This is a genomic window from Salinarimonas soli (assembly GCF_008386575.1).
In the GTDB taxonomy this organism is placed as follows: domain Bacteria; phylum Pseudomonadota; class Alphaproteobacteria; order Rhizobiales; family Beijerinckiaceae; genus Salinarimonas_A; species Salinarimonas_A soli.
The window spans coordinates 103,515-159,053 of sequence record NZ_VUOA01000040.1 but is presented as its reverse complement, the minus strand read 5'-3'; the positions used below and the strand labels follow the sequence as shown (position 1 = coordinate 159,053).

Genomic DNA, 55,539 nt, shown 5'->3' with positions numbered 1-55,539 from the left:
GGATCTCGCGAGCCCCCACATCCCCGAGGCGCAGGGCTGGGCCCGCGCCTATGACGGCGCGATGGGACCCCTGATCAACCTCTCCCAGGCGGTGCCGGGCTCGCCCCCGCCGCCCGAGCTCCTGGAGCGCCTCGCTGCCGCCGCCGGCGCCCCCGAGACCGCGCGCTACGGCGCGATCGAGGGCGACGAGCCCTTGCGCGAGGCCTATGCGGCGGACGTCTCGCGCCTCTATGGCGGCCGGGTCGATACGGGGGACGTCTCGATCACCACGGGCTGCAACCAGGCCTTCTTCGCCGCCATGATGCTGCTCGCCCGGGCGGGCGACGCCGTGATCCTGCCGCAGCCCTGGTACTTCAACCACCAGATGACCCTCGACATGCTGGGGCTCGAGATCAGGGGCCTGCCCTGCCTTCCCGAGCGCGGCTTCGTGCCGGATGTCGGCGAGGCGGAGGCCCTCATCGACGAGCGGGTGCGGGCCCTCGTCCTCGTGACGCCCAACAACCCCACCGGCGCGGTCTATCCCCCGGGCGTGATCGAGGCCTTCGCCGCGATGTGCCGGCGGCGCGGGATCTGGCTCGTGGTCGACGAGACCTATCGCGACTTCATGCCCGCCGGGGTCAACCGCGCCCACGGCCTGTTTGCGGACGAGGGCTGGCGCGAGGGGGTGATCCAGCTCTATTCCTTCTCCAAGGCCTACGCGATCCCGGGCCATCGGCTCGGCGCCCTCGTGGCGGATGCGCCTATCGTGGCGCAGCTCGCCAAGATCATGGACTCCCTCCAGATCTGCGCGCCCCGCGCCGGCCAGACGGCGGTCGCCTGGGCCGTCGAGGCGCTTCGGGGATGGCGCGAGGACAACCGCCTGGAGATCAACCGCCGCAGCCATGCCTTCCAGGACGCGATGGCGGACGCGCCGGGCTGGCGCATCGACTCGATCGGCGCCTATTTCGCCTATCTCCGCCACCCCTTCGACGGCGTGCCCGCCACCGCTGTGGCCCGGGCGCTCGCCGAGCGGCGCGGCGTCTCCTGCCTGCCGGGCTCCTATTTCGGCCCCGGCCAGGACACCCACCTGCGCATCGCCGTCGCCAACGTGGCGGCCGAGGCGCTTGAGCCCTTAGGCCAGCGTCTCGCCGGCTTCACGCCCTGACCCCCGGGAGTCCTCCATGCCCCTCACCGTCGCGGTCCAGATGGATCCGATCCAGCGCATCAAGATCGCGGGCGACTCCACCTTCGCCCTGCTCCTGGAGGCGCAGGCGCGCGGCCACCGGCTGCTGCACTACACCCCGGACAGGCTCTCCATGCGCGACGGGCGCATCGTCACCCGGGCCGAGGCCCTGGAGGTGCGCGACGTCGAGGGGGATCACTGCACCCTGGGCGAGGCGAAGCCCCTGGATCTCGCCGAGGTGGACGTGGTGCTGCTGCGCCAGGATCCGCCCTTCGACATGGCCTACATCACGACGACGCATCTGCTCGAGCGCATCCACCCGAAGACCCTCGTGGTGAACGATCCGCACCACGTGCGCAACGCGCCCGAGAAGATCTTCGTCACCGAGTTCCCGCACCTCATGCCCCCGACCCTGATCAGCCGGGACCGGGCCGAGATCGACGCATTCCGCGACGAGCACGGGGACGTGGTCATGAAGCCGCTCTACGGCAACGGCGGCGCGGCGGTGTTCAAGGTGTCGCGCGAGGACCCGAACTACGGCTCGCTGTTCGATCTCTTCTCCGCCACCTTCCGCGAGCCCTGGGTGATCCAGCGCTTCCTGCCGCGGGTGAGCGAGGGCGACAAGCGCATCATCCTCGTCGACGGCGAGGCGGCGGGCGCCGTGAACCGGGTGCCGGCGGTCGGCGACATCCGCTCCAACATGGTGCGGGGCGGCGCGGCGCGGCCGACCGACCTCAGCCCCCGCGAGCGCGAGATCTGCGAGACCATCGGGCCGGCGCTCCGGCGCATGGGGCTGATCTTCGTCGGCATCGACGTGATCGACGGCAACCTCACCGAGATTAACGTCACCTCGCCCACGGGCGTGCGCGCCATCAAGCGCCTGGGCGGCCCCGATCTCGCGGTGGCCATCTGGGACGCCATCGAGGCGAAGCGGGCCTGAGGCGGGACCCGGCCCGTCCGGGCCGGATCGCCGCTCATCGGCGTTAGAGCGCGCCAAAATTCTGGCGGCAGACCTCGACGGGGCGGCGGATCACCACGCCGCCGGGGGTGACGCGCTCGCGGATGCGGGTGGTGCACACGGTGCGGGCCCGTGGCGGGCGCACGAAGCGCCGCTCGACGACCACGGGCTCGCGCACCCGCTCGCGGCGGATGATGACGCGGCGCTCGTCGCCGTAGCCCCGGTCGAAGCCCCCGCGCCGCTCGAAGCCGTCCTCGCGCTCGTAGCGCTGGGCCTGCTGCTCGCCGCGCTCCGCCCGGCCGCCCCGGCGCTCAAGCCCGTCCTCGCCGGCTCGCTCGCGGCGGCGCTCCAGGCGCTCGGCTCGGTCGCCGCGCTCGATCCCGCCCGTCGCGTCGATGCCGCGATATTGCGCCTGGGCGCCCGCCGGGATGCCGGCCAGAAGGGCGCCTGCCAGGCAAGCCATGATGATGTGACGCATGATGTCCTCGATGCTGGTGTTGGGGCGGAGAACGCCCCGGCGGGAGCCCTGTTCCGACCGCCGGGGCTCGGCGCCGGTCCCGTGCGCCCCACTCCCCAAGCCGCCGCCGTCTGCTAATCTCCCGCCCGGATCAGGGGAGCCGGCATGAGGGACGAGGATCGCAAGCGGGAATCGGAGGAGGCGCTCCGGCGGGTCGCGCGGGACTCCGAGACCGTTGGGTCGTCGGCGCTCGCCCGGGGCGCGCGGCGTGTGGGCGATCACTTCGCGGGGCGCGACGCGGTGGGCGAGGGTGCGTCGGGGGAGACGGACCCGGTCGAGGTCTGGGGCCGGCGCATCGGCCGCGGCCTCTCCCTCGTCGGCGTCGTCGCCCTCGCGATCTGGCTCGGCCTTCAGCTCGGGTGGTGGCGATGACGGATCCGGCCGGTCTCAAGGCGCCGACGCTTGCCGAGATGGAGCGCCTCGCCGACGAGGCCTACGTGGCCCTGCCCGATGGCTTCCGGGCCCTGTGCGAGGGCCTCGTGATCCACGTCGTCGATTTTCCAGACGACGAGACCCTCGACGAGATGGACTGCGAGACCCCGTTCGACCTGCTGGGGCTTTTTCGCGGGATCGGCCTGGCGCAGGGCTCGCCCGGCGCCGTCACGGGCCAGTTCCCGAACATGATCTGGCTCTACCGCCGCCCGATCCTCGACTACTGGGCCGACCACGACGAGACCCTCGGCGCCATCGTGACCCACGTCCTCGTCCACGAGATCGGCCACCATTTCGGCCTCTCGGACGCCGACATGGAGGCGATCGAGGCCGCGGCCGGGTGAGGGACGCCTGCGGCGTGCCGCGACGGGCTCCCCTCCCCCTTGCGGNNGGGTTCGAAAAGTCGGAGCTGGTGGGCAGGTGGGGAGCACGCACGCTCGTACAGCGGCATCTCCGGTTGGATTACCGCCGTCACCCCACCCCAGCCCTCCCCGCAAGGGAGAGGGAGCGCGGTAGCGCCCTCCATCTGAGGCAAGCGAGACGTGAGTGTAGAGGTGCACTAGCGCTGAATGGCACCATCCGCATGGAAGTGCAAATTTACACTCCCACCGCCATGCCCTCCCGACACGAAAGCGCATCCCTGCACTTCCCTCAGCGCGCCGCCTCACAAGTCGTGAGAATCACCGGATCGGCGTCAGGGGGAACGAGGGTGTCCATGGTGCGGCAGCCCGCCCCCGTGCAGATGCGCCAGTCGGCGGTGGCGCCCGAGCGGCGCAGGACGATCCGCTCCTGCGGCGGCACCCGGGGCGCCCAGGTCCATATGCCGTCGCGCAGGACTGCCTCGGGCGGCGGCTCCATGCCGGCGCCCGAGCCGCGCACCCGCGCCTCGCGGAGGACAACACCCTGCGGCGTGGCCTGCCAGACCTCCTCCCAGGCGATCCGCTCGACGGAATGGGTCCAGGCGAGCGTCGCCGTCGAGGCGACGAGCGAGACGCTCACGGCCCCGGCCAGAAGGCAGAGCGTCATGCCGCGAGGGGGGCCGTGCGCGCCTTCGTGCGCCACAGATGGACGCCGATGGCGAGCGCCGCGAGCGCGAAGCCGACCCCGTCGGTCCACCAGATCGCCACCACGAGGAAGCCTGCCGCGACGGCCGCGAGGGCGCGCTCCCACAGGGGCATCGGCGCCTTGAGGTAGCCCACCGAGGCGGCGCCCCACAGCGTGATGGCGAGCGCCGTCTTGAAGACGACATAGCCCACCTCGACCCAATAGGCGGCCCCCGTCACCCCCGCCACGGGCTGGAGCATCAGGGAGGGATCGTAGACCGCCATGTACGGGATGACGAAGCCCGGCAGCGCGATGCGTAGGGCCTGGAAGCTGATCTTGAAGCCCGAGGTCTTTGCGATGGGCGCCGCCGCGAAGGCCGCGAGCGCCACCGGCGGGGTCAGGTCCGCCATGATGCCGAAGTAGAACACGAACATGTGGCTGATGATCAGCGGCACGTCGAGGGCGAGCAGCGCCGGGGCGGCGAGCGACGAGGTGATGATGTAGTTGGGGATGGTCGGGATCCCCATGCCGAGGATCAGGCTCACGATCATGGTGAGGACGAGCGAGGCGACGAGCGAGTCCTTGCCCACCGACACCACCCAGTTGCCGAAGATCGTGCCGATGCCTGTGAGGGTCATGACGCCGATCACGATGCCCACGACCGCGCAGGCCAGGCCCACAGGCAGGGCCTGCCGGGCGCCGTCGGCGAGCGCCGTGCGGCAGGCGTCGAGGCTCTCGCGCCCGTCGCGGGTGAACGCCGTGACTGCGATCATGAGCACCACGAGCGCCACGATCAGCGCCACGCCGAGCCAGAGCACGTAGGCGGCCAGCAGCCCGAGGCCGACCCAGAACACGAGGCGCGCGGTCTGGTGCACGAGGCCCAGCGCGATGGCGCTGCCGAGCAGAAGCACCGCCGTCAGGGCAAGGCCCACGGAGCCGGCGAAGAGGGGGGTGTAGCCCGAGAACAGGAGGTAGACGAGAACGCCGAGGGGCAGGATGAGGTACCACTTCTCCCGCAGGGCCGCGCGTGCGCTCGGCAGCTCGCTGCGGGGCAGGCCCGCGAGGCCCGCCCGTCCCGCCTCCAGATGCACGGCGAGGAAGGCCGAGGCGTAGTAGAGGATCGCGGGGATGAGCGCGGCCTTCACGATCTCGACATAGGGCACGTCGATCGTCTCGGCCATGATGAAGGCCACCGCGCCCATGACGGGCGGCATGATCTGCCCGCCCATGGAGGCCGTGGCCTCCACGCCGCCCGCGAAAGCCGCCTTGTAGCCGAAGCGCTTCATGAGCGGGATGGTGAACTGGCCCGTCGACACCACGTTGGCGACGCCCGAGCCCGAGATCGTGCCCATCAGGGCCGAGGAGAATACCGCCACCTTCGCCGGCCCGCCGCGCGCGCCGCCGAACAGGCCCATGGCGATGTCGGTGAAGAGCTGGATCATCCCAGCCCGCTCCAGGAAGGAGCCGAACAGGATGAAGAGGAAGATGTAGGTGGCCGAGACGAGGGTCGGCACGCCGTAGATTCCCTCGGTGCCGAAGGCGAGGTGCTCGACGACCTGCTCCAGGGTGTAGCCCCGGTGGTCGAAGGGCGGCGGGAGGTAATTGCCCAGGAGCGCATAGGCGAGGAACAGGCCCGCCACGATGGGCAGCGCCGGCCCCATCACCCGCCAGACGAAGTAGAACAGGAGGCCCAAGGCCGCGATACCTACGACGAAATCGCCGTGCGTGAGATCGCCCGCCCGCACCACGAGCTCGTCGTAGAGGAACCAGTGATAGAGGCCCACCCCGAACCCCGCGAGGCCGATGATCCAGCCGACGATCTGTCCGGCCCGGGTCGTGGAGCGGTGGTTGGCGAGCATGGCGCCGGCCACGAGGCACAGGAAGCCCACATGGATCGTGCGCACCACCTGGCTCGGCAAGCTGCCGGCGAACTTCGCGACGAGCACGAAGGTGAAGCCGAGGGTGACGAGCGCCATCGCGCCCTCGGCGATGCTCCGCCCCTGGACGCGGCGCACGACGAGATAGGCGGCCCAGGCGGCGAGCGCGACCCAGATGCCCTGGATGGGGGTGGCGAGGCCGAGGATGCGCCGGTCGAGGGGCACGCCGAAGGCGGTCACGATCTGGAACGCCGAGAACGAGACCGCGATCCAGAAGAGGAGGCGGCCGGGAAGGCCCGCCCCGAAGCCCTCGGGCAGGCCGTGCTCCGGGTTCTGCAGCTCGGCCTGGTCCACCTTGTCGGTCATCACGCGTACTCCCGCCGCCCGCAGCGGCCCATCGCCCTGCAATCTCGTTGATCGGCCGGCCCGGACGCGCTGCCCGGGCCGGCCCGCAGCGCTCAGGCGCCCGACTTCTTGACGCCCTTCTCCTTGAAGTAGCGTTCCGCGCCGGGGTGGACCGGGATCGGCATGCCCTCGAGCGCCGTCTCGAGCTTGATGGAGCGCGCAGCCGCATGGGCGGCGTTGAGCTCGGGCAGGTTCTCGTACATGGCCTTGACCATCTGGTAGACCATGTCCTCCTTCACGCCCTCGTGGGTCACGAGATAGTTGATGACCGCGGCGGAGGCGACGTCAGCGGACTGGCCTTGATAGGTGTTGGCCGGGATGATCGACTTCACGTAAGGGGCGCCGACCTTCTCGAGAACGCCCGCCGGGATCTCCACCACGACGATCTCGACCGAGGTTGCGAGGTCGCGGATCGAGGCGACGCCGAGGCCCGCCGATTGCAGCGTGGCGTCGAGCTGGCGGTTCTTCATCAGCTCCACGGACTCGCCGAAGGGCAGGTACTCGACCTTGCCGAGGTCCTTGTAGGTCATGCCGGCGCCGGCCAGGATGGCGCGCGCGTTGAGCTCCGTCCCTGAGCGCGGGGCGCCCACCGACAGGCGCTTGCCCTTGAGGTCGGCCAGCGTCTTGATGCCGGATTCCTTGGAGGCGACGATCTGGATCACGTTGGGATAGATCGCGTTCATGCCGCGCAGCTTGCCGAGCTTCTGCTTGAAGCCGGCCTCCTCGTCGCCGGCCCAGGCCAGCGCGAGGCTGTCGCCCAGCGTGAAGGCGACCTCGCCGCGGCCCTGCTGGAGCAGGGTGAGGTTCTCCACCGAGGCCTTGGTGGCCTGCACCGAGGGACGGGCGCCGGGCAGCTTCTCGGTGTAGACCTTCGAGAGCGCGACGCCGAGGGGATAGTACACCCCCGACGTGCCGCCCGTGAGGATGTTGATGAACTGCTGCTGCGCGAGCGCCGGGCGGCCGAGAAGCGCGGAGCCCGCGGCGCCGGCGCCCAGCATCAGGGCCGTGCGGCGGGTCACGATGGAAGCGGTCATGCTGGTCCTCCCAGGATTTTTGGTCGTGTTTACGTGAAACTACCGATCGGGGCAGTTCTAGGCCGCCGCTCGCCGATCCTCAAGGCTTGACGCAACGTAATCGGCGATCGCGAGGGACGAGGTCAGCCCCGGCGACTCGATGCCGAAGAGATTGACGATCCCCGGCACCCCGTGATCAGCCGGGGTCTGGACGACGAAATCCGCAGCCGCCGCGCCTGGGGGCGTGATCTTGGGCCGGATGCCCGCATAGGAGGGCTGGAGCGCCCCGTCGGGCAGGCCCGGCCAATAGGTCCGGATCGCCTTCTCGAAGGCGGCCTGGCGCGAGGCGTCGACCGTGTAGTCGATGCGGTCGACCCACTGCACGTCGGGCCCGAAGCGCACCTGCCCCGCGAGGTCGAGGGTGGCGTGGATGCCGAGCCCGCCCGGCTCAGGGACAGGATAGACCAGGCGCTTGAAGGGCTGGCGCACGCCCACCAGGCTGAAATAGTTGCCCTTGGCGAGATAGGGCACCGGCACGTGCTCGGCGGGGAAGCCCTCGAGCCCGCGGGCGAGGTCGGGGGCGTGCAGGCCCGCCGAGTTGACGAGGAGGCGGCAGTCGAGGGTCATGGCCTCGGCGCCGCCCGTCTCCAGGCGGATGCCGTTGCCCGTCACGGCGCCGCCGAGGATCGGCGTGGACAGGGCCACCATGCCGCCATGGGCCTCCAGGTCGCCCTGGTAGGCGAGCATCAGCGCGTGGCTGTCGACGATTCCTGAGCGCGGCGAGAACAGCCCGGCGACGCAACGCACCTCGGGCTCCAGCTCCGCCGCCTCGGCCTGGTCGATCCAGCGCAGGTCGTGCACCCCGTTGCGCTCGGCCGCCTCGCGTAAGGTGTGGAGCGTGCCGATCTGCTCGGCGTCGGTGGCCACGATGATCTTGCCGATGGCCCGCGCCTCGACCCCGCGCTCGCGGGCATAGGCGTAGAGCGCCTCGCGCCCGGCGACGCACAGGCGCGCCTTGAGCGACCCTTGCGGATAATAGATCCCCGCATGGACCACCTCGGAATTGCGGGACGACGTGCCGGCCCCGATCGTGGCCTCCGCGTCGATCACCAGAACCTCCCGGCCCTGAAGGGCCAGGGCCCGGGCGCAGGCGAGCCCGACGACGCCCGCCCCCACCACCACGCACTCGACAGATTCCGCCACGCATCGCTCCCTTCGCGGTTTCACGGCATCATAGGCCCGGGAACAGCCACCGGTCGAGACGGCACGTCCGATCGTGGTTTCCGCGGCGGACGCCCCCGCCCCTAGGAGCGTTTCAGGCGCCGGCCGGCCTCGAACAGCTCCACCGGCTCGGACAGCCCCTTGAGGGGGGCGCGGACGGGAGCGCCGAAGGTGAGGCCGGCACCCGAGGCCGCCTCCCGGGTGGAGGCCGAGGCGAGCACGCAGCCGGGCCGCGCATGGTCGGCGATGCGCGCCGCAAGGTTCACGGTGGTGCCGAACACGTCCCCGTCGCGCTGCACCACGGGGCCCGTGGCGATGCCGGCCCGCGCCTCGCCGTCGCCCAGGCGCTCCACCCAGTCCACGATGTCGAGGCAGGCCGCGATCCCTGCGGCCGCGCCCTCGAACAGGAGCATCACCCCGTCCCCGAGGGATTTCACGAGGCGCCCGCCCCGCTGCACCGCCGCCTCCTGGGCGAGCGCCTCCAATTGCGCGGCGCGCTCGGCCGCCGCGGCGTCGCCCGTGGCCTCGGCAAAGCGCGTGAAGCCCGACAGGTCGACGAAGGCGATGGTGGGCGCCGTCGCGCTCGTGGGCGGGGCGTGGCCGAGGGTCTCCAGGATCTCCTGGATCCGGGTCGCCACGTTGGCGAACACCGCCTCCTCGAGGAAGCGGCGGTGGAGCAGGAACACGCTGCGGAAGCCCACCTGCTGCAGCGCCGCCCGGCGCTCGGCCCCGATGATCAGCATGTCGGAGCGCGAGAGCCCCTGGGTGAGAAGCCGCTCCTCCACCTCCACCCGGAAGAGGTCGCGCATGACGTTGACGATGCGGCGCAGGGAATGGCCGAAGACCCGCACCGCCCGCACGAGGCTGTCCTCCGACACGCCGATGGTGCGGGCCTGCGCGATGAGCGTCAGCAGCTCCCGGTCGTCCTCGCGCAGCACCGTGCCGGCATCGAACCCCGGGAAGCCCGCCGCGAGCCACAGGCGCCGGGCAAAGCCCTCGGGCATGGCGAGCGCCGCCAGCGTCTCGCCCACCGTGGCGGAGGAGAGCATCACGGGCTCGTGGATGAGGGAGGCGCCGAAATCGAGCGAGAGCTCGCCCGCGCTCACCGCCTGCGCGAGCACCCCTGCGGGCACGCCGGCCGCCTCCAGGGCGATGACGAGGCGCACCCGCATGGCGTCCCCCGTCGAGAACGCCCCGTTCGCTCCGACAAGACGCAGGTGCGCCAGGCGCAGCACCTGCGCTTCGTCCGTGCCCGCGAGCGCCGCGAGCCGGCATGCGGTGAGGGGTTCGCTCATGGGGCTGTTGTGGCCCGGTTCGGCCGCGACGTGAAGGGGGAACGCCACGCGCCGATTGAAAGGCGGGCCACGGAGGCCTATACTTCCAGTATTCCCCTCACATCGTGAGACGGTTTGCTCCGGTTCGAAGACCGGGCCGGAGCGCGAGAGAATTTTGGCCGGCGCGCGAGCCCGCGGTGCCTGGCACGCCAACCCGAAGGAGGTCACCCGTGCAGCAGGGACCGTTGATGCCGAAAGCCACGGCCGTCTGGCTCGTGGAGAACACGTCGCTGTCGTTCGACCAGATCGCCGACTTCTGCAAGCTCCACCCGCTTGAGGTGAAGGGGATCGCCGACGGCGAGGTCGCGGCGGGCATCAAGGGGCTCGATCCCGTGTCGACGGGCCAGCTCACCCGCGAGGAGATCGAGCGGGTGCAGAGCAACCCGGACCAGCGGCTCAAGATGGCGACGCCGAAGGTGAAGCTGCCGGAGATGAAGCGCACCCGCAAGGGCCCGCGCTACACACCCGTCTCCCGCCGCCACGACCGGCCCAACGCGATCCTCTGGCTCCTGCGCAACCACCCGGAGCTCAAGGACGCGCAGATCATGCGGCTGGTGGGCACCACCAAGACCACGATCCAGCAGGTTCGCGAGCGCACCCATTGGAACTCGGCCTCGCTGACGCCGATGGACCCCGTGACGCTCGGCCTGTGCTCGCAGATCGACCTCGACTTCGAGGTGCAGCGCTCCGCCAAGGACCGCCCGGCCCAGGGCGCCGAGGGCCCGACCCTGCTCGCCCCCGAGGTGTCGCTCCTGCCCGAGCCGGAGCCCGAGACCGCGGGCTTCCGCGACTTCGACCCCTCGTCGCGCGAGCGCGAGGAGCCGGCGATCGACGTCAACTCCGTCTTCGCGAAGCTCAAGGGCCTCAAGCGCACGGGCGACGAGGACGAGGACGACGCCTGAGGCGCGTCCGGCAGGACATGTCGATGGAAAGGCCCGGATCGCTCCGGGCCTTATTTTGTGGGCGCGTGCCCCGTCAGTTCGCGCCGGCTTGGCGCTGGCGGCGGCTCTCGCCCTGGAGGCGGCGCAGCTCCGCCATCGCCGAGCGGCAGCCCTCGGACATCTTGTCGGGGTTCGAGCGGAAGCACTGGCCCCGCGCCCGGTTCGAGAGATTGTCGCCGCAGGCGGCCTTCACGTCCGCCTCGCAGGCCTTCGTCACCGCCTCGCGCGCCGGCCTCAGGCTCTCGCCCCGGCCGGCGCGCGCCGGGCGCAGCTCCGCCACGAAGCTCTGGCAGCCCGGCGCGAGGGACTCGCGGTTTCGCCGCAGGCAGGCCGAGACGCGGCCGAGCGACAGGGGCTCGGCCCCGCAACGGCTCTTCATGTCGGCCGCGCAGGCCTCCAGCACGGCGCCCACCGTCGGCGTGGGCTTCGCGGTGCCCTGGGCGGCTCCTTGAGCCGCGGCCGGCCCGACGAGAGCGGCGAATGCGAGCGCCGCGACGAAACCTCTTGCGATCATCCTGTCACCCCCATGGCGGCACCCCGGCCGCGCGCCGCGATTGTGGCGCGCATGCCTGGATGTTGCAACCGGTGGAGACGGTTTTTGCTGGAGCGGTTGTGGATGGTCGGGGCGGGCTGGGGTGCGTCCCGACCGGCGACGTCACCCGGCGGACGGTTGAGGTCCCTCCTGCGCGATCACCGCCGTCCCCCACCCCTAGCCCCTCTCGCAAGGGGGAGGAGAACGCGTGGCGTCTCTCACGGATGCTCGGTGCAGGTTAGACGATGCGAGCCCCGACGAGCGCCGCGCTGCTCCCTCCCCCCTTGCGGGGGAGGGTTGGGGTGGGGGGTGACGGCGGTGCCATCACAGGATCGAGCACCAGCCGATCAGGCACGGCAGCATTCACCCCGAGGCGCTCAGAAGAACGCCTGGAGCCCCGTCTGGGCACGGCCCAGGATGAGGGCGTGGACGTCGTGGGTGCCCTCGTAGGTGTTGACCGTCTCGAGGTTCTGGGCGTGGCGCATGACGTGGTACTCGCCCATGATGCCGTTGCCGCCGTGCATGTCGCGGGCGACGCGGGCGATGTCGAGGGCCTTGCCGCAATTGTTGCGCTTGACCAGCGAGATCATCTCCGGCGCCACGCGGCCCTCGTCGAACAGGCGGCCGACGCGAAGCGAGGCCTGGAGGCCCAGCGCGATCTCGGTCTGCATGTCGGCGAGCTTTTTCTGGACGAGCTGCGTCTGGGCGAGCGGCCGGTTGAACTGCTTGCGGTCGAGCGTGTACTGGCGCGAGCGGTGCCAGCAATCCTCCGCGGCGCCGAGCGCCCCCCAGGAGATGCCGTAGCGGGCCCGGTTGAGGCAGCCGAAGGGACCCTTGAGCCCCGAGACGTTCGGGAGCAGCGCGTCCTCGCCGACCTCCACGTCCTGCATGACGATCTCGCCCGTCACGGAGGCGCGAAGCGAGAGCTTGCCGCCGATCTTCGGGGCCGAGAGGCCCTTCATGCCCTTCTCCAGCACGAAGCCGCGGATGGCGTTGTCGTGCGCCTCGGACTTGGCCCAGACCACGAACACGTCGGCGATGGGGGAGTTGGAGATCCACATCTTGGCGCCCGAGATGCGGTAGCCGCCCTCGATCTTCTTCGCGGTCGTCTTCATGCCGGCGGGGTCGGAGCCCGCGTCCGGCTCGGTCAGCCCGAAGCAGCCGATGAACTCGCCCGAGGCGAGCTTGGGCAGGTACCGCTTGCGCTGCGTCTCGTCGCCATAGGCGTAGATCGGGTACATGACGAGGGACGACTGCACGCTCATCATGGAGCGGTAGCCGGAATCGATCCGCTCGATCTCGCGTGCCACGAGGCCATAGGCCACGTAGGAAGCGCCCGCGCAGCCGTACTCCTCAGGCAACGTCACGCCGAGAAGGCCGAGGCCACCCATCTCCTGGAAGATCTCGGGCTCGACCTTCTCCTGCTGGTAGGCCTCGACGATGCGCGGCAGGAGCTTTTCCTGCGCGAAGCCCCGGGCCGTGTCGCGGATCAGCCGCTCGTCCTCCGACAGCTGCTCGTCGAGAAGGAACGGATCCTCCCAGTTGAAGGAGGCGGGGGCGGGCGCCGAGCGGGGATCGGCCGGCTTCGGCTGGGGCATGGCGTTCATGATTGTCTCTCCCGACGGATTGCTTGAAGCTTAAAGGATCGTGGGCCCGGAGGCGAGTGACGGAGCGTCACGCGTCGATGTCGAACTTCACGCCTTGGGCCAGGGGCAGGGTCGTGCCGTAGTTGAGCGTGTTGGTGGCGCGGCGCATATAGGCCTTCCAGGCGTCCGAGCCCGCCTCGCGCCCGCCGCCCGTCTCCTTCTCGCCCCCGAACGCGCCGCCGATCTCGGCGCCCGACGGCCCGATATTCACGTTGGCGATGCCGCAATCGGAGCCGGACGCCGCGATGAAGGCCTCCGCCTCGCGCATGTCGAGGGTGAAGATGGACGAGGACAGGCCGGCGCCCACCGCGTTATTGAGCGCGATCGCCTCGTCGAGCGTCGCATAGCGCGTCACGTAGAGGATCGGCGCGAAGGTCTCGCGCAGCATGGGGCCCGTGTGCGCGGGTATCTCGACGAGGGCGGGCCGGGCGTAGAACGCATCCGCGCCGCCCGTCGCGACGCGCCCGCCGCCATGGACCCGGGCGCCCAGATCGCGCGCCTCCTGGAGCGCCCGCTCCATGCCCTCGTACGCGCTCCCGTCGATGAGCGGCCCGACCAGCGTGCCGGCCTCGCGCGGGTCGCCGATCGACACCGCCGCGTAGGCGCGCGCGAGCTGCGGGACCAGGGTGTCGTAGACGCTCTCGTGCACGAACAGGCGGCGCAGCGTGGTGCAGCGCTGGCCCGCCGTGCCCATGGCGGCGAACGCGATGGCGCGCAGCGCCAGGCCGAGATCGGCGGAAGGGGTCACGATCGCGGCGTTGTTGCCCCCGAGCTCCAGGATGGCGCGGGCGAAGCGGCCGGCGAGCCGCGGCGCGACGGCGCGCCCCATGGCGGTGGAGCCCGTGGCGGAGACCACCGGCACGCGGGCGTCGTCGACGAGGACCTCGCCCAGATCGCGTCCGCCGATCAGGAGCTCGCTGAGCCCTGCGGGCGCGTCCGCGCCGAAGCGGGCGAGCGCGCGCTCCACGATGGCTTGCGTGGCGAGCGCGGTGAGCGGGGTCTTCTCGGAGGGTTTCCAGACCACGGGATCGCCGCAGATGAAGGCGAGCGCGGCGTTCCAGGACCAGACCGCGACGGGGAAGTTGAAGGCGGAGATGACGCCGCAGACGCCGAGCGGGTGCCAGGTCTCCATCATGCGGTGGTCGCGCCGCTCGGTGGCGATGGTGAGGCCGTAGAGCTGGCGGGAGAGGCCGACCGCGAAGTCGCAGATATCGATCATCTCCTGCACCTCGCCCAGGCCCTCGGAGACGATCTTGCCGGTCTCGAGCGTCACGAGTCGCCCGAGATCGTCCTTGTGGGTGCGCAGCTCCTCGCCGATGAGGCGCACGAGCTCGCCCCGCCGGGGCGCGGGCACGCGGCGCCAGGCGAGGAAAGCCTCGTGCGCGCGGCCGATGGCGGCACCCGCCTCGTCCGCGCTCATGGCCCGCACGGTCGCGACGATCTCGCCGGTGATCGGCGAGCGGGCGGGCAGGCCCTGCGCCGCGAAGGCGCTCTCGGGCACGCCGAGGCTGGACAGGATCGCAAGCGCCTCGGCGCGGACAGAGGCGGCCGGGGTGTGGTCGCGCATCGCGGCCTGGGACATGGGACGGGCTCCGGGTGATCGGTTTCCCCTGACTTAAGGCCGCGCGGGGCCGCCGTCGAGACGGTTGGGCGCAGGCCACCTCTCCCCGCCGCGCGGGGAGAGGGCCACGAGGCCCCCTTGCCGGGGCCTCGTGGCGAGCGCGGCAGCGCGAGGGTGAGGGGGCCTGGCCGGGTGCGCTCCGTCCTCGGACGCCCCCTCACCCTCGCTCGCTGCGCTCGCTTGCGCCGCCCGCCGCTCCGCGGGCGGCGCCCTCTCCCCGCACGGCGGGGAGAGGTGACGGGAGCCCTTGCCTCGGCCCGCGTCCCCATGGAAGGTGCGGCCCATGACCCACCCCACCAAAGCCGACGTCGTCATCGTGGGCGGAGCCGCCATGGGCTCCTCCCTCGCCTATCACCTCCTGGCGCATCCGGGCTTCTCCGGCCGCGTGGTCGTGGTGGAGCGCGATCCGACCTATGCCCGCTCGGCCTCCGCGCTCTCGGCGGCCTCGATCCGCCAGCAATTCTCCTCGCCCGTGAACATCCGGATCTCGCTGCACGGGATCCGCTTCCTGCGAGCGATCGGCCAGCACCTCGCGGTCGACGGAGACCGGCCGGAGATCGGGCTCAAGGAGGGCGGCTATCTCTATTGCGCGTCGGACGCAGGCGCCGACGTGCTGCGGGAGAACGGGGCGGTCCAGCGGGAGGAGGGCGCCGACATCGCGCTCCTCGATCCCGGCGCCCTGCGCGAGCGCTTCCCCTGGCTCAACGCCAGCGACCTTGCGTGCGGCAGCCTCGGGCTCACGGGCGAGGGCTGGTTCGACGGCTGGGGCCTGCTCCAGGCCTTCCGGCGCAAGGCGCGCGCGCTTGGCGCCGTTTACGTCACGGCGGGCGTCACAGGCATCGACGTCGAGGCCGGACGGGTCACGGGCGTGCGGCTCTCGGACGGATCGAGCATCGCCGCGCCCGTCGTCGTGAACTGCGCGGGCGCGGGCGGGCGGGCGGTGGCCGCCATGGCGGGGGTCGAGATCCCGGTTCTGGCGAAGCGCCGCTACGTCTTCACCTTCACCTGCCGCGAGCGGGTGGAGGGCTGCCCGCTCCTCATCGACACCACGGGGGTCTATGTGCGCCCCGAGGGCGAGGGCTTCATCTGCGGCGTGTCGCCCGAGGCGCACGAGGATCCGGACTGGACCGACGATCCCGCCACCCATGAGGTGGATCACAGCTTCTTCGAGGAGCGCATCTGGCCCGCCCTCGCCCACCGCGTCCCCGCCTTCGAGGCGATCCGGCCCGGACGCGCCTGGGCGGGCCCCTACGACATGTGCCTCCTCGACCACAACGCGATCCTCGGCCCCGCCGGCCCCGACGGCTTCCTCCTGTGCAACGGCTTCTCCGGCCATGGCCTCCAGCAGAGTCCCGCAGTGGGGCGAGGCCTCGCGGAATGGATCGCGGAGGGGCGCTACGCGACGCTCGATTTGAGTGATCTGGGCTACGAGCGGGTGGTAGCGGGGCGGCCGCTCCTGGAGCGGAACGTGATCTGAACTCTCAATCGCGGGCGAGACGGTTGCGCCGAGCGGCGATCTCGGCGTCACGCCGCGGGTCGGCGGCGCCGAGCCCGTCGTCGGGGGTGACCGCCGCGAGGCCGAGGCCGTCGAGCCCCGTCGTGGTGCCGACGCTCGGGCCGACGCCGCTCGTGGGGCCGGGCGCGGCCGCGCGGCCCGGCGTCAGGCCCGACGCGGCATTGTTGAGCGAGGCCGCGACGGTGCCCGTGCCCGCGCCGGAGGTCTGCCCCGTGAGCCCCGCCGCGGCCTCCAGCGCCGCGCCCGCCGGATCGGCCCAGCGGTCGGCGGCGCGGTCGACGGCAAGCGGAGCGCAGGTCTCCAGGATCGCGAGGACGTCGCCCGTGTCGCCGCCGGGCTCCACGACAAGCACCTGCTCGCCCGCGCCCGGCTCGGGCGCCCGCGCGCGGCCGATGCCGAGATCGGCGAGCGCCCGGGCGAAACCCTCCGCGAGCGCCGCGCCGGGAGAGCGGGCGGGGGCCTCGAGCGGCGTGATCCGCACCCGGTCGGGCGCGATGCCGCCGTCGAGGAGCGCGCGACGGGCCTCCTCGGCGGCGGCGTGATGGGCAAACAGGGCCGCGACGGTCCGGTTCATGGCGATCCGTTCCCCTGCAGAGGGATGGCGATTCAGCCCATCCAACGCCAGGAACAGGGTCGCGGTTCGATTTTTACGCTAATCACGACAATGCGAGCCGGCCCCTTTGCCAACGAAACGTCCCTTGCCTAAAGTCCGGCCGCCATGCTTGTCATCAAGCTGTCACCCCTCGACGACAGAGGGGAACCCATAAACGCCCGCCGGTCGCGGGCGCAGGAGGAGAGGACCACCATGAACAGACGTGCCCTGATCGCCGCCGCGAGCCTGATCGCGATGTCCGCGCCGGCGTTCGCGCAGACCGAAATCCAGTGGTGGCACGCCATGACGGGCGCCAACAACGACGTCGTCGTGCGCCTGGCCGAGGAGTTCAACAGCTCCCAGAAGGACTACAAGGTCGTCCCGACCTACAAGGGCTCCTACGCCGACACGATGAACGCCGGCATCGCCGCCTTCCGGGCCGGCAACGCGCCGCACATCATGCAGGTCTTCGAGGTGGGCACCGCCACGATGATGGCCGCCACCGGCGCCGTGAAGCCCGTCCACGTCCTCATGAAGGAGGCCGGCGAGCCCTTCGACCCGAAGGCCTACCTGCCGGCCATCACGGGCTACTACTCCACCGCCAAGGGCGACATGCTGTCCTTCCCGTTCAACTCCTCGTCCATGGTGATGTGGTACAACAAGGACGCCTTCAAGAAGGCGGGCCTCAACGCCGACCAGCCCCCTAAGACCTGGCCCGAGCTGTTCGAGGCCGGCAAGAAGCTGAAGGCGGCGGGCTTCCCCAATTGCGGCTTCACCACCGCCTGGACCACCTGGGCCAACATCGAGCAGCTCTCGGCCTGGCACAACGTGCCGCTCTCCACCAAGGCCAACGGCCTCGACGGCTTCGACACCGAGCTGAAGTTCAACACGCCGTTCCACGTCCGCCACCTGCAGAGCCTCGTGGAGCTGCAGAAGGACAAGACCTTCGACTATTCGGGCCGCACCAACACCGGCGAGGCGCGCTTCACGGCGGGCGAGTGCCCCGTCATGATCACGTCCTCGGCCTTCTACGCCAACATCAAGGCCAACGCGAAGTTCGAGTTCGCGGCAGCCCCGATGCCCTACTACGCCGACATGAAGGACGCGCCGCAGAACTCGATCATCGGCGGCGCCTCCCTGTGGGTGATGGGCGGCAAGAAGCCCGACGAGTACAAGGGCATCGCCCGGTTCTTCTCGTTCCTCTCGGACGTGGACCGTCAGGTGAAGCTGCACACGGAGTCGGGCTACCTGCCGATCACCCGGGCGGCCTACGACAAGACCAAGGCCTCGGGCTTCTACCAGAAGAACCCGGCCCTCGAGGTGGCGCTGATCGAGCTCACCAACAAGGAGCCGACGGACAATTCCCGCGGCCTGCGGCTCGGCAACATGGTGCAGATGCGCGACATGTGGGCCGAGGAGATCGAGGCGGCGCTCGCCGGGCAGAAGACCCCGCAGGCGGCCCTCGACGCGGCCGTCCAGCGCGGCAACCAGACGCTCCGCCAGTTCGAGCGCTCGGTCTCCCGCTAGGAGCCCCGCCCCTCCCCGCGAGGGGATGACCGACGACAGCCGTGGGGCGCCCTGGACCAGCCGGGGCGCCCCACGCCGGCTCATGATCCCGTTCCACGCCTGCCCGTCGCAGGCCGCCAGCCCGGCTCTCGAGACCCATGGACAAACGCGCCATCTTCGGCGGCCGCCTGCTCCCCTACGCGCTCCTCCTGCCGCAGGTCCTGGTGACGCTGGTCTTCTTCTATTGGCCCGCGAGCCAGGCGGTCTGGCAGTCGTTCCTGCTCCAGGACGCCTTCGGCCTCGCGACCGACTTCGTCTGGTTCGACAACTATGTCGACCTGTTCAGCCGCGCCGATTACTACCGCACCATGGCGACGACCCTCGCCTTCTCGACGGCGGTCACCGTGGCGTCCCTGTCGATCGCGCTCCTGCTCGCCGCCATGGCGGACCGGCAGCTGCGGGGGGGCACCGTGTATCGCACGCTCCTGATCTGGCCCTACGCGGTGGCGCCGGCCATCGCGGGCGTGCTGTGGATCTTCATGTTCCAGCCCTCCCTCGGCGTGCTGGCCCGGGGGCTGCGGGGCATCGGCGTCGACTGGAACCCGCTCCTCAACGGCACCCACGCCATGACGATGGTGGTGCTCGCCGCGGCCTGGAAGCAGATCTCCTACAACTTCCTGTTCTTCCTCGCCGGCCTCCAGGCGATCCCCAAAAGCGTGATCGAGGCGGCGGCCATCGACGGCGCGCGGCCGTTCCGCCGCTTCTGGACCATCATCTTCCCGCTCCTCTCCCCCACGGCCTTCTTCCTGCTCGTGGTCAACATCGTCTACGCCTTCTTCGAGACGCTCGGCGTGATCGACACCATGACGAGCGGCGGGCCGGGCAAGGCCACCGAGACCCTCGTCTACCGGGTGTTCTCCGACGGTCGGCTCGGGGCGGATCTCGGCGGCTCGGCGGCCCAGTCGGTCGTCCTCATGATCATCGTCATCGCGCTCACCGCGGTGCAGTTCCGTTACGTCGAGCGCAAGGTCACCTATTGATGCGTGCCCCGTCCCCAGCAGAGCGATCGCCTTTGGAGCGCAGGACCGAACATCCGAGCCGCGGAGGGGATCCTCGCGGCATTGTCCGGCGCAGCCGGTTTCGCGGAGGCTGCCCCGATGACGGGTCGCATGCCCTACCCTCCCCCGTGCGAGCCGGTTGAGCCATGGTCGAGCAGCGCCGCTTCGGGAACCTCGTCCCCCACCTCATCCTGTGCATCGGGATCGCCATCGTCGCCTTCCCGGTCTACCTGGCCTTCATCGCCTCGACCCACGAGCCGACGATCATCGCCAACGGCCAGATGCCCCTGACCCCGGGCGGGCACTTCCTCGAGACCTACTACCGAACGATCTTCGTGGGCACGAGCGGCACCACCCGCGAGCCCGTCTCGACGATGCTGTTCAACTCCTTCGTGATGGCGAGCGTGATCGCGGTGGGCAAGATCGCGATCTCGCTGATCTCGGCCTACGCGGTGGTGTATTTCAGCTTCCCGTTCCGCAAGACCGCCTTCTGGATGATCTTCATCACCCTGATGCTGCCGGTCGAGGTGCGCATTTATCCCACCTACAAGGTGGTGTCGGATCTGGGGCTCCTCGACACCTATGCGGGCCTCACCATCCCCCTGATCGCGTCCGCCACCGCGACCCTGCTCTTTCGCCAGTTCTTCATGACCATTCCCGACGAGCTGGTGGAGGCCTCGAAGATCGACGGCGCGGGGCCGATCCGCTTCTTCTTCGACACGGTGCTCCCGCTCTCGCGCACCACCATCGCGTCGCTCTTCGTGATCCTCTTCATCTATGGCTGGAACCAGTATCTCTGGCCCCTCCTGATCACGACCCGCGACGACATGCAGACCATCGTCATCGGCATCAAGAAGATGATCGTCACCTCCGACGCGCTCACCGAGTGGCAGATCGTGATGGCGACCGCGATCCTCGCCATGGTGCCGCCGGTGCTCGTCGTGGTGCTGATGCAGAAGCTCTTCGTGAAGGGGCTGGTGGACTCGGAGAAGTAGCCCTCTCCGGCCCCACGCCCGACCAGGTTCGAGTTCAAGGAAACGAGACCAAGATGGCCAGCGTCACCCTCAAGGACGTGCGGAAAGTGTATGCGGGCGGGGTCGAGGCCGTGAAAGGCGTCTCCCTCGACATCGACGACGGCGCGTTCTGCGTGCTCGTCGGTCCCTCGGGCTGCGGGAAGTCCACGCTGCTGCGCATGGTGGCGGGGCTGGAGACGATCTCAGGCGGCACGGTGGACATCGGCGGGCGCGTGGTGAACGCGATCGAGCCCTCCGAGCGCGACATCGCCATGGTGTTCCAGAACTACGCGCTCTACCCCCACATGAGCGTCTACGAGAACATGGCCTACGGCCTGAAGAACCGCGGCACACCGAAGGCCGAGATCGAGGCGCGGGTGGGCGAGGCGGCCCGCATCCTCGCCATCGAGCCCTTCCTGAAGCGCCGCCCGCGCGAATTGTCCGGCGGCCAGCGCCAGCGCGTCGCCATGGGCCGGGCCATCGTGCGAAAGCCCCAGGTCTTCCTCTTCGACGAGCCGCTGTCCAACCTCGACGCGAAGCTGCGCGTCCAGATGCGCGTCGAGATCAAGCGCCTCCAGCGCCAGCTCGGCGTCACCTCGATCTACGTCACCCACGACCAGGTCGAGGCGATGACGCTCTCCGACAAGCTCGTGGTGATGAGCGGCGGCCAGATCGAGCAGGTGGGCACCCCCACCGACGTCTATCGCCGCCCCGCGACCCGCTTCGTCGCCACCTTCATCGGCTCCCCGCCCATGAACATCCTGCCGGGCACCGTGGCGGGCTCGGGCGCGGTCTCCATCGCCGGAACCCCCGTCGGGGCGGCCGACATGGCGGCGGGCCTGCGCGCCGGCACGCCGGTCGAGGTCGGCCTGCGCCCCGAGGACCTGCACGTGACGGAGGGGCCCGAGGGCCTGCCCTTCACGGTGGATTTCGTCGAGGAGCTCGGCGCGACGCAGCTCTTCCACGGGCGCACGGGCGAGGCCGAGCTCGTGATCCAGGCGCCCACGGGCCGCATCCCGGCGGATGCCGGCGCGCTGCGCCTCGCCATCGATCCGGCCGCGGTGCACCTGTTCGACCCCGCGACGGGGCGGCGCGTCGGGCGCGAGGCAGTGGGGATGGCGGCCTGAGCGGGGGACCGGCGGCGACTGCCGGTTGCCTGAGAGTGGGCAGATGGAACCAGAACGGCACGGCTGAGTTGAGGCTCGAAGCGTAGCAGTAAGCTTTGCCGGAGCCGACGCATGATCCCGCGGACGCGCGTGCTTGCCCTTGCCCTGATCGTCCTCGCCGCGGGACCGACCCGTGCGCAGGGGGGCGGCACGCCGGCTTGCCAGACCGGCACGATCCAGGCGCGAGACCACAAGACCCGAAACGAGCAGCTCGTTCGGGACTACGTGGCGGCCATGACGAGCGTGCGCGATGCGAAGGCGGCCGGTGATATGGCGACCGCGATCCAATCGCTGCGGCAGAGTCGGCGCATTGCCGGCGAGTTCGGCCCGCTGATGAAGGCGATGCGGGCGAACGCGGTCGACGCGCATCGGCATGGCTGCATCGGCGACGCCCTGCTGGCGATGTCGATCGAGGTGACGACCGTGATAGCCCAAACCTACCGCAAGCTCGGCGATCTCGCCGCGCAGCACGAGCGAGAGTTGCGCTCCCAGACGAGTCGCCGCTGACCCGACCGCCAGTGGCGGGCGTGGCGGATGCCCGCCTGCCTGCGACCTCCCGTCCCAGGAACACCGCCCATCCCCTTCTGTTGACCGCCCATGGCGGCCCCCGCGGCCGCGCGATCGGAAGGGATCATCATGTCCGTCAAGACCCACGCCCTCGTGACGACGGCCCTCGTCGCGGCGGCCCTCATGGCCGCGCCCGCGGGCGCCCAGACCCAGCCCCAGGCGCAAGGCCAGGCCGCCGCCGCCGACAGCGGCACCATGAAGCGCGCCGACAAGGACATGCGCCAGGTGCTGGACAAGCTCCAGTCGCTCGGCGCCAAGCCCATCGGCACGCAGTCGGTCGAGGAGACCCGCAAGGGACCGACGCCCGCCGACGCCGTGAAGGCCGTGCTCAAGGACGAGGGCAAGGATCCCGACAAGCTCATGGCCCAGATGGGCGTGTCGAAGAAGGACATCGCCTATACGGGCCCGTCGGGCGACATGCCGGCGCGGGTCTATACGCCGTCGGGCACCGCGCCCCAGGGCGGCTGGCCCATCGTCGTCTATTATCACGGCGGCGGCTGGGTGATCGCGGACCTCGACACCTACGAGGCCTCGGCCATGGGGCTCGCCAAGCAGGCGAACGCGATCGTGGTCTCGGTGGAATACCGCCACGCGCCTGAAAACAAGTTCCCCGCCGCCCACGAGGACGCCATCACGGCCTATTCCTGGGTGCTGCGCAACGCCGGGAGCTTCGGCGGCGATCCCACGCGGGTGGCGCTGGCGGGCGAGTCGGCGGGCGGCAATCTCGCGATCAACGTCGCCATCGCGGCGCGCCAGGGCAACTTCCAGAAGCCCGCCCACATGCTGCTGATCTATCCCGTGGCCGGCACCGACCTGAACACGCCCTCCTACAAGGAGAACGCCAACGCCATGCCGCTCTCCAAACAGGGCATGGAATGGTTCGTGCAGAACGCCACCAACGGCGCGAGCGATCTCCAGGATCCGCGCCTCGATGTGGTCGGCAAGGCGGACCTGAAGGGCCTGCCGCCCGCCACCGTGATCACGGCGGAGATCGACCCGCTGCGGTCCGAGGGCAAGGCGCTCGCCGACAAGCTCAAGAGCGCCGGGGTCGACGTCACCTATCGCGACTTCGACGGCGTCACGCACGAGTTCTTCGGCATGGCCCCCGTCGTCGCCGACGCCGAGAAGGCCCAGGCCTTCGCGGGCAAGGAGCTGAAGGAGGCCCTCGCCAAGGGCAGCGCCACGGGCTCCACGAGCGGGGGCGCAACCAAAAAGCAGTAAGGCAGGTCTGGGGCGGTCCCACGGGGCCGCCCCTCCCTAGCGCCCGATCAGCCCCGTCACCCCCTCCCACACGAGCCGCCCGCCAACCCCCACGAGCAGGACGTAGACCGCCGTGTAGAAGCCCTTCGTCGGCACCCGCCGCACCAACCACACTCCGGCATAGGTGGCCGCAATGGCGAGCGGGAAGAGGGCGAGCGAGGTGGAGAGGTTCTGGGCCGTGAACTGGCCGAGCGCCAGGTAGGGCGGCACCTTGATCCAGTTCACCGCGAGGAAGAACCAGGCGCCCGTGCCCACGAACACCTCGCGGGGCAGGCGCTGGGGCATGACGTAGACCTGGAAGGGCGGCCCGCCCGCATGGGCCACCATGCTCGTGAAGCCCGACACCGTGCCCCAGAACCAGCCCGCGAGCCGTCCCGGCCGGCTCGGCGGCGGCAGGCGCCCGCCCCGCTCCAGCACCATGCGCCGGATCGCGAAGGTGATCGAGACGAGGCCGATCACGAGCTCCACCGCGTGGTCCGACACCTTGGCGGCGAGCGCCCAGCCGAGCACGATGCCTGCCACGGCGCCGGGCAGGAGGCGCGCCAAGTTGCCCCCGTCCCAGGTGCGCCGGTAGGCCCACACCGTCACCACGTCCTGGATCATGAGGATCGGCAGCATGATGGCCGCCGCCTGGACGGGCGAGACCACGAGCGCCATGAGCGGCAGGGACAGGAGCCCGAGCCCCGAGAAGCCGCCCTTGGCCAGGCCGACGAGGATCACGGCCGGCACGGCGGCGGCGTAGAAGAGAGGATCGTTGATCATGCGCAAGGCGTGGGTTCGGTTGCGTCCTACCATCCCGATCGCCGAAAGTCTCAAGGACATCGCGCCGGCACCCGGTTTAAGCCTTGGCGAAAAGCCCCAGGGAGGACGCTCATGAACGCCCCGACGACGAGCCGTTACCCGGACGTCTACGCCGCCTGGAAGGCCGACCCGGAGGGGTTCTGGGCCGAGGCGGCCCGCGCCGTCGACTGGATCCGCCCGGCCGACCGGGTGTTCGATCCCGGCCAGGGCCCCTATGGGCGCTGGTTCACCGGCGGCGAGCTCAATGCCTGCCACAACGCCGTCGACCGGCACGTGGCCTCGGGCCGGGGCGGCCAGGCGGCGATCATTCACGACAGCCCCGTGACGGGGACGAAGCGCACCCTCACGTACACGGAGCTGCGCGACGAAGTCGCGGCGCTCGCGGGCGTGCTGGCCCAGCTCGGCGTCGCGAAGGGCGACCGGGTGCTCCTCTACATGCCCATGATCCCCGAGGCCGTGATCGCCATGCTGGCCTGCGCCCGCATCGGCGCGATCCACTCCGTGGTGTTCGGGGGCTTTGCCGCCAAGGAGCTCGCGACACGCATCGAGGACGCGACCCCGAAGGCGATCCTCTCCGCCTCCTGCGGCATCGAGGCGGCCCGCGTCGTCTCCTACAAGCCCCTCCTCGACGAGGCGCTGCGCCTGGCGTCCCACCAGCCCGACGCCTGCCTCGTCTTCCAGCGCCCGCAGGCCGAGGCCGCCCTTATGGAGGGCCGAGATCGGGACTGGGCCGCGGCGGTGGCGGACGCGAAGGCGCGCGGGGTCGCGGCGCCCTGCACCCCGGTGGCGGCCACCGATCCCCTCTACGTGCTCTACACCTCGGGCACCACGGGCCGGCCCAAGGGCGTGGTGCGCGACACGGGCGGCTATCTCGTGGCGCTCGCCTGGTCGATGACGAACCTCTACGGGATCGCGCCGGGCGAGGTCTATTGGTGCGCCTCGGACGTGGGCTGGGTGGTGGGCCATTCCTACATCGTCTACGGCCCGCTGGTGCATGGCTGCACCACGGTGCTCTACGAGGGCAAGCCCGTGGGGACGCCGGACGCGGGCGCGTTCTGGCGCGTCGCCGCCGAGCACGGGGTGGTGTCCCTGTTCACCGCGCCCACGGCGTTTCGCGCGATCAAGAAGGAGGACCCGGAGGGGCGCCTCATCCGCCAATACGACCTGTCGCGCCTGCGCACCCTCTTCCTCGCGGGCGAGCGCGCCGACCCGGACACCGTGAAATGGGCCGAGGAGCAGCTCGGCGTGCCGGTGATCGACCATTGGTGGCAGACGGAGACGGGCTGGGCCATCGCGGGCAACCCCGTGGGCCTCGGCGCACTGCCCGTGAAGCACGGCTCGCCCACCGTGCCGATGCCGGGCTACGATCTGCAGGTGCTCGATGAGGGCGGCAAGCCCGTGGGGGCGAACGTCATGGGCACCATCGCCGTGAAGCTGCCGCTTGGGCCCGGCTGCCTCCCGACCCTGTGGCAGGCGGACGACCGCTTCCGCGAGAGCTACGTCTCCACCTTCCCGGGCTTCTACAACACCTCGGACGCAGGGTTCCTCGACGAGGACGGCTACGTCTACGTCATGGGCCGCACCGACGACATCATCAACGTCGCGGGCCACCGGCTGTCCACGGGCGGGATGGAGGAGGTGCTCGCCTCCCATCCGGCCGTGGCGGAATGCGCCGTGATCGGCGTCAAGGACAGCCTGAAGGGCGAGGTCCCCTGCGGGTTCGCCGTCCTGAAGGCCGGGATCGACCGCTCGCCCGCCGAGATCGAGCGCGAGCTCGTGGGTCTCGTGCGGGACCGGATCGGCCCCGTCGCCGCCTTCAAGCTCGCCCTCACCGTGGGGCGGCTGCCGAAGACGCGCTCGGGCAAGATCCTGCGCGGCACCATGAAGAAGATCGCCGACGGCGACGCCTGGACCATGCCGGCCACCATCGACGATCCGGGGGTGCTCGACGAGATCGCCGACGCGCTCAAGGCCAAGGGCGTCGGCGCCTGACCGGCAACGGTGGGGACGGCGACGACCGGAGGGCTTGCCCCAGGGTAAGCCGGTTCGTACACCTGTCCCACGATCTCACGCCCCAACGAACGGACGCCCTGCCATGACCCTTCGCATCACGCTCGCCGGCTGCACGGGATGGGTGGGGCGAGCCCTCATCGCGGCGATCGCGGGGGCGGACGACCTTCGCCTCGTGGCCGGCGTGAGTCGCAGCGGCGCGGGGCGCGACATCGGCGAGGCGGCGGGGATGGCGCCGCTCGGGGTCGCCATCAGCGGCTCCATCGAGGAGGCGCTGCAGACCCCCTCCGACGTGCTCATCGACTACACCAAGCCCGTCGCCGTGAAGGGACACGTGCTCGCGGCCCTGGGCGCAGGCCGCCACGTGGTGGTCGGCACCTCCGGCCCCTCGGCCGAGGACTATGCCGAGATCGACGCCGCCGCGCAGGCGGCCGGGCGCGGGGTGCTGGCGGCGGGCAACTTCTCCATCACGGCCACCCTCATGCGCCGCTTCGCCCTGGAGGCCGCGCGCTACGTGCCCGACGTCGAGATCATCGACTACGCCTCGGCCGCCAAGGTCGACACGCCCTCCGGCACGGGCCGGGAGCTTGCCGAGATGCTCGGCGCCGTGCGCGGCGCGAGCTCGGCCAAGCCCGTTGCGGAGCTCTCCGGGGTGCGCGAGACCCGGGGCGGCGGCATCGGCTCGCCCCGCCCCGTCCAGGTGCACTCGGTGCGCATGCCCTCCTACCTGCTCTCCTGCGAGGTGCTGTTCGGGGCCGACAACGAGCGCCTCGCCATCCGCCACGACGCGGGCACCTCGGCGGCCCCATATGTTGCCGGGACCTTGCTCGCCGCCCGCCGGGTCGCCTCGTTCACGGGCCTGCGCCGCGGCCTCGACGCGGTGATGGATTGAGCCGCGTGACGGCCGACCCGGCTGGGACCGACCAGCCCGCCGTCACCACCACGGATTGGTGGAAGATCGCGGCGGTCGCCCTCATGCTGGTCGACCACGTCGGCCTCTACTTCTTTCCCGACGAGAGCTGGTGGCGGCTGATCGGGCGCGCGACCGCGCCGATCTTCTTCTTCCTGGTGGGCTACGCCACGAGCCGGCGCGTGCCGTGGACCTGGCTTGCCTTCGGCGCCATCCTGACCGCCATCGACGTCGCCCATGCCGAGGATCCCTCAGACTGGACGATCAACATCCTGTTCAACTTCGCCCTCATCCGCTGGGCGAGGCCCCATCTGGAGGCGTGGATCGGCGAGAGCCGGATGCGCCTCGTCCTCCTCATGGGGGCACTTGCGGGCCTCGTGCCACTCATCGGCGACACGATCGAGTACGGCACCGAGGGCTGGCTGTGGGCGCTCTACGGCATCCATCAGCGCCGGGCGGGCGAGCGGGGTACCATGGGCGCCGCCTCGACCCGCAACGCCGTCGCGGCCTTGGCGGCGCTCGTCTATATCACCACCGAGTTCTTCGATTTCGGCTTCGACCTGGAGGGCGCCTTCGCGCTCGCCTTGATCGTTGGTGTCGAGACCGTGCTGCTCGCGGGCTTCAGCCGCGCCGTCTCGGCCCGCCAGCCTCCCGCCGTCCTTCGCCCGGCGATCGGCTTCATCGGCCGCCACACCCTCGAGCTCTACGCCCTCCACCTCCTCGCCTTCGAGGCCATCACCTATGCCGTCGACTGATCCAAAGCCGCTCCACGGCTTGCGCGTCCTGGAGCTCGCCCGCATCCTGGCCGGCCCCTGGGTGGGGCAGACGCTCGCGGATCTCGGGGCGGACGTGGTCAAGGTGGAGCGGCCGGGGGCCGGCGACGACACCCGCGCCTGGGGCCCGCCCTTCATCGAGGGCGCGGACGGCGGCCATCTCTCGGCGGCCTATTTCCACGCCTGCAACCGGGGCAAGCGCTCCATCGCGGTGGATTTCGAGACCCCCGAGGGCCAGGCGATCGTCCGCCGCCTCGCCGCGCATGCCGACGTGCTCATCGAGAACTTCAAGGTGGGCGGCCTCAGGAAATACGGGCTCGACCATGAATCGCTGCGGGCCGTGAACCCGCGCCTGATCTACTGCTCCATCACGGGCTTCGGCCAGACGGGCCCCTATGCGGCGCGTGCGGGCTACGACTTCATGATCCAGGGCATGGGCGGGATCATGGACCTCACGGGCGCCCCCGACGGCGAGCCGCAGAAGATCGGCGTCGCCTTCGCCGACATCTTCACGGGGGTCTATGCCGTGATCGGCATCCAGGCGGCGTTGCGCCGGCGCGACCTCACGGGCGAGGGCGGACATGTCGACATGGCGCTCCTCGACACGCAGGTGAGCGTGCTCGCCAACCAGGCCATGAACTACCTCGCCTCCGGCACCCCGCCCCGCCGGATGGGCAACGCTCACCCCAACATCGTGCCCTACCAGGTCTTCCCCGTCGCGGACGGTCACGTGATCGTGGCGGTAGGCAACGACGGCCAATATGGCCGCTTCGTGCGCGTGCTCGGCGCGCCGGAGCTCGCCGCCGACCCGCGCTTCGGGGGCAACGCCGACCGGGTGCGCCACCGCGACACCCTCGTGCCCCTGCTCACCACCCTCACCCTGCGCATGACCCGCGCCGATCTGCTGGCGGCCCTCGAGCGCGAGGGCGTGCCGGCGGGACCGATCAACTCGGTCGCCGACGTTTTCGCGGATCCAGGGGTGATCGCCCGAGGCCTGCGCCTCGACTTGCCCAGCGACGCCGCCGCCGGGGGCACGATCCCCTCCGTGCGCTCCCCCATCGTCCTCGACGGCACGCCGCTTGCCGCCGACCGTCCCTCGCCGCGCCTAGGGGAACATGGGGACGAGGTGCTGAGCGACCCGGCATGGGGCGGGACGCCGGCCGAGTCGAGCTGAGACAGGACCGCGCCGCCCCTCTCCCCCCTTGCGGGGGAGATGCCCCGTCAGGGGCAGAGGGGGGTCGGCGAGGCGACAGCCTCGCCGTGCGACCAAACGAGCAAGCGACTCCCTGGACGAACCGTATTCGCGGCGCTTTCGCACCGCCCCCCATCGAAGGAGCCGAAACCTCCCCCTTGCCAAGGCTCCCGCGCCTCGCCCACTCTCGCGGCAACACAAAGGGAGCGCTCCCGTGCGGGATTTCACGTTCGACACCACGCCGTCGGTGATCTTCGGGGCGGGATCCATCCGGCGGATCGGCGAGCTCATCCGGGCGCGGCTCGGCACCCGGGCCCTCGTCGTCACCGATGCGGGGCTCGTGCGCGCCGGATTGGTGGCGCCGGCGCTCGACGCGCTTGAGCGCTCCGGCGTGGCGGTCGCGGTCTACGACGCCGTGGTGGCCGACCCGCCAGAAAGCCTCGTGCTCGCGGCCGCCGACGCGGCGCGGGCTCACGGGGCGGATTGCGTCGTCGGCCTCGGCGGCGGCTCGTCCCTCGACGTCGCGAAGGTGGTAGCCCTCGTGGCGCGCTCGGGCGAGGCGCTGGCCGACATCTACGGCGTCGGCCTCGCCCGCGGTCCGCGCCTGCCCCTCATGCTCGTCCCCACCACCGCCGGCACCGGCTCCGAGGTGACGCCGATCTCGATCCTGACCACGGGCGCGCACGAGAAGCGCGGCGTGGTCACCCGCCTCATCATCCCCGACGTCGCGCTCCTCGACCCCGACCTGACCCTGGGCCTCCCGCCCGCCGTCACGGCCGCCACGGGGGTGGACGCCATGGTTCACGCCATCGAGGCCTACACGTCGGCGAGCCCCAACAACAATCCGCTCTCCCGGGCCCTGGCTCTGGAGGCGCTGCGCCTGCTCGGCGCCAACATCCGCCGCGCCGTTCATGAGGGAGGCGACCGCGAGGCGAGGAGCGGCATGCTACTCGGCTCCATGCTCGCGGGCCAGGCCTTCGCCAACTCCCCCGTGGCCGCGGTGCATGCGCTCGCCTATCCGCTGGGCGGCCATTTCGGCATCCCGCACGGGCTCTCCAACGCCCTCGTCCTGCCCCAGGTGCTGCGCTTCAACGCGCCCGCCTGCGGCGCGCTCTACGCCGAGATCGCTCCGCACGCCCTGCCCGACCTCGCCCCGGTAGCCGGCGCGGACGGCTTCGTGACCGGCATCGAGCGCCTGTGCGCGGAGCTCGGCCTGCCGCCGCGCCTGCGCGACGCGGGCGTGCCCGAGAGCGCCCTCGACCTCCTCGCCGACGACGCCATGAAGCAGACCCGCCTTCTCGTGAACAATCCCCGCCCCCTGACCCGCAACGACGCCCGGGCGATCTACGGGGCCGCCTGGTGAGGCCCGCCCGCCTCACCCGGGGCGATTTCCGCCTCTTTCGCCCCCTCCCGACGCGCTGGATGGACAACGACGTCTACGGCCACGTCAACAACGTGGTCTATTACAGCCTCTTCGACACGGCGGTGAACGGCTGGCTCGTGGAGCAGGGCCTTCTCGACATCGCGACGAGCCCCGCCATCGGCCTCGTCGTCGAGACGGGCTGCACCTATTTTCAGAGCATCGCCTTTCCCGAAACGATCGAGGCGGCGCTCGCCGTAACGGCGCTCGGGCGCTCCTCGGTGCGCTACCGGCTCGCGATCTTTAAGGCGGGCGTGGAGGAGGCGGCCGCGCAGGGCCATTTCGTCCATGTCTATGTCGACCGCGCGACGCAGACCCCCGTGCCGCTGCCCGATCCCGTGCGGGCCGCCTTGGAGACGCTCGTGGTGTGAGGGACTGGCCCGACATGGAGCCCACTCTCCCCCTCGTCCTGAGGTGCCCGCCGCAGGTGGGCCTCGAAGGGCGCTCCAGGCATCGCCAAACGCTTGTGGAAGCGTCCTGCGTGCTTCGAGGCTCGCTCCGCTCGCACCTCAGCATGAGGAAGGGTAGAGGCCACCTGTTCAGAGTTTGCCTCTGAAAACCACGACACCTTGGCCCTGGGAACCGTTGTCGCAGCCCCCCGTTGTCGCCCTCTCGCAGCCGGGGGACGACATGGGACAGGAGTCGGGCCACGGGCCGAACCGGGACGTCGCCGCCACCTCGCAAGGGCGCCTCTCGGCGCGCCCTCAGGCCATCGCGCAACCCGGGGGACTCCCCGTCGGCCTGTCGCGGCTCGGGCTGGAGGAGGGGCGCGACGGGCTCCTTTTCGTGCCCCGGGGCCTCGATCCCGCCCGGCCCGCGCCTCTCGTGGTCATGCTCCACGGGGCGGGCGGCGAGGCGGCCCATGTCATGGGGCTCGTCGAGCCGGCGGCCGCAGCGCAAGGCTTCGTGGTGCTCAGCCCCGATTCGCGGCTCGGCACCTGGGACGTGATCCGCGGCGGCTACGGGCCGGACGTGGCGTTCCTGAACCGCGCCCTGGAGCGGGTCTTCGCGGGCGCCGCCATCGATCCCGGGCGCATCGCGGTGGGCGGCTTCTCCGACGGCGGCTCCTACGCGCTCTGTCTCGGCCTCGCCAATGGCGACCTGTTCTCCGACGTGCTCGCCTTCTCCCCGGGTTTCGCGGCGCCGGCCGTCACCACGGGCCGCCCCCGCATCTTCATCAGCCACGGCGACCGCGACGAGGTCCTGCCTGTCGACAAGTGCGGCCGGCGCCTCGCCCGGGTGCTGCGGGAGGGCGGCTACGACGTGGACTATCGCGAGTTCGGGGGCGGCCACGTGGTGCCGCCCGAGATGGTCGCCGGCGCGCTCGCCCGCTTCTTCAGCTAGAGGTTCTCCCCATGGCCCTGTTCCGGTTCTCCTCCGACGAGCGCGACCTGGTCGAGCGCCTGAAGAACGCCGCCGAGCCCCTGCCCGACCCCTCGGAGGAGGCCTTCGCCGCCGCCTTCGACCGCTTCGGGGACGCCAAGGTCGTGCTGCTCGGCGAGGCCTCCCACGGCACCTCCGAGTTCTACCGGGCCCGCGCCGCCATCACGCGCCGCCTCGTGGAGCGGCACGGCTTCACGATTCTGGCGGTGGAATCCGACTGGCCCGACGCCGCCTTCCTCGACCGCTATGTCCGCGACGGCGCCGACGAGCCCTTCCCCGCGGAGGCCTTCACCCGCTTTCCCCGCTGGATGTGGCGCAACGAGGAGGTCGTGGACCTCCTTGCGTGGCTGAAGCAGTGGAACGGCGGGCAGGCGCCCGAGGCCCGCGTGGAGGTTCGCGGCCTCGACGTCTACAGCCTCGGCCATTCCATGCAGGCGGTGCTCGACTATCTCGACGGGGTCGACCGGGACGCGGCGCAAACCGCCCGGGAGCGCTTCGGCTGCCTCTCGCCCTGGTTCGCGGCGCCTGAGCGCTACGGACGCGAGGTCGCGTTCGGGCGAAAGCACCCCTGCGAGGACAAGGTGGCGGAGATCCTGCACGATCTGCTCGGCCAGCGCATGGCCTATGGCGAGCGGGACGGCGAGTCCTTCTTCGACGCGGCGCAGAACGCCCGCATCGTGCGCGCGGCCGAGCAGTACTACCGCATCATGTACCGGGGCGCGGTGGAGTCCTGGAACCTGCGCGACCGGCACATGTTCGACACCCTTCAGCGCCTGCTGGAGCATCGCGGGCCCGAGGCCAAGGCGGTGGTGTGGGCCCACAACTCGCATATCGGCAATGCCGCCGCGACCGGCATGGGCTGGGAGGGCGAGTTCAACATCGGCGAACTCTGCCGCAAGGCCTACCGGGACGACGTGGTTCTCGTCGGCTTCTCCACCGATCGCGGCACCGTGGCGGCGGCGAGCGACTGGGACGGGCCCATGGAGATCAAGCGCGTGCGCCCCGCCCGCGAGGACAGCCACGAGGCCCTGTTTCGCGCCGCCGGCCACCCCCGCGCCCTCACGGTCCTGCGTGGTGAGGGGCGCCGGGAGCTCAGCGAGGCGCTGGCCGAGCCGCGCCTGGAACGCGCCATCGGCGTAATCTACCGCCCCGAGACGGAGCGCCAGAGCCATTATTTCGAGGCGGTCCTGCCCGAGCAGTTCGACGCAATGGTCTGGTTCGAGGAGACCCGCGCGGTGACGGCGCTGCCCGGCGGGGAGCCGGCGGATCATGCGGGGGCGGAGGCATTCCCGAGCGGGCTTTAGGCCTCTCTCTCCTCTCCCATGGGAGAGGAGAGGTGCGCGGGCTGACGAGGTTCATGGGCCCGGCTATGGTGCGGCGCCCACCCTAGGACACCCCCATGACCGCGACCACCGAGGCTCCGGCGCTCACCATCCGTCCCCTCGCCGCGTCCGACAGCATCGACGCGCTCACGGCCCTCCTGCACCGCGCCTATGCGGGCCTCGGCGCCCGAGGCCTCAACTACACCGCCGTCGACCAGACCCCCGAGGTGACCCGCAAGCGCATCGCGGGCGGGACCTGCCTTGTCGCCGAGCGGGACGGGCGCGTGGTGGGGACCCTGATGGTCTACCCGCCGGGCGCCGGAGGCGGGTGCCCGTGGTTCGAGCGGCCGGAGGTGGCGAAGATCGGCCAGTTCGGCGTCGAGCCCGCGTGCCACGGCGGGGGTGTGGGGGCGCGCCTCCTCGCTCACGCCGAAGCGATGGCCCGGGCGCTGGGTGCCGGGGACATCGCCCTCGACACCGCCGAGGACGCGGCGCATCTCGTGGCCTGGTACGGCCGCTGCGGCTACCGCCTCGTCGACCACGTCCGCTGGGAGGGCAAGACGTATCGCAGCGTGATCATGAGCAAGCGGCTGGCGTGACGCTCACCGGCCGTAGCGCTCCTTGAGCAGCGCATGGATCAGCCGCGCCGCCTGCACCTCGCCGCCCTCGGGGCGCCCGGGGAGGGCCTTCGGGATCCAGGCGTAGATGTCGAAATGGACATGCGCCTTGGCCGCCGTCACGAACCGGCGCAGGAAGAGCGCCGCCGTGATGGAGCCCGCGAAGGCGCCGCCTGAGATGTGGTTGATGTCCGCCACCTTCGAATCGAGCATCGACGCGTAGGGCGGCCACAGGGGCAGGCGCCAGACGGGGTCGTTCACGGCGGCACCGAGCCGGTCGAGGTCGGCCGCGAGGGCGTCGTCCTCCGTCATGAAGGGCGGCAGGTCGGGGCCGAGCGCCACGCGCGCCGCGCCCGTGAGCGTCGCGAAATCCACCACGAGGTCCGGCGCCTCCTCGTCGGCGAGAGCGAGCGCGTCGGCGAGGACGAGGCGGCCCTCCGCGTCCGTGTTGCCGATCTCGACGCTGAGGCCCTTGCGGCTCGGGAGCACGTCGCCGGGGCGGAAGGCGCTGCCGGAGATGGAGTTCTCCACCGCCGGCACGAGCACGCGCAGGCGGATCGGCAGGCCCGATCCCATCACCATGTCGGCGAGCGCGAGCGCGGCGGCCGCCCCGCCCATGTCCTTCTTCATGAGGAGCATGGAGGCGTCGGGCTTGATGTTGAGGCCGCCCGTGTCGAAGCACACGCCCTTGCCGACGATCGTGACCTTCGGCCCGTCCTCGGGGCCGTGCACCATGTCGATGAGGCGGGGCGCCACGCTCGACGCCCGGCCGACGGCATGGATCATCGGGAAGTTGCCCCCGAGGAGATCGTCGCCCGTGGTCACCGTGACCTGCGCCCCGTGCCGCTCGGCGAGCGCCCGGGCCGCGGCTTCGAGCCCGTCGGGGAGGAGGTCGTTGGCGGGCGTGTTGACGAGGTCGCGTCCGAGCGCCACCGCCCCGGCGATGCGGCTCACCTCCTCGGCGTCGACGCCGTCAGGCACCACGAGGCGGGCGGCCCGGTCGGGGCCCTTCTTGTAGCGGCGGAAGGCATAGGCCCCGAGCAGCCAGGAGAGCGTCGCGAGGGTGGCGTCGGCGGGGGGTGTTGCGAAGCGGTACACCCCCTCGGGCAGGCCCCCCGACAGGCGCCCCGGCCCGAACGGGTCGACGCGCCGGGCGCCCACGCCCTCGATCCCGAGCACCACGCCCGCGATCCCGCCGGCCTCGTCCGGCAGGACGACGTGGCGGCCCGCCTTCGGCTCGAACCCCTGCGCCGCCGCAAAGCCCCGCGCGAGCGGCGTCAGCCCCTCGGCGACGCCCGTCCATGTCTCCTCGGTGACGAGCCAGATCGGGCGGGCATCGGCGGCGTCCGTGACGAGAAGGGGATGGGGCATGGGCAGGGTCCGGTTTTTACGATCCGTTAGGGTTAACAGACTACCAACGATGGAAGGCGAGGGTTTCGCGCCTGGTTCGTGGGAGGTTCGTGTCATGCCGTCGTCCGCGCTGCAAGGTCGGCCGGTCCTGCGCCGCTGGCGCGCTCTCGCCGCCGTGGGGCTGATCGCGCTCGGCACGAGCGGCTGCCTGTCCCGGCGCGGCCCCGAGGCCACGGGCTCCATCAATCCGGCCGCGACGGCCTCCCCCGAGGCGCTCCAGCGCGACGCCGAGACCTGGTCGAAGCGATTCGATGCCAACCCGACGGATCCCACGACCGCCATCGGCTATGCGGCGGTCCTGAGGGCGCAGGGCCAACGGGCCCAGGCCGTGGCGGTCCTCCAGCAGGCCGCCATCCGCCAGCCCAAGAGCATGGAGCTCATGGGCGCCTATGGCCGGGCGCTCTCCGACGTCGGCCGATTCAAGGAGGCCGCGGACGTGCTCGCCCGCGCCCACCTGCCCGAGCGGCCCGACTGGCGCATCCTCTCGGCCCAGGGCGCGGTCGCCGACCAGCTCGGCGAGCATGCGCGCGCGCAGAGCTTCTACGAGGGCGCCCTGCGCATCGTGCCCGGCGAGCCGGCGGTCCTGTCGAATCTGGGGCTCTCCTATGCGCTCTCCAAGCGCCTGCCCGACGCCGAGCGAGCGCTCAGGGAGGCCGCCGCCCATCCCCAGGCCGACGCCCGCGTGCGCCAGAACCTCGCCCTGGTGCTGGGCCTGCAGGGCAAGCTCGGGGAGGCTGAGGAGCTCCTGCGCCGCACGCTTCCCGCCCAGGAGGCCGAATCGAGCGTCGGGGCGCTGCGCGCCATGGTGGCCCAGCCCAACAGCTGGAACGCCATCCGCAACGCCGACGGCGCCCGGGGCAAGCCCGCCCGCCCCGCGCCCAAGACAGCCTCGGCGAAGCCCTGAGGCCAGTCGTCCTAGGTCTCTAGAACGCCGCGACGGCCGAGCCGGCGACGGCGGCCGCGAAGCCCCCCTGAGCCAGTGCCGCGGCCCGGGCGAGCCCCGCCGCGGCGCCCGGGGCCCCCGCGGCGCGGCCAAGCCAGGCTCCTACAAGGATCCAGCCCAGAGCCGCCAGAGCGACGAGCCCAGCGAAAAGCGGCGCGGCCGTTAGCGGATCCACCGTCGGAAAGATCCCGAACGCAAACACCAGAGCTTTGGGGTTGAGCAGGGTCGTCACCAAGACGCGCTGCGGCGAGGCGACGGCAACCCTCGCGCTCGCCGGCCCGGCCCCTCCGCCCCGCCACAGGACGAAGCTCGATCGAGCCAGATAGGCTCCCGCCGCGAGCTTCAAGGCGGCCCCCAGGGGCGGCAGCCCCGCGAGCGCGGGCCCGACGACGAGAAGGAGAGCCCCGATTCCCGTGAGGTAGCCTGCGATCTCCGCCGGTACGAGGACGAGGGAACGGCGTGCGCCCACCAGGGCGCCGGAGGCAGCGAGCAGCGTGTTGGTCGGGCCGGGCGTCGCGAGCAGGGCCAGAACGGCGAAGATGAGGGCGAGGGGCGCATCCATGCCCTCTTCCTAGCAGGCCTCCCACGCCCCGCCCTTGATAGAGCGCAAGGTCCCGGCAAGTCCTAGCGCCAGCCGAAAACCTGCGTCAGGGCCGGCGTCATGATCACCACGAACAGGACGGGCAGGAAGAACAGGATCATCGGGACGGTGAGCTTCGGGGGCAGCGCCGCGGCCTTCTTCTCGGCCTCGTTCATGCGCATGTCGCGGCTTTCCTGGGCGAGCACGCGCAAAGCGGTCCCCAGCGGCGTGCCGTAGCGCTCGGCCTGGATCAGCGCGGTGGTGATCGCCTTCACGGTCTCCAGGCCCGTGCGGGTTGCCAGGTTCTCGTAGGCGAGACGCCGCTCCTGCAGGTAGGACAGCTCGGCCGTGGTGAGCGTGAACTCCTCGGCCAGCGGCACCGACTGGCTCCCCACCTCCGTGCTCACCCGCCGGAAGGCCTGCTCGATCGACATGCCGGCTTCCACGCAGATCAGCAGCAGGTCGAGCGAATCGGGCCAGGCGCGCCGGATGGAATCCTGTCGCTTGGTGATGGTGTTCTTGAGGAAGACCTCCGGCAGCTTGATGCCCAGGTAGGTGGCGCTGATCACGAGGCCCAGCCGGATGAGCAGGGGCTGGTTCAGGGCGTTGAGCACGAACAGGTAGAAGACGGCCAGGATCATCAGGCCGATGGGCACGACGAGCCGGAAGAACAGGAAGGCGACCTCCGCCTGCGGCCCGCGATAGCCCGCCATAAGCAACTGCTTCTTCGCGGTCTCCGTGCCGAGCCAGTCCCCGAGCTTGAAGCGGTCCACCACCCGTTTCATGTAGGCCTTGGGCTCCTGGCGCAGGCTCGTGCGCCCCTGGGCGTTCACCAGGCGATCGCGCTCGCGGGCCCGGATGCGGTCGCGCTCCAGGGCCACGGCCTTCATGCGCTTGGAGAGGTCGTCTCCCTCCAGGAACGGCATGGCGATCGTGTACACGGTCGCCGCGGCGGCTATCGCCACGAGGATCATGGCCACGAATTGCGGGTCGGTGACCTTCGACAGGATCAGGGAAAGCATCCGTCCACTCGCTCCGCGCGTTGCGCCTCAGATGTCGAAATCGATCATCTTCTTCATCACGAAGACGCCGATGCACATCCACACCGCGGCCATCATCATCGCGAACTGGCCGACCTGGGTCTTCCAGAGCAGCTCGATATATTGCGGGCTGGAGAGGTAGGTCAGGAGCCCAACCGTGAAGGGCATGGCGGCGATGATGCCGGCCGAGGCCTTCGCCTCCATGCTCATGGCGGTCACCTTGTCGCGCATCTTCTTGCGCTCGCGCAGCACCTTCGAGAGGTTTCCGATCGCCTCCGACAGGTTGCCGCCCGATTGCTGCTGGATGCCGATCACGATGGCGACGAAGTTCGTCTCGGGCACGGGCACCCGCTCGTGCAGCTTCGCCAGGCCCTCGCCCAGCGAGAGGCCGAGGGTCTGGGCCTCGACCACGGTGCGGAACTCCGAGCGCAGCGGCTCCTGCGCCTCCGAGGCGATCATGCGCACGCAGTCGTTGAGGGGGAGGCCCGCCCGGATGCCGCGCACCACCACGTCGAGCGCGCCCGGCAGTTCCGTGAGGAAGCGCTTGACCCGCCGCTTGCGCCGGCTGGAGAGGAACCATTGCGGCAGCCCGAAGCCGCCAGCGAAGAGGCCCCCGAGCGCCGCCAGGGGAGCTGCCGTGACGAGGAAGACGAGAAGGCCCGTGACCAAGGCCGCGCCCGCGCTCACCGCGTAGAACTGGCCCTTCGTCAAGCCGAGCCCCGCCTGGGCGATCTTCATCTCGAGCGAGACCTTGTTCCGGGCTTTCTCGCGCGCCTCGATCTCCTTGAGGCTCTGCGCCACCTGATCGCGGCGGTTCACGAGGGAGGTCCGGTCGACCCGGCGCTCCTCGCCGCGGGCCACGAAGGCCTTCTGGCGGTGCTCGGCACGCCGCTCGCCCGAGAGCAGCGGATAGAGGAACACGTAGGCGACGCCGCCGGCCGCGAACGCGATCAGGACGATCGGGGCGAGGGTGTTCAGGTCCATGGACGGGCTCCCCTGACCTGGCCGGCGGTCGGCCTCACGACAGGACCCCGCCCGAGGTCTGCTCCAGGGCGTCGAGGGCGGCGGCGAGCCGCTTGTCCTCGCCGTAATAGCGGGCGCGGTCCCAGAAGCGGGGGCGGCCGATGCCCGTCGAGCGGTGCTGGCCGATGAGCTTGCCGTTCGCGTCCTCGCCGACGATGTCGTAGAGCACGAGATCCTGGGTGATGATCACGTCGCCCTCCATCCCCATCACCTCCGTGATGTGCGTGATGCGGCGCGAGCCGTCGCGCAGGCGGGCGGCCTGGATGATCACGTCGATGGACGAGCAGATCATCTCGCGGATGGTGCGCGAGGGCAGCGAGAAGCCGCCCATGGTGATCATGGATTCGATACGCGACAGGCACTCGCGGGGCGAGTTGGCGTGGAGCGTGCCCATGGAGCCGTCGTGGCCCGTGTTCATGGCCTGGAGGAGGTCGAACGCCTCCGGGCCGCGCACCTCGCCGACGATGATGCGCTCGGGGCGCATGCGCAGGCAGTTGCGCACAAGGTCGCGCATGGTGACTTGGCCCTGCCCCTCGAGGTTGGGCGGGCGCGTCTCCAGGCGCACCACGTGGGGCTGCTGGAGCTGGAGCTCCGCCGCGTCCTCGCAGGTGATCACCCGCTCGTCGTGCTCGATGTAGTTCGTGAGGCAGTTGAGCAGGGTGGTCTTGCCCGAGCCCGTGCCGCCCGAGATCACGAGGTTGCAGCGCACCTTGCCGACGATCTTCAGGATGTCGGCCCCGGGCTGGGCGATCGCCCCGAACTTCACGAGCTGGTCGAGGGTGAGCTTGTCCTTCTTGAACTTGCGGATCGTGAGGGCCGGGCCGTCGATGGCGAGCGGCGGGGCGATCACGTTCACGCGGGAGCCGTCGGGCAGGCGCGCGTCGCAGATGGGCGAGGATTCATCGACGCGCCGGCCGACCTGGCTCACGATCCGTTGGCAGATGTTCATCAGCTGCTGGTTGTCGCGGAAGCGGACATTCGTCATCTGGATCTTGCCGCCGACCTCGATGTAGGTCTTGGCGGCGCCGTTCACCATGATGTCGGCGATGTCGTCGCGCGAGAGCAGCGGCTCGAGCGGACCGTAGCCCAGGACGTCGTTGCAGATGTCGTCGAGGATCTCCTCCTGCTCCGCGATCGACATGACCACGTTCTTGAGGGAGATGATCTCGTTGACGATGTCGCGGATCTCCTCGCGCGCCGAGTCGGCGTCGAGGCGCGACAGCTGCGACAGATCGATGGCCTCGATCAGCGCGCCGAAGATCATGCTTTTCGTCTGGTAATATTCCTCCGAGCGGGGGCGCTCCTGCGCCACCGCGACGGGGGCCCGGACGGGCTCGGGCGCCTCGCGTGCCGGCAGGGTCGGGGCGGGCTGCGCCGCGGGCGCCGCGGGCGCGGGGCCGGGCGCCGAACCGAAGGCCGCTCTCTTACCGAACATCGCTCACGTGCCTCCTTCCAGAGCCCCTCAGGACGCCTTGCGCCGTACGATCTTGGTGAGCAGCGGGTCGAGGAGGCCGGCGCTGCGGGTGCGCTTGGCCTCCGGGCGCCCCATGATGGCGGCCGCGATGTCGTCGAAGCTCTCCGCCACCTTCCCCGAGGGCTGGACTTCGGCGATCATCTGGCCGTTGTTCGCGGCCGTGCCGAACAGGGGCGCGTCGAAGGCGAGCACGCCCGCGAGCTCCGTGCCGATCGCCTTGGCGAACTCCGCCGGCGCGATCTCGGGGCGCTTGGGGATCGCGGTCATGTTGAGGATCACCCGCGGGCGGCGGTCGTTGGGGCGGTTGCTCTTGAGGAGGTCGAAGAGGTTCTTCGTGTTGCGAAGCGACGCGAGATCCGGGGTCGCCACGATCACGATCTCGTCCGCGCTCACGAGGATCCGCCGGCTCCAGGCCGTCCACACGTGCGGCACGTCGAGGACGACGCAGGGCACGGTGTTGCGCAGGATGTCGATCACCCCGTCCACCGACGTCTCGGCGAGATCGCAGGTGCGGTCCAGCATCGCGGGGGCCGCGAGCAGGCTCAGGTTGTCGGAGCATTTCGACAGGAGCCGGTCGACGAGGTTGGCGTCGAGGCGGTCGGGGGAGAAGATCGCCTCGGCGATGCCCTGCGGCGGGTCCTGGTTGAAGTCGAGGCCCGCCGTCCCGAAGGCGATGTCGAGGTCGACGATCACGGTGGCCGTCCCCTGGGCCCGCGCGACCGACCAGGCGATGTTGTGCGCCACCGTGGAGGCGCCCACGCCTCCCTTGGCGCCAACCACCGCCACCGAGCGCCCGACAGGCTCGGCGCCGGGGGCGTTGAAGAGCTCGGAGATCGCGCGCACCACCTCCAGCACCTCGACGGGCGCGATGAGGTACTCGCTCACCCCCCGGCGCATCAGGTCGCGGTAGAACAGGACGTCGTTGACGTGCCCCACGACGAGCACCTTCGTGCCCGCGTCGCAGCTCTCGGCGAGCGAGTCGAGCTGGCCGAGGAACGCGTCCTGGGCGCCCCGGGGCGCCTCGAGAACGATGACGTTGGGCGTCGGGGCATGCCGGTAGGACTCGACCGCCGCGGCCCCGCCGCCGGTCTGGACCTTGAGGTGGGTTTTCTGCATCCGCCGGTCGGTGGCCGCCGCCTCGATGGCGGTGGCGACGTCCGGGGTCTCGCAGAAGGCCTGGATCGCCACCCGCGGCACGGGCGCGATGAGGCGCTCGCCGGTATCGGTCATGTCGGGCATGCTGGGGCTCCTGGGCATCCGGGCGTTCAGTTCGCGACCGTCGAGTTGATCCGGTTCTGGCCATCCTGACGGTATTGGGTTGACGGATCTTTGCCCTGGCGGATGCTTTCGATGACCTTCGCCCGGCGGATCGTGTCTGGCCGGCCCTCGGACCGGCCGCGCACGAGGTCGACGGGGTCGGCCACCTGGGCCGCGACGTTGTTCTGCATCGAGCAGCCGAGGTTCCAATAGGGCTCGTTGCGGATGTTGAAGGCGACGTCGGTCACGCCGAGATCCTGCGGCCACAGCCCGCATTTGCTCGCCACCTGGGCCCGCATCCCGGCATAGGAGAGACGGATCGGCGAGGCGAGGACGGGATCGGCGGGCTGGTACGAGCTCACCGCGATGGCGGTGCCCGGCAGGCCGCCCTCGGCGAGGGCCGCGCGCACGGCCTGGAAGGTGCGGTGGGCGCCCGGCGACCCGGCGGGGATCTGGGCCGTGATGGGCCCGTTGCCCGAGCGCAGGTACTCCGCCGCGAAGGCGCGCACGTCGTCGCGCTGGCGGTCGTCGAGGGCGGCGCCGGCGGTGAAGACGTCGAGGCTGCGGGGCGCGTCCTTGAGCACGATCGGGTGGCGCTCGCGGTAGTCGCGGGGATAGGTCGAGCCGGTCACCGACTTGTCGGCCATGCAGGCGGACAGCGGCAGGGCCAGGAGCGCGAGGGCCGCGAGGCGTCCCTGGAGAGGCGAGAGGTGGGGCAGCATGCGCGAAGTCCTTGGATGGAGCGCGGGCGGGGCGTGCGGGATCAGTCCGTGATGAAGCCGAAGCGGCCGCGCAGGCCCTTGGGCCCGGCCTCGGAGCCGACGACGCCGTAGAGCTTGTTGAGGCGCCCGAGCAGCACCGCCTGGCCGTCATAGGCCTCCACGAAGCCGTCGTCCGGCCGCGCGACCTCGCGCGATTCCATCGCCTTGGCGATGTAGGGCGAGACGAGGATCATCAGCTCCGTCTCGCGGCGCTGGTAGTCGCGCGAGCGGAACAGGGCGCCCAGGATCGGCAGGTTCATCATCCCCGGCGTGCCGCTGATCGCGTGGCCCCAGTGCTGGCTGAGCAGGCCCGCCGTCATCATGGTGGCGCCGGAGGGCAGCTCCACGCTCGTGACGGACTTGCGCACCTTGATGCCCGGCACGTTCACGGTCTCGAACCGGAACTGGTTCTCGTAGTCGAGCTCCGTCACCTCCGTCGAGACCCGCAGCGAGATCCGGTTCTCGGCGAGCACCACGGGGGTGAAGGAGAGATTGATGCCGAAGGGCTTGAACTCGACGCCCTGGGTGCATCGCACCCGCGAGGTTCCCGCGATGGGCTCGCAGGACTGGCCGCTGGGCAGCGGGATCTCGCCGCCGGCCGTGAAGGTCGCGGCCTCGCCCGAGATCGCGACGAGGGTGGGCTCGGCGAGCACGCGCGAGACGCCCGCCCGCTCGAAGGCGTTCAGGGTCGCGCTGGCGCTGAAGCCGCCTGCCTTGAAGCCGCCCGTGATGGAGTTGCTCGTCGCCTGGACCTGCGGGCTCAAGGAGAACGACTGCGCCGTCGCGACGTCGAGGCCCGACCAGCTGCCCGACGTGCTGATGCCGAACTGCTTGAGCACCGAGCGGGCCACCTCCACCACGGTGACGCGGAGCATCACCTGCTCCTTGCCCTTGATGGTGAGCGAGTTGATCACGGCGCCTTTCGTCGACGAGAAGAGGCCGCCCGACGCACCCACGAAAGCGGTGGCGATGTCGGCCGCCTGCTGGGCATCCGACGCCGACGCGACCACGCCCGTCAGGAGGATCGAGTCCCCCGCCGGGCGCACGTCGACCTGGGCGCCGGGCAGGGAGGTGCGCAGGGTCTGGCGCAGGACGTTGAGGTCGCGCCCGACGCTGATCTCGAGGGTGGCGATCTGCCGGCCCTCGGCGTCGAGCACGAAGATGGACGTGGCGCCGTTCTCCATGCCGATGACGAAGATCTTGCGGGTGGAGCGCACGACCGCGTTCGCGACCTTCGGATTGGCGACGAACACCTCCTTGGCGTCGCGGGGCAGGTCCACGATGATCGACTTGCCGATGGACAGGTCCATGCGGCGCGCCGTGCCCTGCTCCTCGGGGCCGATGGTGATCAGCGGGGCGCCGGAGGCCTCGACGCCGGCGGGGGGCAGCGCGGCCGGGCCCTTGGCGAGGGCGGGCGCGGGACCGAACGCCAGGGCGTGCACGAGGGCGGCGGCGACGGCGGCCCGGACGCCCGCCACGGGCGGGAGGAGCGATGGCATCGGACGGCCTTTCTGGATGGCAGGCATGGCGGTCACCGCTTGGGGGTCTGCTTCGACACGCCGTAGCGCACGACCGTGAGGCCGCTCTCGCTGCGCTCGTCGCGGACGGCGGCTTCGGTCTGGTGGGCGTCGGTGAGGCTGCGCAGGGCGAGGGAGAGCTGCCCCACCTTCTGCCCGAGGGTCACGAGCTCGACCTGCGCCGGCGTCAGCTCGAGGGTCGCCGTCTCGCCGGTGACCACCTTCTCGCCGTTGCGCTCCTGCACCGTCTGCCCGATGGCGAGGACCCGGATGTTGGAGAGGATGGTCTCGGACACATGCACGTCCGAGCCGCCGGAGCGGGAGGATTCGTCGTCGCGGAAGGTGCGGATCACGTCGACGCGGTCGTTGGGCAGGATGAAGCCGCCCGCCGAGGTGGCGCCGCGGGTGTCGATCGTGATGGCGACCGCGCGCATCCCGGAGGGCAGGATCGCCGACATGAAGCCGCTGCCGTCGGCCCGGATGAGCTTCTCGCGCCGGATGGGCTCGCCGCTGAGGAAGGCCTGGCGGGCGATGGATCCGGCGGTCTCGTCGAGGGCGCCGGGCGCGGCGGCGCGGGTGACGAACCCGCTCGGCACCGCGTCGGCGGGCCAGGCCTGCCAGCGAAGGTCCGCCGGCCGCAGCGTCTGCCCCATCGGCAGGTCCGCGGCCGCGACGAGCACGTCCTCGGTCCGCATGGCCGGCGCGGGCTCGGCCTGGGCGACGGGCTGGGACGGCTGGCCGCCCATCATGAGCACGGCGGCGCCGGCGGCGGCGGCCATCGCGCAGCCCAGAACGGCGAGACGAGCAGGTTTCATGCGAGGCATCCGGTCGCGACAAAGAACTGTCGGGACACGACCCTGCCCTGCGAATCGTCAAAACATGGTTAATCAGTCGTGGCGCCGGGCCGGAACGGGCCCGATGGGCGGATCCCCGGGCCCGATCCCGGCTCTCAGAGGCCGAGACCCGCGCGCCAGACCGGCGATTCCGGATAGACGAGAAGGGCCGCGCCCGCGAGGGCGATGCCGTAGGGGATGCCCGTCTTACGGTCGTGAAGCCGCGTGAGCCATGTCCAGCCCAGCGCGAAGGCGGGCAGCGGGACGCCGCGCATGGCGAGCAGTCCCAGCGTCAGGGCGCCGCCTGCCACCGCCGTGACGAGCAGGTAGTCGAGCAGGGGATCGAAGCCGAGCCACAGCGCGGTCACGGCCGCGAGCTTGGCGTCGCCGCCGCCCATCCAGCCGGCCGCGAACATGCCGAAGCACGCCACGAGCACGAGCGCCCCCGCAGCCAGGTGCATCGGCACGTCCTTGATGGGCACGAAGCCGAGCAGGACGAGCGCCGCGAAGCCCGCCACGAGGGCGAGCGAGATCCGGTTCGGGATCGTCATCGTGAGAAGGTCGCTTGCCGCCGCGTAGGCCATGAGGGCGGGAAACAGCAGCAGGATCGGGGCGTTCATCGCAGGTTTCCTTGCGGGGCGGGCCCTGTCCTAGCAGGGGTAGATTGCCGAAGCGTTTCAGCCGGTCGCCGGTGCCGTCCCGACGAAGCCGGACGCGGCCTCGCGCCGGCCCTCGCCATCGACGATGCGGCATGCGAGCGCCCAGCCGGCCAGGGCCAGCGCGGCGCCGGCGATCACGTCGACGAGGTAGTGGCTGCCCTCGATGGGGATGGCGACGAGCATGAGGCCGTTCAGGACCGCGCCGATCCAGCGCAGGTAGGGCACCGGGCGGAAGGCCAGCAGGAGCAGCACGGCGCACACCGTGTGGAAGCTCGGGAAGGTCACGAGCCCCTGCGCTCCCGAGAGGTCGACCATGCGCATGCGCCCCTCGCGCAACGCCGTGGCCTGCTCCTGAAACTCCAGCGGCACGGCGAGGACGATATTGGGATGGTCCGCCGGGCTGAGCCCGAGATGGACCAGAGGGCTCAGGGCCGGCATGAGGGCCGCCACCGATACGGTCGCGAGCGCCGCGAGACCGTAGGCGAGCAGATAGGTGTCGAGGTGACGCTCCCGGCCGAGCGCCGCCAGGACCGCCACGGCGATCACGAGCTGGGGCAGCATGGAATGGTAGGCGAGCACGAGCGCATGATGGAGGGCCGGGTTGGCGTCGAGCACCGAGAGCCAGAAGCGCCAGTCGAAGCCGAGCGCCTCGTCCCAGGCCTGGAACGTGCCGTCCCACAGCGGCATCGCCAGCGTGGCGCCGCTATAGGACAGGGCGCCGATCATGATGGTGAGGAGGAGAAGCTCGGCCATGCCGCGCGCCAGGCGGGCGATCCGCGGGTCCGGCCGGGCATGGGAATAGAAGGCGTCCAGCCCCAGCAGGAGGACCGCGATGAGGACGACGACCGCGAGGTCCGGGCCCTTCAGCCCGATACCGGCAAGAACCCAGATCCCGACGCTCGCGGCCGAGGCGAAACCGATGAAGCTCCACAACGCCAGGGCGGAGCGACTACCCGATTGGGCCCGCGACATCATGGAAAAGCCTGCGCCCTTGGTGTCATAGGCGTTGGTGGGGCCTGAAAACCCGGTTAGGGGTCAAAAAATGGGTCCCGCCGGCGGATGCCGGCGAGACCTTGCGAGACCTAGACCTAGGTCCACCCCAGGGCGGGGTAGCCCCGCCTTGAGAGCTTAGGGTCAGGTCTTGATGTTCGAGGCGACCTTCTGGAACACGGCCGAGACGTTCCCACCCAGCGTCGTGAGCGCGGTGATGATCACGACGGCGATCAGCGAGGCGATCAGGCCGTACTCGATGGCGGTCGCGCCGGACTCGTCCTTAACGAAGCGGTTCATCAGGGTCTTCATGGATAGGCTCCTTGCCACGTTGGTTCTCAACCGTCCGGTCGACTGCTCGTCGTGGCAGTTTCGCCGGAACCGAGGTCGACCATAGAAGCCGACTGTTTCGACAAGGTTAAAACCGAACGCCGCAACGCAAACGCGGCGATCGATGCTTCCGATGGTTAACGCATCCTGGATGAAACTCTTGAACCTGCGGTCCTCGGCGAGGGCGTTTTCTGAAACATCTCGAAGTATTGATTGAATGACGACTTGTTAAACTGCGATATAAGCCGCCGCGGAACGGAGGTCCGCAAAGCTAACCGGCATCCGGGCGCCCTCGGACGATCGACGAGGGCTGGCATCCCGATCGGTCTTCGGGGTCCGTTAGGCCTTCCTTCACCAATCTGCGCTGGAATGCACCCGTCCAGCGTCCCACCCCATCAAGGTTTCGGCTTCGATGCGCCTTGCACTGCTCGCCTCGATCGGACTTCTCGCCGGCCTCGCCGCGCCGGCGCTCGCCGATCCGGCCGCCAAGGCCCGGGAAACCGTCTCCGTGCAGATCGACCACGCCCGCGTGATCAAGCTGCCGGAGCGGACCCAGACGGTGATCGTCGGCAACCCGATCATCGCGGACGTCACCGTCCAGCGGAACGGGGTCCTCATCCTCACGGGCAAGAGCTACGGGGTGACGAACCTGATCGCCCTCGACAACGCCGGCACCATGCTGGCCGAGTCGATGATCAGCGTGCAGGCGCCCGTGGATTCCGTCGTGGTGGTCCAGCGCGGGCTCGAGCGGGAATCCTATTCGTGCACGCCCAATTGCCAGCCCTCGATCCTGCTCGGCGATTCGGGCAGGTACTTCAGCGAGACCGCCGGCCAGGCCCAGGCGCGCAACTCGACGGCGACGAGCCGCTGACCCCGCAAGGCGCCGCGCTCGTCCGGGCCGCAGCGGTGAACGAATCCTTGACGCCCCCGCGACCGGGCTCGGCAGCCCTCTAACCGTCCGGAAATCTTTCCGCGCTACACGGGGGTTGCAACGTCGCCGGCCGCCATCCGGCATCACGCTCCCAAGGGAGCCATGGATCCGTCCGCCATGCCCGCAGCCCCTCCCGATCCCACGCCGCCCCCCTCCCCGCCCCGGCACGTCCGGCGCACGCTCCTGAGGCGGTTTCGCCGGGACGCGAACGGCGTCACGGCGGTGGAATTTTCCCTTGTCGCGATGCCCTTCTTCGCGATCCTGTTCTCGATCCTCGAGGTGTCCCTCGCCTTCTGGACGTCCCAGGTCATGGAGTCGATGATCGCGGACGCCTCGCGCCAGATCTACACGGGGCAGTTCCAGCTCCAGGCGTCGAACCAAGGCAAGTCCGCCGCGCAGCTCGCGGAGGCCTTCAAGGATATGATCTGCGGAACGGAGGTCAAGGACGGCCAGAAGGTCAACCGCCTCCCGCTGTTCGACTGCCACGGCAAGCTGAAGATCGACGTGCGCTCCTACTCGGCCTTCCCCGGGGCGATCACGCCGCCCGTCACGAACGGGGCGCTCGACACCAGCAGCTTCACCTACCAGAACAGCCAGCCGAACGAGATCGTCGTGGTGCGGGCGGCCCTCGAATATCCGGTCTTCGTGTCCCTGCTCAACACGAACCAGGGCAATCTCGCCAACGGCAACCGTCTCCTCATGGCGACCGCAACCTTCCGCAACGAGCCCTACCAATGAGCGCGCCGAGGTTCCCCATGCGCCCCGTCGCCGCGTCGAAGAACGCCCTGGGCCGGCTCGCGGCCTTCGTCCGGAGCCGGGGCGGCGTCGCGGCCGTCGAGTTCGCCCTCGTGCTGCCGTTCATGATGGTGCTCTATTTCGGCATGGTCGAGGTCACGAACGGGGTCAGTGCCGACCGCAAGCTCACCCTCCTGTCCCGCAGCCTCGCGGACTTGACGGGCCGCGGCACGACGATCAGCGACACCGAGATGAACAGCATCTTCGCGGCGGCCGCAGCGGTCATGTACCCGTTCGACGGCTCGAAGGTCCAGATGAGGGTCACCTCCATCGTCGTGCGCAAGATCTCCGACACCGTGGTCGAGGGCCGGGTCTGCTGGAGCGACGCCCGAGGCGGCGCCACGGCCTTGACGCGCAACGCCGTCGTGGACGTGCCGGAGGGCTTCCGCACGGCCAACACCTCCTACGTGGTGGCCGATGCCACGATGGATTACAAACCCATGGTCGGCTACGTGATCACCGGCACCCTGACCCTCTCCGAAACGACCCCCTGGCCGGTTCGCAACGTGAGCGAGGTCGTGCGCGCGGGCTCGACCGCCTGCCTCACGAGCCCGACCACCTGAGAGCTCGGGGGCGCAGCCGCCCAGGATCGGGACATTTCTCACAGGGGCGGCGCATTCCCGGGGCGCCCCGTGACACGGGGCCCTCGCGCATCCGCATGGTGGGCCACCGCGCAGCCGGGGCGCGGCGCCGTGATCCTCAGCCCCGCAGGGTGAGGCGGCCGCCCGAGACCTCGAAGCCCTTGAGGCGGCGCAGGAAGGCCATCCCGAGCAGGCTCACGCCCATGCTCCCGGGGGGCATCACCACGGCTTCCACGTCCCGCACCACGATGTCGCCGACGCTCATCTCCCGGACGCGCACCGCCCGCGCCACGACGACGCCGTTGGCGGTGGACAGGGTCCTGACGGGGTCGCCCGGGCCGGGCCGGATCCCCGCCTTTCCGGCATCCTCCGCGGTGAGCGCGACGAAGCTTGCCCCCGTGTCGACGAGCATGCGCAGCCGGGCGCTGCCGATGGTCGGGTGGACGATGTAGTGCCCGCGAAGGTCCGACGCGATCACGAGAAGCCGCTCGCCCGTGCCCGCGACCGAAGCCGGCGCGACCGCTCCCGGCGGGCCGTTCGAGACGAACTGCCCCGCCGAGAGAGCCGCGACGCCGAAGACCCCGAGGGCCCAGACGATGGGACGCGTCATGACCGCACCTTGCGCTGGCGGATGGTGAGGCCTCCATCTCGGGGCCGACGCCTTGCGGAATGCTGAACGCGCGCCGCGCTCCCCGCGCCAGGGTTGATGGAGGCTTGCGGCGACCGGAACGATTTGTCCCGCGGTCTGCTCAGCCCTGCGCGAGGATGAGGCCGAGGCCCGCGATCAGGGCCTCCTCGGGAGACTTGATCCGCGCCTCGATGCCGCGGCGCGCCAGGGCCCGCACATAGAGATCGGCACGGGGCGAGCCTGCCACGATCGTCATGGCCTCCGGCGCGGGAAAGAGCGAGAGCGCGCCGTTGATCTCGTCGCCCGTGAGCAGGCCCGACAGGTAGGGTCCGAGCTGCGCCGGCGGCAGGCGGCCCGTGACCGTGGCGGCACGGGCGCCGAAGAGGAGGTGGAGGAGACCGGCGCGGCGCGCGCGCGGCGCCTCGATCCCGGCGGAGCGCAGAACCGGCTCCGCCTCGCCCGCGTTGCGCCCGGCGGCGTCGAGGCCCAGATCGAAGCCCGCCGGATCCTCGGGCTCGGTGGCGGGCCGCCCCACCATGGAATGGTTGCGGAACAGGTCGTAGGCCTCGCCCGTGAGATAGGTGGCGAAGCGGTGGATGCGTCCGCCGCGCATCTCGACCCATTTGGGATGGGTGCCCGGCAGGCACACGAGGCCGTCGGCGACGCCCGCGCCGAGCGCGAGGGTCTCCTCGCCGCGCATCACGTCCACGGCGCCGGGCTCCACCTCGCAGACCGCGCCGGGCACGATCCGGCCCATGCGCCCGCCGCCGAGATCCACGGGGATGAGCGCGCGGGCGATGTCGGCGGGCCCCGCCGGGCAGGGGGCGTAGGGGGCAACGGTCCAGCCCTCGCGGCTGCCCACCATGCCCACCAGCGCCACGGGGGCGTCGGGATAGGCCTCGAGCCAGGGGCCGCAATGGCGGCGGAACACCCCTGGGTGATCGCCGCCCTTGAGCGCGCTCACGCCCTCGTCGGCCGAGACGCGTCCGGTGATCGCGCCGTCCTCCACGAGGAAGCCGCGAAAGCGGGTGGTGCCCCAGTCGACGAGGATGAAGCGCATGGCGGGTCTCGTGTCAGCCGTGTCGGGGGTGAACGCCGGACCCCCTAGAGTATGTCCCGGAGAAGTGGAAACCGGTTCTCCGGGACATACGACAAATCAGGAATCTAGGGTCTGTCCGGCGTTTCCATGAACGTCGGACAGACCCTAGCGCGTGCCGTACATGCGGTCGCCCGCGTCGCCGAGGCCTGGCACGATGTAGCCGTGGTCGTTGAGGTGCTCGTCGATGGCGGCGGTCCAGATCGGCACGTCCGGGTGCGCGCCGCGCATCCGGTCGATGCCCTCGGGCGCCGCGAGCAGGCACACGAAGCGCATGTCGCGCGCGCCGCGCTCCTTCAGCCGGTCCACGGCGGCCACCGCCGAATTGGCGGTGGCGAGCATGGGATCGAGAACGAGGACGAGGCGGTCGGCGAGGTCGGAGGGGGCCTTGAAATAATACTCCACCGCCTGGAGCGTCTCGGGGTCGCGGTAGAGGCCGATATGGGCGACGCGGGCGGAGGGCACGAGGGTGAGCATGCCGTCGAGGAAGCCCACGCCCGCGCGCAGGATCGGGGCCAGCACGAGCTTCTTGCCGGCGATCTGGGGCGCCTGCATCGTGGCGACGGGCGTGTCGATCTCCACGGGCTCCAGGGGAAGATCGCGCGTCACCTCGTAGGCGAGCAGCATGCCGACCTCGTTGAGGAGCTGGCGGAAGCCCTTCGTGGAGCGCTTCTTGTCGCGCATGAGGGTCAGCTTGTGCTGCACCAGCGGGTGATCGACGACGGTGACGCCTTCCATGCGAGAGCCCCGGTTCCTGTTGTGGCTGCGATTGGCGCGACCCTAGACCAGGTGGCGGGCCGACGGGAAGCGGGAGGCCAGTGTTTTGCGCAGGCAGGCCCAATCTGCGTTGGGCTCTCTCCGGACCCGCTGCCTCGCCCTGTCCTGGAAGGGTGACAATTTCTGGAGGCAGCCGCTGGCGCGGCTTACCCCACCCCTGCCCCTCCCCTGAGGTCAGGCAGTCGCGAGGCGGCGCGCCCTCTCTCCCCTCAGGGGAGAGTGTCGGCTTCAAGCCGACGAGCGGGGTACCGCGCCACAGCGCGGGCGGCTCGACGTTTCCTCCGGGCTCCGGTCCGGACCCGCTGGAACGGCCAACTCGTCTGCCGCTCCCCTGCGAGGGATCAAAACACCGTCCCGTCCGAGATCACCTGGAGCGGCGGCGCGCCGCCGGGACGGCGGGCGCGGGCGAGGCGGCGGCCGGTGGCCCAGGTGCCGCCCTCCAGCACCTTGGCGAGCGGCAGTGCGGCGGCGTCGAGGCCCAGCCGGGCGCGCACCACCTCCGCCAGCCGATCGAGGAGCGCCACGGTGAGCGCCCGCCATTCCACCACGAGCGGCGAGCCCACCTCGTGGGGGCGGCCTGCATCCGCCTCGTCCTTGAGGCGCAGCACGCCCGTATCGAGGAAGAGGCCGCCGTTGCGGTACTCGGGCAGCCCCGTCAGCCCGTCGACGTCGGTGACCGTGAGGCCGACCCATTCCAGGGGCTCGATCAGTGAATAGGCGAGCCATTGCGAGAGCTTGTGGAAGGGCACGAGCCCCGCCGTCTGGCCCTCGCCGGGGCCCATGGGGTGGCGCCAAGTGTCGCCGAGATCGACGCCGTCCACCGTGAGGCGCCCCGGCCAGATCGGGCCCAGATGGGTGAGGAGCGCATCGAGGATGCGCGGCGCCGGCACCGTGCCGTCCACCGCCTCCCCGGCCAGCACGTCGAAGAGGCCGCCGGGCCGGGGCAGGTCGCCGCGCCCGAACGTGTCGGGGTCGTTGCTCACGGCTTGGCCCAGCCGGTTGAGGAGCGCCGCGCGGCCCTCCAAGCCGACGAGCGGGTTCCCCGGCCCCACCTGGAAGCCCGCCGCGAGCTCGTCGGCCGTCAGCGCGGCCAGCGCCGCCGCGTCCGCCCGGAACGGGTCGGCGGGATCGGACGAGAACGCGCCGCCGATGAACATGTCGAAGCTCGCCACCGCGAGCCCCTCGGAGCGGGCATAGGTCTCGCCCGTGCGCCCCTCCTCGTAGGCCCAGTCCGCGCCCGCGCCCGCATCCAGCAGCACGCTCACGATGGCGAGGTCATAGGCCGCCCGGCCCATCTTGAGCCCGTCGTCGCCGAAGGGCTCGGCCTGCATCAGCGTGCCCCAGCGGTCGAACCCGCCCGCCGCGAAATGCCGCCAGCGGGCATGGAAGGGGATGTCGAGGTCGGGATAGCTCTCGCGGGTGGTGGCGATCACCTCGTCGGCGCAGGCCGAAAGCCGGTCGAGATCCACGGAGAAATGGGAGAGGCGCCCGGCGAGGCCGAGGTCGAGCATGGCATGCGCCCGCTCGCGCACGGCGGCGGCGGAGAGGAGGGCTCGGGCGGGTGTGGGGCCGGTCAAAGGGCGCTCCGTGTCGATCTCCCCTCTCCCATGGGGAGAGGGCCGGGGGTGAGGGGGTACCACGCCGGGAGGCTCGCTCCCACCCCGCTGATCTCAATCACCCCCTCATGCTGAGGATCCCGCGAAGCGGGCGTCTCGAAGCACGCTCCAGGGATCACGGGCGGTGATGGAGGGCGCCCGCCATCAGCCGCGTGGACCGCTGGACCTCGTCCTTCGAGACGCCGCCTGCGGCGGCTCCTCAGGATGAGGGGCCTGGGTGGAAGAACGGGGGTGGGAGATCCCTGGTTGCTGGTGGTAGCCCCCCGCCCCCGGCCCCTCTCTCCTGGGAGAGGGGAGGCGTCAGAACTTCTCCAGGTCCCGCCCCTTCACGGCGGCGAGGCCGTCGGCGTCGGGCGCGCCGTCGGGGGTGTAGTATCCTGCCGCCTTCTTCGCCTCGATCTCCACCGAGGCGTCGGGGGGCACCAGCTCCGGCGGGATCGGGACGCGCTCGACGATCTCGATGCCTGATTCCGTCAGGGCGTCGTGCTTCATGTTGGACATGGACATCAGCCGATCGATGCGGCGGATGCCGAGCCAGTGCAGCACGTCGGGCATGAGCTGCTGGAAGCGGGCGTCCTGGACGCCGGCCACGCATTCGGTGCGCTCGAAATAAGTGGAGGCCTGGTCGCCGCCCTCCTGGCGCTTGCGGGCGTTGTAGACGAGGAACTTCGTCACCTCGCCGAGCGCCCGGCCCTCCTTGCGGTTGTAGACGATCACGCCCGCGCCGCCCGTCTGCGCCTCCCGCACGCATTCCTCGATGCCGTGCATGAGGTAGGGCCGGCAGGTGCAGATGTCGGAGCCGAACACGTCCGAGCCGTTGCACTCGTCGTGCACCCGGCAGGCGATGCGCCGCTTGTCGTCGGTGAGCGCCGCGACATCGCCCATGATGTAGACCGTGGCCCCGCCGATGGGGGGCAGGAACACGTTCATGTCGGGGCGGGTGACGAGCTCGGGATACATGCCGCCCGTCTGCTCGAAGAGCGTGCGCCGCAGGACCGAGTCGGACACGCCGAAGCGTTGCGCGATGCCCGGCAGGTGCCAGACGGGATCGACCGCGACCTTCGTCACCGAGATGTCGCCGGAGGCGTGCAGCACGGTGCCGTCGGGGCTCAGGCGCTTGGCCCCCATGGCGGCAAGGATCTCGGGCACGTTGAGCCGCGCCTTGGTGACCGCGATGGTCGGGCGGATGTCGACCCCGCTCGCGATCTCCTCGGCGAACACCTCGCCCGCCATGTGGCCCCAGGGATCGAGAGAGACGATCCGGTCCGGGTCGAACCAGGAGGGGTGCGGGCCGATGCCGGCGGTCGGGTGCGTGTTGGTGAGGTCGGGGCGGGCGAGGGGGTTCATGGCCCGGGCCGAGATGGCGAGGGCGCGATAGAGCGAGTAGGCGCCGCCATGGGCGCCGATCACGTTGCGGTCGGCGGGATTGGTCACCGACCCGATGACGGGGCCGCGCTCCTTCGGGGTCGCCGCGCCCCACCGCAAGGGGAAACGGTGCGTGGAGGTGCCGGGCTCGGGGTGGGAGGTGAGCCGGATATGGGTCGTGCGGTTGGGCGTGGTCATGACGCTCCTCGGGCCCCAAAGACGAAGGCTCCCCGCGACGGCAAAGCCCGGAGAGCCCGTTCCCTGAATAGTTTCAAGAGCCTGCGGGAAAACGCCTGCGTCGTCAACCAAGCCCTCCGGTGCGGCCCGACGCAACAATCGCCGCCGCGGCGGCATCGGCCTGCAACGGGGGCGTGGGATCAGGGTACGCAAGCGGCGCCCAGCCCGGCGTCGCCCCTCAGCGACGGAACTCCCCCATGCCCCCATCGGCCGAGACCACCCCCCGCGGCGCGCGCATCGGCGCGGGCGTCATGGCGGCCCTTTTTCTCCTAGTCGGCGGCCTCGGCCTCATGGCGGGCCTGTCGGGCGTGAGGATCCTGCTCGCCACCCCGGCGCGGCTTCAGGACGGGTGCGTCGCCCTCCTCATGGGCGTGCTCTTCACCGCCGCCGGCTTCGGCCCGCTCTGGTTCCGCTGGCGCGTCGTCGACGTGGACGAGCGCCGGCAGCGGGAGGCGGGCGAACGCCATCCGGGCCAGCCCTGGATGCTGCGGCCCGATTGGGCGGCCCGCCGGGTGGTGCACAGCCATGCGGGGATCGCCGCGTTCCTCTGGCTCTTCTGCGGCGGCTGGTGGGCGGGGCTCGCCTTCATCGGCACGGTCAACCACGCCAAGATCCTCGCCGAGATCGGCGCTCATCCGGGGATGGCCCTCGTCGGGCTCCTCTTCCCTCTGGTGGGCCTCGTCGCCCTCCATCTCGCGGTCCGGACCACCCTGCTCTGGCTTCGCTTCGGACGCTCGGTCCTCGCCATCGACACCCTGCCGGCGTGGCCCGGCGGAGCGTTCAGGGGCAGGGTTCGCACCCGCATGCCAGCGGCGCTCCAGGGCCCGCTGGAGGCCGAGCTGCAATGCCACTCGGTGCGGTGGGTCACCCGGCGGATGCGGTCCAAC

Annotated in this window: 54 protein-coding genes (2 of these 54 running past the window's edge); 26 read left to right on the top strand and 28 right to left on the bottom strand. The window is 70.8% G+C overall.

Translation table 11 applies throughout. The features are described 5' to 3' along the window. Both F0L46_RS22090 and gshB read left to right on the top strand, forming a co-directional pair. Window positions 1-1,144, top strand: partial view of an aminotransferase gene (locus tag F0L46_RS22090; protein WP_149821649.1) — the 3' portion only. It extends 29 nt beyond the left edge of the window; only the last 1,144 of its 1,173 coding nucleotides appear in the window; its start codon lies beyond the left edge, outside the window; it ends in the stop codon at window positions 1,142-1,144. Window positions 1,145-1,160: 16 nt separating this feature from the next. Beyond that, window positions 1,161-2,102: a glutathione synthase gene (gshB, locus tag F0L46_RS22085; protein ID WP_149821647.1), complete on the top strand. Its 942-nt coding sequence runs from the start codon at window positions 1,161-1,163 to the stop codon at window positions 2,100-2,102. Window positions 2,103-2,145: 43 nt separating this feature from the next. On the opposite strand, the gene F0L46_RS22080 is transcribed toward gshB, so the two are convergent. Then, window positions 2,146-2,598: a hypothetical protein gene (locus tag F0L46_RS22080; protein ID WP_149821645.1), complete on the bottom strand. Its 453-nt coding sequence runs from the start codon at window positions 2,596-2,598 to the stop codon at window positions 2,146-2,148. A 144-nt stretch (window positions 2,599-2,742) separates the two neighbouring features. On the opposite strand from F0L46_RS22080, the gene F0L46_RS22075 reads away from it, so the two are divergent. Both F0L46_RS22075 and F0L46_RS22070 read left to right on the top strand, forming a co-directional pair. Continuing rightward, a complete protein-coding gene (locus F0L46_RS22075) occupies window positions 2,743-3,009 on the top strand; it encodes a hypothetical protein (RefSeq protein WP_149821643.1) in 267 nt (88 codons plus the stop codon). Then, on the top strand, window positions 3,006-3,413 hold the full coding sequence (locus F0L46_RS22070) for a metallopeptidase family protein (RefSeq protein WP_149821641.1): 408 nt from the start codon (window positions 3,006-3,008) through the stop codon (window positions 3,411-3,413). Before F0L46_RS22075 ends, F0L46_RS22070 begins: the two co-directional genes overlap by 4 nt. Window positions 3,414-3,720: 307 nt before the next feature. Here F0L46_RS22070 and F0L46_RS22065 read toward each other — a convergent pair whose 3' ends face one another. From F0L46_RS22065 to F0L46_RS22045, 5 genes are all read right to left on the bottom strand, one after another. Further along, window positions 3,721-4,095: a DUF1850 domain-containing protein gene (locus F0L46_RS22065; RefSeq protein ID WP_149821639.1), complete on the bottom strand. Its 375-nt coding sequence runs from the start codon at window positions 4,093-4,095 to the stop codon at window positions 3,721-3,723. After that, window positions 4,092-6,356 carry a TRAP transporter permease gene (locus F0L46_RS22060; protein ID WP_149821637.1) on the bottom strand — a complete coding sequence of 755 codons (2,265 nt, stop codon included), beginning with the start codon at window positions 6,354-6,356 and terminating at the stop codon, window positions 4,092-4,094. Before F0L46_RS22060 ends, F0L46_RS22065 begins: the two co-directional genes overlap by 4 nt. A 92-nt stretch (window positions 6,357-6,448) precedes the next feature. After that, entirely contained in the window at window positions 6,449-7,393 is a 945-nt protein-coding gene (locus F0L46_RS22055; protein WP_149821765.1) for a TAXI family TRAP transporter solute-binding subunit, read from the bottom strand. A gap of 93 nt (window positions 7,394-7,486) precedes the next feature. After that, window positions 7,487-8,611, bottom strand: coding sequence for an NAD(P)/FAD-dependent oxidoreductase (locus F0L46_RS22050; protein ID WP_149821635.1), 1,125 nt, complete (start codon window positions 8,609-8,611; stop codon window positions 7,487-7,489). A 101-nt stretch (window positions 8,612-8,712) separates the two neighbouring features. Beyond that, the gene (locus F0L46_RS22045) at window positions 8,713-9,924 is read right to left on the bottom strand and encodes an adenylate/guanylate cyclase domain-containing protein (protein WP_149821633.1); all 1,212 of its coding nucleotides are present in this window, start codon (window positions 9,922-9,924) and stop codon (window positions 8,713-8,715) included. A gap of 209 nt (window positions 9,925-10,133) precedes the next feature. On the opposite strand from F0L46_RS22045, the gene F0L46_RS22040 reads away from it, so the two are divergent. Next, entirely contained in the window at window positions 10,134-10,865 is a 732-nt protein-coding gene (locus F0L46_RS22040) for a DUF1013 domain-containing protein (RefSeq protein ID WP_149821631.1), read from the top strand. Window positions 10,866-10,938: 73 nt separating this feature from the next. Here F0L46_RS22040 and F0L46_RS22035 read toward each other — a convergent pair whose 3' ends face one another. The 3 genes from F0L46_RS22035 to amaB form a co-directional block, all read right to left on the bottom strand. Beyond that, a complete protein-coding gene (locus F0L46_RS22035; protein ID WP_149821629.1) occupies window positions 10,939-11,418 on the bottom strand; it encodes a hypothetical protein in 480 nt (159 codons plus the stop codon). 395 nt (window positions 11,419-11,813) lie between these two features. Continuing rightward, on the bottom strand, window positions 11,814-13,043 hold the full coding sequence (locus F0L46_RS22030; RefSeq protein WP_149821627.1) for an acyl-CoA dehydrogenase: 1,230 nt from the start codon (window positions 13,041-13,043) through the stop codon (window positions 11,814-11,816). Between the two features lie 67 nt (window positions 13,044-13,110). Continuing rightward, window positions 13,111-14,649 (bottom strand): L-piperidine-6-carboxylate dehydrogenase, encoded by a 1,539-nt coding sequence (amaB, locus tag F0L46_RS22025; protein WP_149821763.1) that lies wholly within the window; start codon window positions 14,647-14,649, stop codon window positions 13,111-13,113. 337 nt (window positions 14,650-14,986) lie between these two features. On the opposite strand from amaB, the gene F0L46_RS22020 reads away from it, so the two are divergent. Continuing rightward, a complete protein-coding gene (locus F0L46_RS22020) occupies window positions 14,987-16,180 on the top strand; it encodes an NAD(P)/FAD-dependent oxidoreductase (RefSeq protein ID WP_149821625.1) in 1,194 nt (397 codons plus the stop codon). Between the two features lie 4 nt (window positions 16,181-16,184). On the opposite strand, the gene F0L46_RS22015 is transcribed toward F0L46_RS22020, so the two are convergent. Then, complete coding sequence (locus F0L46_RS22015) at window positions 16,185-16,793, bottom strand: hypothetical protein (protein ID WP_149821623.1); 609 nt, start codon at window positions 16,791-16,793, stop codon at window positions 16,185-16,187. Window positions 16,794-17,024: 231 nt separating this feature from the next. Here F0L46_RS22015 and ugpB point away from each other — a divergent pair, with 231 nt between their 5' ends. The 6 genes from ugpB to F0L46_RS21985 all read left to right on the top strand — a co-directional run bounded on the left by ugpB (window position 17,025) and on the right by F0L46_RS21985 (window position 23,342). Continuing rightward, on the top strand, window positions 17,025-18,338 hold the full coding sequence (ugpB, locus tag F0L46_RS22010; RefSeq protein WP_149821621.1) for a sn-glycerol-3-phosphate ABC transporter substrate-binding protein UgpB: 1,314 nt from the start codon (window positions 17,025-17,027) through the stop codon (window positions 18,336-18,338). A 137-nt stretch (window positions 18,339-18,475) separates the two neighbouring features. Next, window positions 18,476-19,357: a sn-glycerol-3-phosphate ABC transporter permease UgpA gene (gene ugpA / locus F0L46_RS22005; RefSeq protein WP_149821619.1), complete on the top strand. Its 882-nt coding sequence runs from the start codon at window positions 18,476-18,478 to the stop codon at window positions 19,355-19,357. Between the two features lie 164 nt (window positions 19,358-19,521). Next, a complete protein-coding gene (ugpE, locus tag F0L46_RS22000) occupies window positions 19,522-20,370 on the top strand; it encodes a sn-glycerol-3-phosphate ABC transporter permease UgpE (RefSeq protein ID WP_149821617.1) in 849 nt (282 codons plus the stop codon). 53 nt (window positions 20,371-20,423) lie between these two features. Further along, window positions 20,424-21,515, top strand: coding sequence for a sn-glycerol-3-phosphate import ATP-binding protein UgpC (locus tag F0L46_RS21995; RefSeq protein WP_149821615.1), 1,092 nt, complete (start codon window positions 20,424-20,426; stop codon window positions 21,513-21,515). Window positions 21,516-21,626: 111 nt separating this feature from the next. Continuing rightward, complete coding sequence (locus F0L46_RS21990; RefSeq protein ID WP_149821613.1) at window positions 21,627-22,061, top strand: hypothetical protein; 435 nt, start codon at window positions 21,627-21,629, stop codon at window positions 22,059-22,061. 129 nt (window positions 22,062-22,190) lie between these two features. After that, on the top strand, window positions 22,191-23,342 hold the full coding sequence (locus tag F0L46_RS21985) for an alpha/beta hydrolase (protein ID WP_210247673.1): 1,152 nt from the start codon (window positions 22,191-22,193) through the stop codon (window positions 23,340-23,342). Between the two features lie 36 nt (window positions 23,343-23,378). Here F0L46_RS21985 and F0L46_RS21980 read toward each other — a convergent pair whose 3' ends face one another. Then, window positions 23,379-24,176, bottom strand: coding sequence for a sulfite exporter TauE/SafE family protein (locus F0L46_RS21980; RefSeq protein WP_240540101.1), 798 nt, complete (start codon window positions 24,174-24,176; stop codon window positions 23,379-23,381). Between the two features lie 78 nt (window positions 24,177-24,254). Here F0L46_RS21980 and F0L46_RS21975 point away from each other — a divergent pair, with 78 nt between their 5' ends. From F0L46_RS21975 to F0L46_RS21935, 9 genes are all read left to right on the top strand, one after another. Further along, window positions 24,255-26,174 (top strand): propionyl-CoA synthetase, encoded by a 1,920-nt coding sequence (locus F0L46_RS21975; protein WP_149821611.1) that lies wholly within the window; start codon window positions 24,255-24,257, stop codon window positions 26,172-26,174. 103 nt (window positions 26,175-26,277) lie between these two features. Continuing rightward, window positions 26,278-27,084: a 4-hydroxy-tetrahydrodipicolinate reductase gene (dapB, locus tag F0L46_RS21970; RefSeq protein ID WP_149821609.1), complete on the top strand. Its 807-nt coding sequence runs from the start codon at window positions 26,278-26,280 to the stop codon at window positions 27,082-27,084. Window positions 27,085-27,089: 5 nt separating this feature from the next. Continuing rightward, window positions 27,090-27,857: a TraX family protein gene (locus F0L46_RS21965; RefSeq protein WP_188312087.1), complete on the top strand. Its 768-nt coding sequence runs from the start codon at window positions 27,090-27,092 to the stop codon at window positions 27,855-27,857. Next, window positions 27,844-29,049, top strand: coding sequence for a CaiB/BaiF CoA transferase family protein (locus F0L46_RS21960; protein ID WP_149821605.1), 1,206 nt, complete (start codon window positions 27,844-27,846; stop codon window positions 29,047-29,049). The genes F0L46_RS21965 and F0L46_RS21960 overlap by 14 nt, the downstream gene beginning before the upstream one ends. A 232-nt stretch (window positions 29,050-29,281) precedes the next feature. Then, window positions 29,282-30,430: an iron-containing alcohol dehydrogenase gene (locus F0L46_RS21955; RefSeq protein WP_149821603.1), complete on the top strand. Its 1,149-nt coding sequence runs from the start codon at window positions 29,282-29,284 to the stop codon at window positions 30,428-30,430. After that, on the top strand, window positions 30,427-30,858 hold the full coding sequence (locus tag F0L46_RS21950) for an acyl-CoA thioesterase (RefSeq protein ID WP_240540100.1): 432 nt from the start codon (window positions 30,427-30,429) through the stop codon (window positions 30,856-30,858). The genes F0L46_RS21955 and F0L46_RS21950 overlap by 4 nt, the downstream gene beginning before the upstream one ends. Before the next feature lie 259 nt (window positions 30,859-31,117). After that, window positions 31,118-31,831, top strand: coding sequence for an alpha/beta hydrolase (locus tag F0L46_RS21945; protein WP_149821601.1), 714 nt, complete (start codon window positions 31,118-31,120; stop codon window positions 31,829-31,831). A gap of 11 nt (window positions 31,832-31,842) precedes the next feature. Then, entirely contained in the window at window positions 31,843-33,174 is a 1,332-nt protein-coding gene (locus F0L46_RS21940) for an erythromycin esterase family protein (protein ID WP_149821599.1), read from the top strand. Between the two features lie 95 nt (window positions 33,175-33,269). Continuing rightward, entirely contained in the window at window positions 33,270-33,791 is a 522-nt protein-coding gene (locus F0L46_RS21935; RefSeq protein ID WP_149821597.1) for a GNAT family N-acetyltransferase, read from the top strand. Window positions 33,792-33,794: 3 nt separating this feature from the next. On the opposite strand, the gene F0L46_RS21930 is transcribed toward F0L46_RS21935, so the two are convergent. Then, complete coding sequence (locus F0L46_RS21930; protein ID WP_149821595.1) at window positions 33,795-35,180, bottom strand: leucyl aminopeptidase family protein; 1,386 nt, start codon at window positions 35,178-35,180, stop codon at window positions 33,795-33,797. 94 nt (window positions 35,181-35,274) lie between these two features. Here F0L46_RS21930 and F0L46_RS21925 point away from each other — a divergent pair, with 94 nt between their 5' ends. Beyond that, on the top strand, window positions 35,275-36,123 hold the full coding sequence (locus tag F0L46_RS21925) for a tetratricopeptide repeat protein (RefSeq protein ID WP_149821593.1): 849 nt from the start codon (window positions 35,275-35,277) through the stop codon (window positions 36,121-36,123). A gap of 19 nt (window positions 36,124-36,142) precedes the next feature. Here F0L46_RS21925 and F0L46_RS21920 read toward each other — a convergent pair whose 3' ends face one another. The 11 genes from F0L46_RS21920 to F0L46_RS21870 all read right to left on the bottom strand — a co-directional run bounded on the left by F0L46_RS21920 (window position 36,143) and on the right by F0L46_RS21870 (window position 46,608). Continuing rightward, the gene (locus F0L46_RS21920; protein WP_149821591.1) at window positions 36,143-36,724 is read right to left on the bottom strand and encodes a lysine transporter LysE; all 582 of its coding nucleotides are present in this window, start codon (window positions 36,722-36,724) and stop codon (window positions 36,143-36,145) included. 62 nt (window positions 36,725-36,786) lie between these two features. Then, window positions 36,787-37,764 (bottom strand): type II secretion system F family protein, encoded by a 978-nt coding sequence (locus F0L46_RS21915; RefSeq protein ID WP_149821589.1) that lies wholly within the window; start codon window positions 37,762-37,764, stop codon window positions 36,787-36,789. Window positions 37,765-37,791: 27 nt separating this feature from the next. Further along, window positions 37,792-38,766 (bottom strand): type II secretion system F family protein, encoded by a 975-nt coding sequence (locus tag F0L46_RS21910; protein WP_149821587.1) that lies wholly within the window; start codon window positions 38,764-38,766, stop codon window positions 37,792-37,794. A 34-nt stretch (window positions 38,767-38,800) separates the two neighbouring features. Then, window positions 38,801-40,240, bottom strand: a complete 1,440-nt coding sequence (locus F0L46_RS21905) for a TadA family conjugal transfer-associated ATPase (RefSeq protein ID WP_149821585.1) — start codon at window positions 40,238-40,240, stop codon at window positions 38,801-38,803. 27 nt (window positions 40,241-40,267) lie between these two features. Next, window positions 40,268-41,518: a CpaE/TadZ family protein gene (locus F0L46_RS21900; RefSeq protein ID WP_149821583.1), complete on the bottom strand. Its 1,251-nt coding sequence runs from the start codon at window positions 41,516-41,518 to the stop codon at window positions 40,268-40,270. A gap of 26 nt (window positions 41,519-41,544) precedes the next feature. Continuing rightward, window positions 41,545-42,258 carry a CpaD family pilus assembly protein gene (locus F0L46_RS21895; RefSeq protein WP_149821581.1) on the bottom strand — a complete coding sequence of 238 codons (714 nt, stop codon included), beginning with the start codon at window positions 42,256-42,258 and terminating at the stop codon, window positions 41,545-41,547. 41 nt (window positions 42,259-42,299) lie between these two features. Next, window positions 42,300-43,796 (bottom strand): type II and III secretion system protein family protein, encoded by a 1,497-nt coding sequence (locus F0L46_RS21890; protein ID WP_149821579.1) that lies wholly within the window; start codon window positions 43,794-43,796, stop codon window positions 42,300-42,302. 32 nt (window positions 43,797-43,828) lie between these two features. Continuing rightward, window positions 43,829-44,629, bottom strand: a complete 801-nt coding sequence (gene cpaB, locus F0L46_RS21885) for a Flp pilus assembly protein CpaB (protein WP_149821577.1) — start codon at window positions 44,627-44,629, stop codon at window positions 43,829-43,831. A 134-nt stretch (window positions 44,630-44,763) separates the two neighbouring features. Further along, window positions 44,764-45,267, bottom strand: a complete 504-nt coding sequence (locus F0L46_RS21880; protein ID WP_149821574.1) for an A24 family peptidase — start codon at window positions 45,265-45,267, stop codon at window positions 44,764-44,766. A gap of 57 nt (window positions 45,268-45,324) precedes the next feature. Then, the gene (locus tag F0L46_RS21875) at window positions 45,325-46,281 is read right to left on the bottom strand and encodes a phosphatase PAP2 family protein (RefSeq protein ID WP_149821572.1); all 957 of its coding nucleotides are present in this window, start codon (window positions 46,279-46,281) and stop codon (window positions 45,325-45,327) included. A gap of 159 nt (window positions 46,282-46,440) precedes the next feature. Next, window positions 46,441-46,608: a Flp family type IVb pilin gene (locus tag F0L46_RS21870; protein ID WP_149821570.1), complete on the bottom strand. Its 168-nt coding sequence runs from the start codon at window positions 46,606-46,608 to the stop codon at window positions 46,441-46,443. A gap of 430 nt (window positions 46,609-47,038) precedes the next feature. Between F0L46_RS21870 and F0L46_RS21865 the strand changes: the two genes are divergently transcribed. The 3 genes from F0L46_RS21865 (at window position 47,039) to F0L46_RS21855 (ending at window position 48,915) form a co-directional block, all read left to right on the top strand. Beyond that, on the top strand, window positions 47,039-47,497 hold the full coding sequence (locus tag F0L46_RS21865) for a pilus assembly protein N-terminal domain-containing protein (protein WP_149821568.1): 459 nt from the start codon (window positions 47,039-47,041) through the stop codon (window positions 47,495-47,497). Window positions 47,498-47,674: 177 nt separating this feature from the next. Next, a complete protein-coding gene (locus F0L46_RS21860) occupies window positions 47,675-48,295 on the top strand; it encodes a TadE/TadG family type IV pilus assembly protein (protein ID WP_188312086.1) in 621 nt (206 codons plus the stop codon). A 17-nt stretch (window positions 48,296-48,312) separates the two neighbouring features. Then, window positions 48,313-48,915 carry a TadE/TadG family type IV pilus assembly protein gene (locus tag F0L46_RS21855; protein ID WP_188312085.1) on the top strand — a complete coding sequence of 201 codons (603 nt, stop codon included), beginning with the start codon at window positions 48,313-48,315 and terminating at the stop codon, window positions 48,913-48,915. A gap of 136 nt (window positions 48,916-49,051) precedes the next feature. On the opposite strand, the gene F0L46_RS21850 is transcribed toward F0L46_RS21855, so the two are convergent. The 5 genes from F0L46_RS21850 to F0L46_RS21830 form a co-directional block, all read right to left on the bottom strand. Next, complete coding sequence (locus F0L46_RS21850; RefSeq protein ID WP_149821562.1) at window positions 49,052-49,543, bottom strand: retropepsin-like aspartic protease family protein; 492 nt, start codon at window positions 49,541-49,543, stop codon at window positions 49,052-49,054. 139 nt (window positions 49,544-49,682) lie between these two features. Then, window positions 49,683-50,621, bottom strand: coding sequence for a 2-dehydro-3-deoxygalactonokinase (locus F0L46_RS21845; protein ID WP_149821560.1), 939 nt, complete (start codon window positions 50,619-50,621; stop codon window positions 49,683-49,685). A gap of 144 nt (window positions 50,622-50,765) precedes the next feature. Next, complete coding sequence (upp, locus tag F0L46_RS21840) at window positions 50,766-51,395, bottom strand: uracil phosphoribosyltransferase (protein ID WP_149821558.1); 630 nt, start codon at window positions 51,393-51,395, stop codon at window positions 50,766-50,768. Window positions 51,396-51,775: 380 nt separating this feature from the next. Continuing rightward, window positions 51,776-53,011: a URC4/urg3 family protein gene (locus F0L46_RS21835; protein WP_240540099.1), complete on the bottom strand. Its 1,236-nt coding sequence runs from the start codon at window positions 53,009-53,011 to the stop codon at window positions 51,776-51,778. A 339-nt stretch (window positions 53,012-53,350) separates the two neighbouring features. Next, entirely contained in the window at window positions 53,351-54,613 is a 1,263-nt protein-coding gene (locus F0L46_RS21830) for a GTP cyclohydrolase II (protein WP_149821556.1), read from the bottom strand. Window positions 54,614-54,849: 236 nt separating this feature from the next. On the opposite strand from F0L46_RS21830, the gene F0L46_RS21825 reads away from it, so the two are divergent. Continuing rightward, window positions 54,850-55,539, top strand: the 5' portion of a protein-coding gene (locus tag F0L46_RS21825) for a hypothetical protein (protein ID WP_149821554.1). 267 nt of this gene lie beyond the right edge of the window; 690 of the gene's 957 nt are visible here — the first part of the coding sequence; its start codon is at window positions 54,850-54,852; the stop codon falls past the right edge of the window.

Bases quoted from the DNA above. Each gene is read 5' to 3' on its own strand.
- gshB (WP_149821647.1), top strand. From the start codon at position 1,161: ATGCCCCTCACCGTCGCGGTCCAGATGGATCCGATCCAGCGCATCAAG.
- F0L46_RS22080 (WP_149821645.1), bottom strand. From the start codon at position 2,598: ATGCGTCACATCATCATGGCTTGCCTGGCAGGCGCCCTTCTGGCCGGC.
- F0L46_RS22075 (WP_149821643.1), top strand. From the start codon at position 2,743: ATGAGGGACGAGGATCGCAAGCGGGAATCGGAGGAGGCGCTCCGGCGG.
- F0L46_RS22070 (WP_149821641.1), top strand. From the start codon at position 3,006: ATGACGGATCCGGCCGGTCTCAAGGCGCCGACGCTTGCCGAGATGGAG.
- F0L46_RS22065 (WP_149821639.1), bottom strand. From the start codon at position 4,095: ATGACGCTCTGCCTTCTGGCCGGGGCCGTGAGCGTCTCGCTCGTCGCC.
- F0L46_RS22060 (WP_149821637.1), bottom strand. From the start codon at position 6,356: ATGACCGACAAGGTGGACCAGGCCGAGCTGCAGAACCCGGAGCACGGC.
- F0L46_RS22055 (WP_149821765.1), bottom strand. From the start codon at position 7,393: ATGCTGGGCGCCGGCGCCGCGGGCTCCGCGCTTCTCGGCCGCCCGGCG.
- F0L46_RS22045 (WP_149821633.1), bottom strand. From the start codon at position 9,924: ATGAGCGAACCCCTCACCGCATGCCGGCTCGCGGCGCTCGCGGGCACG.
- F0L46_RS22035 (WP_149821629.1), bottom strand. From the start codon at position 11,418: ATGATCGCAAGAGGTTTCGTCGCGGCGCTCGCATTCGCCGCTCTCGTC.
- F0L46_RS22030 (WP_149821627.1), bottom strand. From the start codon at position 13,043: ATGAACGCCATGCCCCAGCCGAAGCCGGCCGATCCCCGCTCGGCGCCC.
- amaB (WP_149821763.1), bottom strand. From the start codon at position 14,649: ATGCGCGACCACACCCCGGCCGCCTCTGTCCGCGCCGAGGCGCTTGCG.
- F0L46_RS22020 (WP_149821625.1), top strand. From the start codon at position 14,987: ATGACCCACCCCACCAAAGCCGACGTCGTCATCGTGGGCGGAGCCGCC.
- F0L46_RS22015 (WP_149821623.1), bottom strand. From the start codon at position 16,793: ATGAACCGGACCGTCGCGGCCCTGTTTGCCCATCACGCCGCCGCCGAG.
- ugpB (WP_149821621.1), top strand. From the start codon at position 17,025: ATGAACAGACGTGCCCTGATCGCCGCCGCGAGCCTGATCGCGATGTCC.
- ugpA (WP_149821619.1), top strand. From the start codon at position 18,476: ATGGACAAACGCGCCATCTTCGGCGGCCGCCTGCTCCCCTACGCGCTC.
- ugpE (WP_149821617.1), top strand. From the start codon at position 19,522: ATGGTCGAGCAGCGCCGCTTCGGGAACCTCGTCCCCCACCTCATCCTG.
- F0L46_RS21995 (WP_149821615.1), top strand. From the start codon at position 20,424: ATGGCCAGCGTCACCCTCAAGGACGTGCGGAAAGTGTATGCGGGCGGG.
- F0L46_RS21990 (WP_149821613.1), top strand. From the start codon at position 21,627: ATGATCCCGCGGACGCGCGTGCTTGCCCTTGCCCTGATCGTCCTCGCC.
- F0L46_RS21985 (WP_210247673.1), top strand. From the start codon at position 22,191: ATGTCCGTCAAGACCCACGCCCTCGTGACGACGGCCCTCGTCGCGGCG.
- F0L46_RS21980 (WP_240540101.1), bottom strand. From the start codon at position 24,176: ATGGTAGGACGCAACCGAACCCACGCCTTGCGCATGATCAACGATCCT.
- F0L46_RS21975 (WP_149821611.1), top strand. From the start codon at position 24,255: ATGAACGCCCCGACGACGAGCCGTTACCCGGACGTCTACGCCGCCTGG.
- dapB (WP_149821609.1), top strand. From the start codon at position 26,278: ATGACCCTTCGCATCACGCTCGCCGGCTGCACGGGATGGGTGGGGCGA.
- F0L46_RS21960 (WP_149821605.1), top strand. From the start codon at position 27,844: ATGCCGTCGACTGATCCAAAGCCGCTCCACGGCTTGCGCGTCCTGGAG.
- F0L46_RS21945 (WP_149821601.1), top strand. From the start codon at position 31,118: ATGGGACAGGAGTCGGGCCACGGGCCGAACCGGGACGTCGCCGCCACC.
- F0L46_RS21940 (WP_149821599.1), top strand. From the start codon at position 31,843: ATGGCCCTGTTCCGGTTCTCCTCCGACGAGCGCGACCTGGTCGAGCGC.
- F0L46_RS21935 (WP_149821597.1), top strand. From the start codon at position 33,270: ATGACCGCGACCACCGAGGCTCCGGCGCTCACCATCCGTCCCCTCGCC.
- F0L46_RS21930 (WP_149821595.1), bottom strand. From the start codon at position 35,180: ATGCCCCATCCCCTTCTCGTCACGGACGCCGCCGATGCCCGCCCGATC.
- F0L46_RS21925 (WP_149821593.1), top strand. From the start codon at position 35,275: ATGCCGTCGTCCGCGCTGCAAGGTCGGCCGGTCCTGCGCCGCTGGCGC.
- F0L46_RS21920 (WP_149821591.1), bottom strand. From the start codon at position 36,724: ATGGATGCGCCCCTCGCCCTCATCTTCGCCGTTCTGGCCCTGCTCGCG.
- F0L46_RS21915 (WP_149821589.1), bottom strand. From the start codon at position 37,764: ATGCTTTCCCTGATCCTGTCGAAGGTCACCGACCCGCAATTCGTGGCC.
- F0L46_RS21910 (WP_149821587.1), bottom strand. From the start codon at position 38,766: ATGGACCTGAACACCCTCGCCCCGATCGTCCTGATCGCGTTCGCGGCC.
- F0L46_RS21905 (WP_149821585.1), bottom strand. From the start codon at position 40,240: ATGTTCGGTAAGAGAGCGGCCTTCGGTTCGGCGCCCGGCCCCGCGCCC.
- F0L46_RS21900 (WP_149821583.1), bottom strand. From the start codon at position 41,518: ATGCCCGACATGACCGATACCGGCGAGCGCCTCATCGCGCCCGTGCCG.
- F0L46_RS21895 (WP_149821581.1), bottom strand. From the start codon at position 42,258: ATGCTGCCCCACCTCTCGCCTCTCCAGGGACGCCTCGCGGCCCTCGCG.
- F0L46_RS21890 (WP_149821579.1), bottom strand. From the start codon at position 43,796: ATGCCATCGCTCCTCCCGCCCGTGGCGGGCGTCCGGGCCGCCGTCGCC.
- cpaB (WP_149821577.1), bottom strand. From the start codon at position 44,629: ATGAAACCTGCTCGTCTCGCCGTTCTGGGCTGCGCGATGGCCGCCGCC.
- F0L46_RS21880 (WP_149821574.1), bottom strand. From the start codon at position 45,267: ATGAACGCCCCGATCCTGCTGCTGTTTCCCGCCCTCATGGCCTACGCG.
- F0L46_RS21875 (WP_149821572.1), bottom strand. From the start codon at position 46,281: ATGATGTCGCGGGCCCAATCGGGTAGTCGCTCCGCCCTGGCGTTGTGG.
- F0L46_RS21870 (WP_149821570.1), bottom strand. From the start codon at position 46,608: ATGAAGACCCTGATGAACCGCTTCGTTAAGGACGAGTCCGGCGCGACC.
- F0L46_RS21865 (WP_149821568.1), top strand. From the start codon at position 47,039: ATGCGCCTTGCACTGCTCGCCTCGATCGGACTTCTCGCCGGCCTCGCC.
- F0L46_RS21860 (WP_188312086.1), top strand. From the start codon at position 47,675: ATGCCCGCAGCCCCTCCCGATCCCACGCCGCCCCCCTCCCCGCCCCGG.
- F0L46_RS21855 (WP_188312085.1), top strand. From the start codon at position 48,313: ATGCGCCCCGTCGCCGCGTCGAAGAACGCCCTGGGCCGGCTCGCGGCC.
- F0L46_RS21850 (WP_149821562.1), bottom strand. From the start codon at position 49,543: ATGACGCGTCCCATCGTCTGGGCCCTCGGGGTCTTCGGCGTCGCGGCT.
- F0L46_RS21845 (WP_149821560.1), bottom strand. From the start codon at position 50,621: ATGCGCTTCATCCTCGTCGACTGGGGCACCACCCGCTTTCGCGGCTTC.
- upp (WP_149821558.1), bottom strand. From the start codon at position 51,395: ATGGAAGGCGTCACCGTCGTCGATCACCCGCTGGTGCAGCACAAGCTG.
- F0L46_RS21830 (WP_149821556.1), bottom strand. From the start codon at position 54,613: ATGACCACGCCCAACCGCACGACCCATATCCGGCTCACCTCCCACCCC.